We start from the raw sequence: 54,110 nt of genomic DNA, 5'->3' as shown, positions 1-54,110 counted from the left end.
AGGCGCTGACGATGAGCGACCGGATCGCCGTGTTCAACGGCGGCCGGATCGAGCAGCTGGCCACGCCGGTCGAGCTGTACGAACACCCGGCCAGCGCGTTCGTGGCCGGGTTCGTCGGTACGTCCAACCTGCTCGAGGGCGACGTCGCGACCGCGATTCTCGGCATGGACGGTCTGTTCACGGTCCGGCCGGAGAAGATCCGGCTGCAGTCGCGCGCCGCCGCCGCCGAGCCGGGGACGTGTACGGCGACCGGAGTGGTTCGCGAGGTGGTGTACCTGGGATCGGCGACCCAGACGGTCGTCGACCTGGACGCCGGCGGATCGCTGATCGTCCTGCAGCAGAACCGGCAGGGATCCGTGCAGGACAAGCTCGAACTTCGCGGTACCGGGGTCCGGTTGACCTGGGACCGCGAACACACCGTCGCGATCGGCGGTCCGCAGTAACACCGCAGTAGTAGCAGTCTCCGCCCCGAACCCTTCAGGGAGCTTGAGATGAAGAAACTCAGCGTAGCGGTGAGCCTGGCAGTGCTCGCCCTGGTCGCGGCCGCCTGTGGCACCTCGGGCGGCGGGGACTCCGCCGCCAAGGCCGGCAGCAGCACCGGATTCTCCGCACCGGACCTGCCGAAGCTGGACAAGCTCGGAGCCGGGGAGGGGAAGCTCAGCGTGCTGGCCTGGCCCGGGTACGCCGAGGACGGCTCGAACGACCCGAAGGTCGACTGGGTCACGCCGTTCGAGAAGCAGACCGGCTGCCAGGTGACGGTGAAGACCTTCGGCACCTCCGACGAGGCCGTCACGCTGATGAAGACCGGGCAGTACGACGTGGTGTCGGCGTCGGGCGACGCGACGCTGCGGCTGATCGCGGGCGGACAGGTCGAGCCGGTCAACACCGACCTGGTGCCGAACTACGCCGACGTCTACTCGTTCCTGAAGAACCGCCCGTGGAACTCGGTGAACGGCCAGATGTACGGCATCCCGCACGGCTGGGGCGCGAACCTGCTGATGTGGCGGACCGACAAGGTCAAGCCGGCCCCGACGTCGTGGAGCGTGGTCTTCGACGCGAACTCGCCGTACAAGGGCACGGTGACGGCGTACGACTCGCCGATCTACATCGCCGACGCGGCGATGTACCTGATGGCGACCAAACCGGATCTCGGCATCAAGAACCCGTACGCGCTGGACGACAAGCAGTTCGCCGCGACCGTGGATCTGCTCAAGACGCAGAAGACGCTGGTGTCGGAGTACTGGTCGGACTACCTCAAGGAGGTCCAGGCGTTCACCAGCGCGAACTCCGTGGTCGGGACGACCTGGCAGGTGATCGCGAACGTCGCGACCGGCGAGAAGGTGCCGGTCCAGGTGACCGTGCCGACCGAGGGCGTGACCGGATGGTCGGACACCTGGATGGTCAGCGCCACCTCCAAGCACAAGAACTGCGCGTACCAGTGGCTCAACCACATCATCAGCCCGCAGGCGAACGCGGCGGTCGCGGAGTACTTCGGTGAGGCGCCCGCCAACGGCAAGGCCTGCGCGCTGACCGCGGACAAGAGCCACTGCACGACGTACCACGCCGGCGACGCGACGTACGCCCAGAAGATCTGGTACTGGACCACGCCGATCGCGCAATGCCTCGACGGCCGCACCGACGTCAAGTGCACCGACTACAGCAAGTGGACCCAAGCCTGGACACAGATCAAGGGATGAGCGCCCGTCGCCCGCGGACCCGGTTGGCGTTGCTGCTCGGGCCGCCGATGCTCTGGCTCGGGGTCGCGTACCTCGGGGCGCTGGCGGCGTTGTTCGTCACCGCGTTGTGGACGCAGAACGGGTTCACCGGACAGATCGAGCGGGTGTGGACGCTGGACAGCTTCAAGACGCTGTTCACCGTCGACGTGTACCGGACGATCGCGTTGCGCACGATCGCGGTCGCCGTCCTGGTGACCGTGATCGACGCGGTGGTGGCGTTCCCGATCGCCGTCTACATGTCGAAGGTGGCCGGGCCGGGGCTGCGGCGGTTCCTGCTGGTGGCGGTGCTGATGCCGTTGTGGGCCAGCTATCTGGTCAAGGCGTACGCGTGGCGCGGGATGTTCTCCGAGGGCGGGCTGGTGTCGTCGGCGTTCGAGGCGGTCGGGCTGAAGTCGCCCGGGTACGGGCTGACCGCGACGGTGGTGACGCTGTCGTACCTGTGGCTGCCGTACATGATCCTGCCGATCTATGCCGGCCTCGAACGGTTGCCCGATTCGTTGCTGGAGGCATCGGCCGATCTCGGCGGCCGGACGCTGCAGACGCTGCGGCGGATCGTCCTGCCGACCGTCGTACCGGCGATGGCGGGGGGTTCGATCTTCACGTTCAGCCTGACGCTGGGTGACTACATCGCCGTCCGGATCGTCGGTGGCACCAATCAGTTGCTGGGCAACGTTGTGTACGACAACGTGGGCGCGGCCAACAACCTGCCGTTCGCCGCCGCGGTGGCGACGATCCCGGTCGTCGTGATGGTGCTGTACCTGGCGGCGGTCCGGCGTACCGGAGCGATGGAGAGCCTCTGATGACGATGTCGCGCTCGACCCGGATCGTGCTGCGGATCCTGACCGTGATCATTCTCGCGCTGATCTACGTGCCGCTGCTGCTGGTGCTGGTGAACTCGTTCAACGTCAGCAACACGTTCGCCTGGCCGCCGCGCGAGTTCACGCTCGAGTGGTGGCGGCGGGCGGCCGAGAGCCAGGGCGCGCTGGACGCCCTCTGGGTCAGCGTCCGGGTCGGGCTGGCGGCGACGGTGATCGCGCTGGTGCTCGGCACGATGATCGCGTTCGCGCTGCAGCGGTTCGCATTCTACGGCCGGGACGTCGTGTCGTTGCTGGTGATCCTGCCGATCGCGCTGCCGGGCATCGTCACCGGGATCGCGCTGAACAACGCGTTCCGGACCATCTTCGGGTGGCAGCTCGGGTTCGTCACGATCGTGATCGCGCATGCGACGTTCTGCATCGTCACGGTGTTCAACAACGTGATCGCCCGGTTGCGCCGTACCGGCGTCTCCCTGGAGCAGGCCTCGGCGGATCTGGGTGCGTCCGGGTTCACGACGTTCCGGCTGGTGACTTTTCCGATGATCCGGTCGGCCTTGCTGGCGGGGGCGTTGCTCGCGTTCGCGCTGTCGTTCGACGAGATCGTCGTGACCACGTTCACCGCCGGCGCCAACCTGCAGACGCTGCCGATCTGGATCTTCAACAACCTGTTCCGGCCGAACCAGGCGCCGATCGTCAACGTCGTCGCGGCGGCGCTCATCCTGATCTCGGTCGTCCCGGTCTGGCTGGCGCAGAAACTGTCCGGCGACGCGGAATCACTCGGAGCCGGCCGCTGACGGAAGCCCTTCCAGTGTGCCTGTGATGGTCCAGAGGAGGTTGCGGAGTACGCGGCGGTCCTCGGGGGTGAGGTGCTCCAGGGCCCGGCGGCCGGCGCGGTCGTAGATCTGCTGGACGGTGTTGGCCAGCTCGATGCCGCGGTCAGTTAGCTCGATGCCTACCTGGCGGGCGTCGGTTGCGCTCTTGACGCGCCGTACGAGGCCTGCGGCTTCCATTCGCTGGGTGGTCTTGGTCGCGGTCGGTACTTCGACGTCGAGGACCTTCGCGAGCCGTGCGACCGGGAGGGAACCGTGGTGGAGCAGCTTCGCCAGCACCAGCTCCTGCCCGGTGTGCAACCCGCTGCCGGCCAGCTCCTCCGTGACCGCCTTCCGCGCTGCGCGCTCCGCGAACCGCAGAGCGATCAGCACATCCGCCTCGTCGGCCGGCGCATCCGCAGACCATTGGGTCATGTATGGCTCCGGGGATGGAACGGGTTGCGGGCGTCGTAGTCGCCTTCGTACTCGGTCGGGATGGCCGGTTCGCCGCGGCTCAGCTGGCTGGCGGAGCGGGGGAGCTCGTCGCGGACCTTCTGGTGGAACGCCTGCGACTCCTGCGGGGTGGTCCGGCCGACGATCTTCCCGGCCTCGACCAGCGACTTCAGCAGCAGCCGGTCATCGCCGTCGTCGACCGGCTGCTCGCCGACGCCGATCAGCTCGAGCTCCGCGACCCCGGCCGCCGACCGGCGCCGCAGCGCCCACTTCCGGCCGCCGATCGAGATCTTGTCCGGGCTCTTCTTCGCCACCGGGACCAGCGTCCCGCTCTCGTCCTCGCGGGCGACCAGCTTGTACACGAACCCGCAGGTCGGGTACCCCGAGCCGGTGACCAGCGACGTACCCACGCCGTACCCGTCGACCGGCGCCGGGGCGAGCGCGGCGATCTGGAACTCGTCCAGGTCGCTCGTCACGATGATCCGGGTCTTGTGGGCGCCGAGCGAGTCCAGCTGCTCGCGGACCTGGCCGGCGAGCGAGGGCAGGTCGCCCGAGTCCAGCCGGACCGCGCCCAGGTCAGGCCCGGTCAGCTCGATCGCGGTGCGGACGGCTTCGGCGACGTCGTACGTGTCGACGAGGAGCGTGGTGCCCTTGCCGAGCGCGTCGACCTGGGACCGGAATGCGTCCTTCTCGCGGTCGTGGAGCAGCGTGAACGAGTGCGCCGCCGTACCGGCGCTCGGGATGCCGAACCGGCGGGCTGCCTCCAGGTTCGAGGTCGTGCTGAAGCCGGCGATGTACGCCGCGAGCGCGCTCGCGACGGCGGCTTCTTCGTGGGTACGCCGGGAGCCCATCTCGATACAGGGCCGGCCGCCGGCCCACCAGGTCATCCGCGACGCGGCCGAGGCGACGGCGGAGTCGTGGTTGAGGATCGAGAGGAAAACGGTTTCCAAGAGCACTGCCTCGGCGAACGAGGACTCGACCACGAGCACCGGGGAGCCCGGGAAGAAGATCTCGCCGTCGGCGTACCCGGAGATGTCGCCGGTGAACCGGTAGTCCGCCAGCCAGTCCCGGGTAGCCTGGTCCACGACGCCGCGATCGGCCAGGAAGGCGATCGTCTGCTCGTCGAAACGGAACCGCTCGAGCGCGTCGAGCAGCCGGTTCACGCCGGCCACCACGCCGTACCGGCGGCCGTCCGGCAGGCGGCGGGCGAACAGCTCGAAGACCGAGCGGCGTTGCGCCGTGCCGTCGGCCAGGCTGGCCTGCAGCATCGTCAGCTCGTAGTGGTCCGTGAGAAGGGCCGTCGAGTGGGTCGCGGTGTCTGTCACAGGGGCAGCCTATTGCGAGACGGGAACCGATGATGGGGAGAATGGACAGGTGAGCACCGCACCGAGCGAGCTGGAGAGCCCCGAGGTCACCGAGGCGATCCAGCTGAGCCCGCCCTGGATGACCATCGTCTGGAACGATCCGGTCAATCTGATGGACTACGTCACGTTCGTGTTCCAGACGTACTTCGGCTACTCCAAGCAGAAGGCGGAGAAGCTGATGCTGCAGGTGCACCAGGAAGGCAAGTCCGCGGTCTCGAACGGCAACCGGGAAGCGATGGAACGCGACGTGGAAGCGATGCACTCCTACGGCCTGTGGGCCACCTGCGAGAAGTCGTGACGCGGTTCCGCAAGCGCCGCAAGACCGTCGTCGTCAGTTTCGCCGAACACGAGGCGGACATTCTGGCGAACCTGCTCCGCAACCTGGTCGAGCTCCTGTACGACGGCCTGCCGCCGCGCTCGGCCGAGTCGAGCGACCCGCTCGCCGCCCTCCTGGAGTCGGACGGGCCGACGTCACCGCCGGAGGACGTCGTACTGCAACGGCTGCTGCCGGACGCGTACAAGACCGACGACATGGCGTCGGCGGAGTTCCGGCGGTTCACCGAGCGCGGGTTGCGCGAGGGCAAGGTCACCGATGCCAAGCGGGTCCTGTCGGCGCTGGAGGAGTCGGGCGCTGACGAGATCGCTCTCGAGCCCGACGAACAGCTCTCCTGGCTCCGCGCCCTGAACGACCTCCGCCTCGCCATCGGCACCCGCCTCGACATCAAGGACGAGGACGACTACACCACCTGGGAAAAACTCCCCGACGACGACCCCCGCCGCCTCACCTACGACCTGTACGACTGGCTCGGCTACCTCCAGTCAGCCCTCCTCCACAACATGCGCTGAGTCAACGGGCACCGCCTTCGGCGGCGACAGTCTTTTGGCGCCTTCGGCGCGCGCCGGTGTTGGTCAGGCGGGGAGGTTGTCGGCGGTTCGACTGTGGATCGGCGGTGAATGTGGGACCTTCGGGCCCGCCCTCGCGGGTTCTGGTGCTGAAAGGACACCGCCTTCGGCGGCGGCTGTTTGTTGGCGCCTTCGGCGCGTGCGCGGGTGCTGGTTAAGCGCCGAGGTGGTCGGCGCGTCAACTGCGGGCCGGCGGTGAGTCGAGCGCTTCGACGCGCGCTCGCGTGTTCTAAAGGGCACCGCCTTCGGCGGCGACAGTCTTTTGGCGCCTTCGGCGCGCGCGGGTGCTGGTCAGGCGGCGAGGTGGTTGGCGCGTGGAGTGCGGGATCGGCGGCGGCTGCAGCGCATTCCGCTCGGACCGGGCGCCTTCGGGTGTTGTGGTGGTGACGGACGCGGCTATCGGCCGCGGCTGTTGTTGGAGCTTCGGCGCGGGCGCGGGTTCTGGGTCAGGCGGCTCGGTGGTTGGTGCGCGGACTGTGGGTCCGGCGGCGGGTCGGGGGCTTTTGCGGTTGGGCTGGGCGACCTCGCGGGTTTTGGTGCATAGCATGCGGTGGGTGAGCTATCCGAGGGTTGGGGTGCCGGGGTTTCCAGAGGTTGAGCTTGGGGTGCTTGAGTACTGGGAGGGGGATGGGACGTTCAGGGCCTCGCTGAAAGGTGAGGAGGAGTTTGTTTTTTATGATGGGCCGCCGTTTGCGAACGGGTTGCCGCATTACGGGCATCTGCTCACCGGGTACGTGAAGGACGTCGTGCCGCGGTATCAGACGATGCGTGGGTATCGGGTGGAGCGGCGGTTCGGGTGGGATACGCATGGGTTGCCGGCCGAGTTGGAGGCTCAGCGGGTGCTGGGGCTGAAGACGAAGGCGGAGATCCTGAAGCTGGGGATCGAGAAGTTCAACGATGCTTGTCGGGCGTCGGTGCTGAAGTACACCGATGAGTGGCGGTCGTATGTGACCCGGCAGGCGCGGTGGGTGGACTTCGAGCATGATTACAAGACGCTGAATCCCGACTACATGGAGTCGGTGATCTGGGCGTTCAAGACGCTCTACGACAAAGGGTTGGTGTACGAAGGGCTGCGCGTCCTTCCGTACTGCTGGAACGACGAGACGCCGCTGTCCAACCATGAGCTGCGGATGGACGACGACGTCTACCAGCCGCGGCAGGACCCGTCGGTGACGGTCGCGGTGGAGTTGGAGACCGGCGAGCGGCTCCTCGCCTGGACCACAACCCCGTGGACTCTGCCGAGCAACCTCGCGATGGCGGTCGGCCCGGACGTGGACTACGTCGTCGTGGACGACGCTGAAGGCCGGCCGACGATCCTGGCGGAGGCGCGGCTCGCGGCCTACGCCGGCTCGCACGGCGACGACGGAGGCCTCGGCACCGAGGTGCGTCGGCGCCTCAAAGGCTCAGACCTGATCGGACTGCACTACACCCCGCTCTTCGACTTCCTCGTCGGCACCGAGAACGCGTTTCAGGTGATCGCGGCCGACCACGTGACCACCGACGACGGTACGGGCGTGGTGCACATGGCTCCGGCGTACGGCGAGGAGGACCAGCTCGCGTGCGACGCGGTCGGCATCCCCACGGTCTTGACCGTCGACGACGCAGCCCACTTCACCGCGGTCGTACCGCCGTACCAAGGCCTGCACGTCTTCGAGGCGAACCGCCCGATCATCCGCGACCTGCGTGCCGCGGGGGCGTTGATCCGCGAGGACAGCATCGTGCACAGCTACCCGCACTGCTGGCGGTGCCGGAATCCGCTGATCTACAAGGCGGTTTCGAGCTGGTTCGTCGAGGTGACCGGGATCCGCGACCGGATGGTCGAGCTCAACGAGCAGATCACCTGGGTTCCCGAGCACGTCAAGCACGGGCAGTTCGGCAAGTGGCTGTCGAACGCGCGCGACTGGTCGATCAGCCGCAACCGGTTCTGGGGCTCGCCGATCCCGGTCTGGCGGTCGGACGATCCGGCGTACCCGCGGATCGACGTCTACGGCTCGATCGAAGAGCTGGAACGTGACTTCGGCGTCGAGGTCCGCGATCTCCATCGCCCGTACGTCGACGAGCTGACCCGCCCCAACCCGGACGACCCGACCGGCCGGTCGACGATGCGGCGGGTGCCCGATGTGCTGGATGTCTGGTTCGACTCAGGCTCGATGAGTTTCGCGCAGGTGCACTACCCGTTCGAGAACCAGGACTGGTTCGAGAATCACTTCCCGGGCGACTTCATCGTCGAGTACATCGGCCAAACCCGCGGCTGGTTCTACACCCTGCACGTGTTGTCGACGGCGCTGTTCGACCGGCCGGCGTTCCGGTCGTGCCTGAGTCACGGGATCGTGCTCGGCAACGACGGGCAGAAGATGAGCAAGTCGCTGCGGAACTATCCCGATGTCACCGAGGTGTTCGACCGTGACGGCGCCGACGCGATGCGCTGGTTCCTGATGTCGAGCCCGATCCTGCGCGGCGGCAACCTCGTCGTCACCGAGCAGGCCATCCGCGACGGCGTCCGCCAGACGCTGATCCCGCTCTGGAACGCCTGGTCCTTCTTCACCCTCTACGCCAACGCCGCAGGCGTCTCCGGCACCAGGTCCACCGCCTCGCCGCATGTCCTGGACCGCTACCTCCTGGCCGGCCTCCGCGCCCTCGTCACCGACGTCCAGACCCACCTCGACCGCTACGACATCGCAAGCGCATGCGACGCAGTCCAGAGCTACACCGAGGTCCTCACCAACTGGTACATCCGCCGCTCCCGCGAACGCTTCTGGTCCGGCGAGCAGGACGCGATCAACACGCTCTACACCGCCCTCGAGGTCCTGTGCCGTACGGCGGCCCCGCTCCTCCCGCTGGTCACCGAGGACATCTGGCGCGGTCTCACCGGCGAACGTTCCGTGCACCTGACCGACTGGCCTTCGTACGACGAACTCCCCGACGACCCCGAGCTGGTCGAGCGGATGGAACGCGCCCGCGAGGTGTGTTCGGTCGCGTCCTCGATCCGCAAGGCGAGCGGGATCCGCGCGCGCCAGCCGCTACGCACCCTGACCGTGGCGACCGCGGCCGACCTCGCCGATCTCGCGCCGTTGATCGCCGCCGAGGTCAACGTCCGCGACGTCGTGCTGACCTCCACCGACGCCGTCGATGCGCCGGTCTCACAGCGCTTGACCGTGAACGCGCGCGCAGCCGGCCCGCGGCTCGGTCGCGACGTACAGCAGGTGATCAAGGCGTCGAAGTCCGGCGACTGGTCGGTCTCCGCCGACGGTGTAGTAGTTGCTGGCGGCATCGAACTGCAGGACGGCGAGTACACGCTGGAGACCACGCTAGCCGACGGGCACGAGGCGAGTGCGCTGCTCCCGGGCGGCGGGTTCGTCGTACTGGACACGACCATCACTCCGGACCTGGAGGCGGAAGGTGTCGCGCGGGACGTCGTACGGGCGATCCAGCAGGCGCGGCGCGATGCCGGGTTCGAGGTGACGGATCGGGTCCGGCTGACGCTGACCGCGGACCCGTCGACCGCGGCCGCCGTACAGACGCATCGCGAGCTGATCATGGGCGAGACGCTGGCGACCGCGCTGGAGGTTGTGGAGGGCAGCGAGCTGATCGTGGACGTGACTGCTTAAGGTGGCGCTCATGGAGACGCGGAGGCTTGGACGGACCGGTCGGGACGTGGGCGTGGTCGGGCTCGGTGCGTGGCAGTTGGGCGCGGACTGGGGCGCGGTGGACGAGAGCGACGCGCTCGGCGTGCTGCACGCGGCGATCGAGGGCGGTGTCACGTTCATCGACACGGCTGATGTGTACGGCGATGGGCGGAGCGAGCGGCTCGTCGGACAGGTGCTGAAGACGCACGATGGGCTGACCGTCGCGACCAAGATGGGCCGTCGGGTCGAGCAGGTGCCGGAGAACTACAACCTCGACAACTTCCGCGCCTGGAACGACCGTTCCCGGCAGAACCTCGGCGTCGACACGATCGACCTGGTCCAGCTGCACTGCCCGCCGACGCCCGTGTACTCGAACGACGAGGTGTTCGACGCGCTCGACTCGATGGTCGACGAGGGACGGATCGCGGCGTACGGCGTGAGCGTCGAGACCAGCGCCGAGGCCCTGACCGCGATCGCCCGGCCGAACGTCGCGTCCGTGCAGATCATCCTGAACGCGTTCCGCCTGAAGCCGCTCGACGAGGTGCTCCCGGCGGCGCAGGCGGCCGGCGTCGGCATCATCGCCCGCGTCCCGCTGGCGAGCGGCCTGCTGTCCGGCAAGTACGACGAGCACACCACGTTCTCGGCCGACGACCACCGCACGTACAACCGCCACGGCGAGGCCTTCGACGTCGGCGAGACCTTCTCCGGCGTCGACTTCGCCACCGGCCTGGCCGCCGTACGGCGCCTGATGCCCTGGCTGCCGGCCGGTACCACGATGGCCCAGTTCGCCCTCCGCTGGATCCTCGACCAGCCCGGCGTCTCCGTCGTCATCCCCGGCGCCCGCAACCCCGAACAGGTGGCAGGCAATGTCTCCGCCGTCGCCATCCCGCCCCTCACCGACGACCAGCTGACCGCGGTCCGGGACACGTACGACGAGCTGATCCGCCCGCAGATCCACGACCGCTGGTAACGCGCTGTCCGCATTGTGGACCGACTCCGTGGTTGGCGGGGTCGGTGCGGCGCTCGCCGTACCGTGGAGGCGTGTTGGTGATCGAGAAGGCGACGTACAACGCGATCGTGGCGCATGCCCGGAAGGACCATCCGGACGAGGCGTGCGGTGTGGTCGCGGGTGCGGAGGGGTCGGACCGGGCCACCCGGTTCATCCCGATGCTGAACGCGGCGATGTCGCCGACGTTCTACGAGTTCGACTCCGGGGACCTGTTCCGGCTGTACAAGGAGCTCGACGAGCGGGACGAGGAGCCGGTGGTGATCTACCACTCGCACACCGCCACCGAGGCGTACCCGTCGCGCACCGACATCAACCTCGCGCAGGAGCCCGGCGCGCACTACGTGCTGGTGTCGACGCGGGACGGCGCGGACTCCCCGGCGTACGACGGACCGGTCGAGTTCCGCTCGTACCGGATCGTCGACGGCGAGGTCACGGAAGAAGAAGTACGCGTGGTTGGTTCCTATGAAGAAACCTCTGAAGGAGAGCACTGACATGGCGATCGAGCTGCGCGTGCCGACGATCCTGCGCACCTACACCGGTGGCGCGAAGGCGGTCGACGGTGACGGCGCGACCCTGGCCGAGTTCATCGACAACGTGAACGGCAACCACCCGGGCCTCAAGGAGCGCATCGTGGAGGGCGAGCCGGAGGAACTGCGCCGGTTCGTGAACGTCTACGTGAACGACGAGGACGTCCGGTTCACCGGCGGCCTGAAGACCGAGATCAAGGACGGCGACGTCGTCGTCGTACTGCCCGCGGTCGCCGGCGGCTGATCATGCGCTTCGACAGCCTGCTGGATTCGGTCGGAGGTACGCCGCTGGTCGGGCTGCCGAAGCTCTCGCCGTCGGGTGAGGTGCGCCTCTGGGCCAAGCTCGAGGACCACAACCCGACCGGCTCGATCAAGGACCGGGCCGCGCTGCGGATGCTGCTGGACGCGGAGAAGGACGGCCGGCTCCGCCCGGGCAACACGATCCTCGAGCCGACGTCGGGCAACACCGGGATCTCGCTGGCGATGGCGGCCAAGCTGCGCGGCTACCGGATGGTCTGCGTGATGCCGGAGAACACCTCCGAGGAGCGCCGCCAGATCCTGCGGATGTGGGGCGTCGAGATCATCTCTTCACCGGCCGCGGGTGGGTCCAACGAAGCGGTCCGGGTCGCCAAACAGGTCGCTGAGGACCACCCCGACTGGGTGATGCTGTACCAGTACGGCAACCCGTCGAACGCTCTGGCCCACTACGACGGCACCGCGCGGGAGATCTTCACGGACCTGCCGTCGGTGACGCATTTCGTCGCGGGCCTCGGCACGACCGGCACGCTGATGGGCGCCGGCCGGTTCTTCCGCGAGCACAAGCCCGAGGTCAAGATCGTCGCCGCCGAGCCGCGGTACGGCGAACTCGTCTACGGCCTGCGCAACCTCGACGAGGGTTTCGTCCCCGAGCTGTACGACGAGACGCTGATCGACGCCCGCTTCTCGGTCGGCCCGCGCGACGCCGTCCGGCGGGTGCGTGAACTGCTCGACAACGAGGGCATCTTCGCGGGTATCTCGACCGGAGCGATCCTGCACGCCGCGCTCGGTCAGGCGGCGAAATGCGTGCGCGACGGCGAGACCGCGGACATCGCGTTCGTGGTCGCTGACGGCGGCTGGAAGTATCTGTCGACCGGTGCCTACGAGGGCACGATCGACGAGGCAGAGGACCGCCTCGAAGGCCAACTCTGGGCCTGATGGCCGGGCCGGCGGGCGGAGTGCCGGTCCGGACGAGATGCCCTTAGTTGCCCTGGGCATCTAAACGATCAGGTCTTACCCGCCTACTGTTGTTTGAAGAAGAGCTTGCGGCCCAGCCGGGGCTGGATCCCGCGACCCTTGCAGCTGCTGCAGGGGCGTTGGGCGTAGCTGAAGATGCTGCCGTGGTGCCGGCCGGCACCTTTGCATCGGCCGCATTTCGCGTTCGGGTGCAGGGACAGTGAGACGACGTACAACGCGAACGCCGCCATCAGGAGCAGCAACAGCATGCCGGTCGGCCCGATGGCCGTCAGCACGTCTGCCGCGGTGCCCGTGTTGGAATCCGTGGCCTGACTGGCCGCCTGTCCTGCAGCGGTCACGTGATCAGGTTGTGGAGTTGGTGCGGTGCCCAGTACCACCGCGGTGTAATGCGCCAAGTTCATGGCATCACGAGGGGCGGTCGAACAAACATCGCTCCAGAGTGGCGTGCATCACGCGAAAAGGCAATTCCATAACGTAAAGATGTGGACAACTCCGGCGTGTCGTTCGACAAGGTTAGGTAAGGCTCCCTTCGCGACTGCCCGGAAACAGACTTGTATAAGCTCTTCTCCGTGGCAGACGCACCGGTGGGGATCTTCGATTCAGGCTTCGGCGGACTCACCGTCGCCCGTGCGGTTCTCGATCAGTTGCCGCACGAACCGATCCTGTATCTCGGCGACACCGCTCGCCAGCCGTACGGTCCGAAGCCGATCGCCGAGGTCCGTGAGTACGCGCTGGAGTGTCTCGATCACCTGGTCGAGGCCGGCGTGAAGATGCTCGTGATCGCGTGCAACTCCGCGAGCGCGGCGATGCTGCGCGACGCCCGCGAGCGGTACGACGTACCGGTCGTCGAGGTGATCCTGCCCGCGGCCCGGCGAGCGGTTGCCGCGACGCGCAACCAGCGAGTCGGCGTGATCTGCACCAGGGCAACAGCTCAATCGCTTGCGTACGAAGACGGTTTCGCCGCGGCGCCGCAGATCGAGCTGTTCACGCAGGCGTGTCCGAAGTTCGTACCGTTCGTCGAGGCTGGTGTGACGTCCGGGCCCGAGCTGATCGAGGCCGCGCACGAGTACCTCGATCCGATGGTCGAAGCCGGCGTCGACACGCTGATCCTTGGTTGCACCCACTACCCGCTGCTCACCGGCGTGATCTCGTACGTGATGGGTGACAACGTCACCCTGGTCAGCAGCGCCGACGAGTGCGCCAAGGACGTCTACAGCGTGCTGACGAAGACCGGTCTGCTGCGCCCGGACAACCTGCCGGCCCCGCAGCACCGCTTCGTCACGACCGGCAGCCCGGACGAGTTCGCGGCGATCGGCTCGCGCTTCCTCGGGCCGGTGCTGTCCAGCGTCGACCAGTTCGCCTGGGTCCGCTGAACTGTGACCTGGGTCGCACCCGGATGTTGTCAGCGGCATCGGACCGCGGTGGATCGCCTGTGTGGCAGGCGGATCGACGCGTCGGGCCTGTCTGCAAACGTCGGAACTCGCCGGTAGTGTTCGAAGTATGAAGCTCACCGTGATCGGTTGCTCCGGGTCTGTGCCCGGGCCGGACTCGGCCGCCTCGAGCTATCTGGTCACTGCCGAGGGGTTCAACCTGATCCTCGACCTCGGCAGCGGTGCGCTCGGTTCGCTCCAGCGGCACCTCGCGGTGCCGGAGATCGGGGCGATCGGCCTGTCCCACCTGCATCCTGACCACTGCATGGATCTGTGCGGTCTGTACGTCGCGGCGAAGTACGCGCCGGGCTCGCCGATCCCCCGGATCCCCGTCTACGGCCCACCCGGTACTGCGCAGCGGATGGCGCTCGCCTACGACCTGCCGCTTGATCCGGGGATGGAGGAGCAGCTGGACTTCCATGCCTGGCAGGAAGTCCAGACCGTCGGGCCGTTCACGATCCGCACCGCGCCGATGGTTCACCCGGTTCCGGCGTACGCGATCCGCGTTGAGCACGGCAACAAGTCGCTCGTCTACACCGGCGACACCGGGCCGAACGACGCGTTGATCGATCTCGCCCGCGGCGCCGACGTGCTGCTGTCCGAGGCGGCGCTGCCGGACAACGATCCGCACAACCCGACCGACCTGCACCTGACCCCGGCCGACGCCGGCGAGCACGCCAAGAAGGCCGGCGTGAAACGGCTCGTGATCACCCACGTGCCGCCGTGGTACGACCGCGTCACCCAGGCCGAGAACGCCCGCCGTACCTTCTCCGGTCCGGTCGAGATCGCCACCCCACATGCCGTTTTCGACATCTGACGGCGTGCGGTTGTGGACCGCAACCAGTGGAACGGCAACCTCCGCGGCGCCGGTCGTCATCCTGCACGGGGGGCCGGGGCTGTGGGACGACTATGCCGTGCTCGCGGAGATGATCGACGATCTCACCGTCGTTCATCGCTTCGACCAGCGCGGCTGCGGCCGGTCCGATCCGTCCGAGGTCCAGACGATGGCCCGGCTCGCGCAGGACATCGACGAGCTCCGCGCGTACTTCGGCCATGAGCGGATCGTTGTCCTCGGCCACTCCTTCGGCGCATCGCTCGCGTTGCTGTACGCCGCGACGTACGCCGATCGTGCAGCTGGACTGATCTATCTCGACGGCGTCGGCATCGGCGACTGGCATGCGGCGGCCCAGGCGGAGGCGGAGCGCCGCATGACGCCTGAGCAGAAGGCTCGACTCGAGGGGCTGTCCGGGCGCAAGCGCACACCGGCCGAGGAGACCGAGTTCCGGACACTGTCGTGGTTCACCGATCACGCGGACCGCGACCGTGCGATGGAGTGGGCTCATCAGAGCGCATCGGTCGATCTCCCGATCAACTTCGCCGCCAACAGCGCGCTCAGCGCGGACATGCGGAGCTGGCCGGACGACTACGCCCTCGGCCTCGCCGCGAGCCTCGAGTGCCCGGTCACGTTCATCCACGGCGAGGGCGATCCGCGGCCGGCCTCCGCTGTGCGTGCGTTGGCCGGGGATCATGCCTTCGAGTTGATACCGGTCGCCGGACATTCGCCGTGGCTGGAGCAGCCGGAGCTGTTTCGGGGTCTGCTGCGGCGGATCGTGTCAGGCGAAGAAGGCGCGTAAAGCCTGAGCGACCTCGGCCGGGCCGCCGTCGTTCGTCGGGCCGGAGTGGTCGAGCTTCGGGATCGTGATCCTTGCCGAGCGGGGGAGTGCGGCGGTCAGCTCGTCGAGCGAACGTCCGAAGTAAGCCGGACTGCGCGAGCCCGCGAGCAGCAGGACGTCGGCGTCGACGCTCGCATAGTCCTTCGCCGTGCCCGCGAGTTCGTCGATCAGCTGCATGTCGCCGGCCATCGTCGGGACGAGGTCCGGGATCGGTACGTCGTCGCCCTCGGCCTTGCGCTGGAACCTGAGTACGACGTTCAGCGGCGGGACGAGGATGAAGCGCGGGACCGTGGTGAACACCCGATCGGCTTGGAGACCTTTGAGTGTGCTGACCAGCGCCGCCGCGATCTTGCCGGCGGCGAGCTCGCGGCGGTAGCGCGGCACCCAGTCGACCGGGACCGATCCGTTGACGTCCAGCGGCGGCTCGTAGAGCGCGAGTTTCTCGATGGCCGGCACCACCCGCGCCGTACGAAGGCCGATCAGTGCCCCCGAACTCAGTCCGAACACTCGCGAAGCGCCGGCTTCCTTGAGCAACGCCTGCAGGTCCTCGACCTCGCGGTCGATCCCGTAGTCGGCGCCGTGCGGTCCGCTCAGACCACGCCCCCGACGGTCCGGCACGGTGACGGTGAAGTCGCCGGCCAGGGCTTCGGCCAGCTGCATGAAGTCCTGCGCGGCGAGCATCGACCCGTGCAGCAGGATCACGTCCGGCCCACTCCCGAGCCGCCGGAAGCCGATGGTCGTGCCGTCGGCCGACACGACAGATCCCTTGCGATACATGTTGTCCTCCCCAAACCCGGGCACACTGTACGCAGTAACGGTACTGCGAACAGCGTGCGCAGTAAACTCCTGCCCATGGACCGACCACCGATCTGGCTCCGCCCGGAGCGAGCCGCCCGTGGACCGCGGCCGGCGCACAGTCGCGAGGAGATCGCCGCGGCCGCCGTCCGGGTCGCGGATGCCGAAGGACTCGCGGCGGTGTCGATGCGGCGCGTGGCGACCGAGCTCGGCACCGGCACGACCTCGCTCTACCGGTACGTCGACGGCAAGGACGAGCTCTTCGACCTGATGGTCGACCGCGCGATGGGCGACGGCGAGCCACCGGTGCCGACCGGCGACTGGCGGGTCGACCTGGCGGCGGTCGCTCACGCGCAACGCGCGATGATGCTGCGCCATCCCTGGCTTGTCCGACTGCCTGCGACCAGGCCGGTCCTCGGCCCGAACACGCTGGCCTGGCTCGAGGCGACGTACGCCGCGGTCGACGTACCGGGGCTGGATGCGGACGAGGTGCTGGCGCAGGCGGCGACCTTGCTGACCTTCGTACGCGGTCACGCGCTGGAGGAGCTGACCGAGCGTGAGGCGGGCTCGACGATGGCGGACTGGCTGACGAAGCAGTCGCAGCAGTACGCCGAGCAGGTGATCGGGAGCGGCGACTACCCGCATCTGAGCCGGATGATGATCGAGGCCGAGACGCCGCACGCTGCCGACCGGTTCGACCGGCTGTTCGCGCGGAGTCTGGAGCATGTGCTGACCGGGCTGGCGGCGGAGCGGGACTAGACATCTCGCGATTCTGAGATCTACTCTCAAATTAGAGCTGATCTCAGAAAGGTGTTTGTCATGACCGCGACGACCCTCGACCCGCGCCGGTGGTGGGCGCTGGGTGCGATGTCCATCAGCCTGATCGTGATCGGGCTGGACCTGACCGTGCTGAACGTCGCGCTGCCGACGCTCGCGACCGATCTGCAGGCGTCGACCAGTCAGCTCCAGTGGTTCGCGAACGCGTACACGCTGGTGCTCGCGTCGCTGCTGCTCCCGGCCGGCCTGCTCGGCGACCGGTTCGGGCCGAAACGGCTGATGCTCGGCGCGCTCGTGGTGTTCGGGCTGGCGTCGGCGGCCTGTGCGTTCGCGAACTCGCCGGGTCAGCTGATCGCGGCCCGCGCGGCGCTCGGGGTCGGCTCGGCGTTCCTGATCCCGCTGTCGATGTCGCTGCTCAACCTGCTGTTCGCGCCGGAGGAGCGGCAGCGGGCGATGACGATCTGGCTGATGGCGAACTCGATCGGGATCCCGCTCGGTCCACTGCTCGGCGGCTGGCTGCTGGACCACTACCGCTGGGGCTCGATCTTCCTGATCAATCTGCCACTAGTTGCAATCGGACTAGTTGCAGTGGCGCTGCTGATCCCGGCGATGGCAGGCCATCGCTCGCGGCGGATCGACGTACCGGGGATTGTCCTCACCGCGGCCGGGTTGGTCTCGCTCACGTACGGGTTCATCGCGGCGGGCGAGCACGGGTGGGGTTCGGCCTGGGCGCTCGGTGGGATCGCGGGTGGCGTGGTGTTGCTGACCGCGTTCTGGGCGTGGGCCCGGCGTACGGCGGATCCGTTGGTCGACCTGAAGCTGTTCCGGTCGGCGGGGTTCACCTGGGGGACCGCGCTGGCGACTCTGGCGTCGTTCGCCCTGGTGGGGTTGTTGTTCGTGCTGCCGCAGTTGTTCCAGGCTGTGCAGGGTGCGGATGCGTTCCAGGCCGGGCTGCGGTTGCTGCCGATCATTGGCGGGATGCTGGTCGGCGCGAAGGTGGCGGAGCGGCTGCTCGAGCGGGCCGGGGCTCGGGTGACGGTGGGGATCGGGTTCTCGTTGATGCTGGCCGGGTTGGTGATCGGGGCGTTCACGAAGGTCGGCGACGGCTACGGATTCACGGCGATCTGGGTGAGTCTGGTCGGGGTGAGCATCGGGTTCACGTTGCCGCCGATGAACGGGTTGGCGCTCGCGGCATTGCCGATCGAGCGGAGTGGATCCGGGTCCGCGCTGATCCAGGCGTCCCGTCAGGTCGGCGGCACGCTCGGAGTGGCGATCCTCGGGACGGTGCTCAATGCGGCGTACCGGAGTCATCTGGATGTCAGCGGTCTGCCGCCCGCAGCTGCGGACGTGGCCCGCGACAGTGCGTCGGCCGCGATCGCGATCGGCTCGCCCGGGTTGACGCGCTCGGCTCAGGCGGCGTTCGTGAACGGCATGGACGTGACGCTGTGGGTGTGCGCCGGGCTCGCGGTGGTCTCGATCGGGCTCGCGCTCGGGTTCCTGCCACGTCGGACCCGCGTCGCGGACGAACAAGTTGTCACAATCAATGCATGAGCGGGTTGCGGGAACGGAAGAAGGCCAGAACGCGCGCGGCGATCCAGGAGCACGCCCTACGGTTGTTCCGGGACCAGGGGTACGCCGAGACGACCGTCCAGGAGATCGCCGCCGCGGCCGAGGTGTCGCCCGCGACGTTCTTCCGGTACTTCCCGACCAAGGAGGACACGATCGTCCTCGACCGGCTCGACCCGGTGATGATCGAACTGTTCCGCAACCAGCCTGCTGAGATGTCGCCGACCGACGCCCTCCGCGCCTCGATCAAGCAGAGCCTCGACACCCTGAGCGAGGAGGAGTGGGCGCTGGAGTCCGAACGCCAGCACCTCGTCATGCATGCTCCCGAACTGCGCGTGCGGATGCTCGACCAGTTGTACGAAGGAATCGACCTGCTGGCCTCCCTCGCAGCAGAACGCACCGGCCGGGCCCTTGACGACATCGCCGTCCGCGCCTGGGCCGGCGCGGTCGTCGGCGTCGTGATGGCGACGTACCAGCAGCTCGAGGTCGATGGCCCCCTCCCGAAGTACCTCGAGACGATGGACCGCGCCTTCGACCAGCTCGGCGGGCTCCGCCTCGAACCGTAGTCAGGCCACCTTCTCAGCCACCTGCACGGACACCGGATCACCTGGCCGCAGACCGAAGGCAGCCGCCGCCGAGCCTCCGCGGATCACGAGCTCGGTGAAGCCGGTGCCGGAGCTGCCCTGGATGATGCCCGGCGTGTTCCGCGGTACGGCGGTCAGGTGCGGGTAGCAGGTCACGTCCTTGCCCTGGGCAACAGTCACGACGTCGCCGGGGGTGAGGTCGAGGTTGCGGTCGAGTTTGCAGTTGCCGAAGTTGTCGACGACGGCAACGATCGCGTCCTCGTCGAGGGTCTCGGGGATGGCGGTCTCGACCGCGGGTACGGCGCGCTCGTCGGCGACCCATTTCGCCAGCAGCGGCAGGTACCAGAGGCTGCGGAACTGGGTGCCGGCGATCTTGTCGATCTCGTCCGGTGCGAACCCGGCCGCGGTCACGGCCTCGCGGATATCCGTCACGTAGACGTGGTCGATGCCGAGCTCACGGCGTACCAAGGAGAGGGCACGGGCGCTGAAGGTGCTGGCGACGAGGTGCTTGCCGTACCAGAAGAAGCAGAACGGTACGCCGTTCGGCCAGACGCCGTCGCGGGGTGCGATGTTGAGCAGGGTGATGGTCGGATAGCCGTCCTCGCCCAGGGACTCGGTGGCGAGCAGGCAGTCGAGCAGGGTCAGCGCGGCGAACGACTCCGGATCGGGTCCGTCGGCGGCGACGATGGTCGGCGACTGGCCGAACAGCGCACCGATCCGGGTGCTGAGTCTGGCCCGGGCGTTGCCGTCATGACAGTCGGTGATGTAGGTGATCGGGTACATAAGAGGCTCCATGAGGTGTGCAGCGGTCTGGGAAACGAAAGAGGCCCCCGACATCGGGGGCCTCTCGCTGCAAGCACACGTGCCTACGCCGCTGAAGTCCTCCCGCATCGAGGGCTCAGCATTCGCATAGCGGCGTACCAGGTCACGTCGTGGATCGTAGCACTCAGCGAACCTGGCCGTTGTCGAAATACGCGACCAGGGCCGGGTCCAGCGGCGGGATGTCCTGCGGTACGCCGTTCGCGCGGAGCGACTGGGTGGCGGCGTACCCCGCGGCGACCGCGGCGCGGGCGGCGACCGGGGACGTGAGCGTCTGGCCGCCGTCGCGGACGAAGTTCACGAACTCGGCCACCAGGTGCGGGTCGGCGCCGCCGTGGTGCTCGGTCTCGCCGGCGATCTCGACCACCTGGTCGGCGTCGTCGCGGTAGCCGGAGCGACGGCTGTTCCACACCTTCACCACACCGCCCGCGGTGTCGCCGAAGTTCTCCAGCCGGCCGTGGGTGCCGATAACGGTGTAGTTGCGCCAGTAGTCCGGCGTGTAGTGGCACTGCTCGTAGTTCATCATCACGCCGTTGTCGAGCAGCAGGTTCACCTGCGAGATGTCCTCGACGTCCATCACCGGCGCCAGGCCCTTCTGCTCCAGCGGCGGCCAGTTCTTCTCGCTGACGAACTCCTTGAACCGCTGGTCCGAGCGGTCCTGCCGGTCCGTGATCCCGCCGTACAGCGTGAGCGCGCCCATCGCGTTCACCCGGGTGGTGTAGCCGCCGGCCAGCCAGTGCATCACGTCGATATCGTGGGCACCCTTCTGCAGCAGCAGTCCGGTGGTCCGGCGACGGTCCGCGTGCCAGTCCTTGAAGTAGAAGTCGCCGCCGTGGCCGACGAAGTGACGGCACCAGATCGCCTTCACGTCGCCGATCGCGCCGTCCTGGATCAGCTTGCGCATCGTCAGTACGACGGACATGTGGCGCATGTTGTGGCCGACGTACAGCCGCGCGCCCGAGTCGTACGCCGCCTGCAGCACGCGATCGCACCCCTCGGTGGTGATCGCCAGCGGCTTCTCCACGAACACGTTGACCCCGGCCCGGAGGAAGTCGATCGCCGGCCCCTCGTGCAGGTCGTCCGGCGTCGTCAGGAAGACGCCGTCGAGCTTCTGCTCCACCAGCTCGTTGTGGTCGCCGTACGCCGATGCCTGCGGATACGACTCGAGCGCCGCGTCCCGCTGGGGTGCGGACGGGTCGGCGACGGCCACGACCTCCGACCCCTCACCGGGCCGGTGCGCGTACCGCGCGATCCGACTCCGGGCCCCGAGTCCCACCACGCCAAACCGAAGATCACTCATACCAGCCAACTCCTGCACATAGTTGTTTCCAGAAGCCTAACTCCGAGCAGTTCTGCTCCTCAATCACCTGCCTTTGACATGACGTTGCCCCACTCGTCATCCGCCGAACATCACAGTCTCGCTCCGTGCGCCCACCATGGCGGAATGTGAGCCTCCACTACGTGGCACTGGGGGACTCGACCACCGTAGGTGTCGGGGACCCGATGAACGGCAGCAGTACGACCGACCTGTCCGGTGCCGGTGCGCGCCCGGGCGAGGGGTGGCGGGGCTGGGCCTCGCTGCTCGCCGACTCCCTGGCCAGCTCCCACCGTGTGACGTTCTCCAACTTCGCGACCAGCGGCGCCACCGTGCCGATCGTCGCGACCGAGCAACTGCCCGAGGCGGTCGCCAAGGCCGATGGCCAGATCGACATCGCCTCACTGATCGTCGGGGTGAACGACACCCTGCGATCGACGTTCGACGCCGGCCGGATCCGGGATCACCTGCACCAGATCGCCGACGAGCTGACCGCCCGCGGCGCACTGCTGCTGACGGTCCGGTTCCACGACCACGGCAAGGTGTTCGGCCTGCCGAAATGGCTGCGGCGACCGCTGTGGCACCGGATCGAGCAGGTCAACCTCGTCTTCGACGACCTGCATACGCGGTACGGCGGGATCCGGCTCGACATGGCCGACTACCCCGAGGTGTACCGGCGGGACTTCTGGAGCATCGACCGGCTGCATCCGGGGGAGCGCGGGCACCGCAAGCTCGCCCGGGCGTTCGCGGACGAGCTGGCGGTCCGCGGGCTGCCGATCGACGTACGGCCGGATCTCGACTGCGCGTACCGGCCACCGAGCCGGTGGGCGGACACGGTCTGGCTGGTGAAAGAAGGCGTTCCGTGGGTCGGGCGGCGGGCCAACGACCTGCTGCCGTGGGCGGCGCGGATGGCAGTCACTCCGAGAACGAGCCCACTCGCTCTTCCGCCCTCGTCCAATGCGGAGGTCCAGCGTCTGGAGGCATAGGGTCTGATTCATGGCCCGAATTGATGGACGTAACGCTGACCAGCTCCGCCCGGTGACGATCACCAGGAACTGGCTCGACCACGCCGAGGGCTCGGTGCTGGTCGAGTTCGGGCGGACCCGGGTGCTGTGCGCGGCGAGTGTGACCGAGGGCGTGCCGCGCTGGCGGAAGGGCTCCGGGCTCGGCTGGGTCAGCGCGGAGTACGCGATGCTGCCGCGGGCGACCAACACCCGCTCGGACCGCGAGTCGGTGAAGGGCAAGATCGGCGGCCGCACGCACGAGATCTCCCGGCTGATCGGGCGCTCGCTGCGGGCCGTGATCGACTACAAGGCGCTCGGCGAGAACACGATCCTGCTGGACTGCGACGTACTGCAGGCCGACGGCGGGACGCGGACCGCGGCGATCACCGGCGCGTACGTCGCGCTCGCGGACGCGGTGTCGTTCCTGCGCGAGAAGAAGCTGCTGAAGAGCGAGCCGCTGACCGGGACGGTGTCCGCGGTGTCGGTCGGGATCATCGACGGGGCGCCGATGCTGGACCTCTGCTACGAGGAGGACGTCCGGGCCGAGACCGACATGAACCTGGTGATCACCGGCGAGGGCAAGTTCATCGAGGTGCAGGGCACGGCCGAGGGTGCGCCGTTCGACCGCGCCGAGCTGGACAGCCTGCTCTCACTGGGGCTTTCGGGCTGCGCGGAGCTCGCCAAGATCCAGCAGGAGGCCCTGGCGTGAGTCGCGTTCTGCTGGCGTCGAACAACAAGAAGAAGCTCGAGGAGCTGCGGCGGATCCTGACGCCGATCGTGCCCGGGATCGAGGTGCTCGGGCTCGGCGACGTACCGGCGTACGACGAACCGGCCGAGACCGAGCCGACGTTCGAAGGGAACGCGCTGCTCAAGGCGCATGCCGCGCTGGCCGCGACCGGGCTGCCGTCGATCGCGGACGACAGCGGCATCTGCGTCGACGCGCTGAACGGGATGCCCGGCGTACTGTCGGCGCGCTGGTCCGGGCCTTTGAAGGACAACCAGGCCAACAACCTGCTGCTGCTCGGTCAGTTGGAGGACGTGCCGGACGAGCGGCGCGGGGCGTCGTTCGTGGCGGCGGTTGCGTTCGTACGGCCTGATGCCGACGACGAGGTCGTGATCGGCGAGATGCGCGGGTCGGTCATCCGGGAGCTGCGTGGCACCGGCGGGTTCGGGTACGACGTGCTGTTCCAGGCCGAGGGATACGACCGGACCACGGCGGAACTGTCCATCGAGGAGAAGGACGCGATCAGCCATCGCGGCAAGGCGCTCCGCGCGCTGGCGCCGCTGGTCGCGAAGGCGTTGGGGAGTTAGGAATGTTATTCGCAGGATCGGATCGCGACGGGGTCGCGGACGGGAAGATCACCGTCGCTTATCGGCGGTGGGCCGAGCCACGGGTGGTCGAGGGCCGGATCTACCGTACGAACGCGGGCCGGATCGAGATCGACAGCATCCGCACCGTCAACCCGGAGTTGATCGCGGACACCGATGCCGAGGTCGCTCTCGCCGACCGCCGCAACGCGAAGGACGTGCGTCGCCGGCTGCGCGGGGACGAGTCGATGCCGACGTTCCTGATCCGCTTCCACCTGGTCGAAGGGCCGGATCCGCGGGAGGAGCTGGCCGCGCAGACCTCGCTGTCGCCTGAAGACCTTGCCGATCTCCGTGCCCGGCTCGCGCAGTTCGACCAGCTGAGCCACCATGGCGCTTGGACTGTTGACACCCTACGGTTGATCGAGTCGCGGCCTGCGACTCGGGCTGCTGACCTCGCCGCGTCGGTCGGGCGCGAGACGGCGCCGTTCAAGCTCGACGTCCGCAAGCTGAAGAACCTCGGCCTGACCCACAGCCTCGAGGTCGGCTATGAGCTCAGCCCGCGCGGCGCGGCGTACTTGGATGCTCTGGGCAACTAGCGCTTGAGGCCGAGGGTAGCTATCAGATCCTCGTGGAGCTCGAACCAGACCCTGTGGCAGGAGTCGACGTCGGAGCGGTCGACCCAGGCTGTCTCGCCTGCTGTGGCACGTTCTAACGCGGTGGAGAATCTGGTGTCGTAGCCGTGGAAGCGGTTGAGGACGCTGGTGAGGCGGGCGACGATCGGGGCGAGGGCTTGGTCGATCGCCTTGAGCTCGTGGAGGACGCCGGTGTCCCAGGCGGGGTCGGTGTGGTCGTTCGCGGCGAGCGGGTCGGTGGCCGATGGGCGCAGTTGCCAGTCGGTGCAGGCTTGCTGAAGTAGGACGTTGAGCGGCAGGAAGTCGTCGTACACCTTGCGGACTGCTTCGGCGTTGTCCATTTCTTGTGCGAGTAGGCGCTCGTTCTCCGCGCGGCCGCTCTCGGTCAGCGACCAGCCGGACGTGCCTGCGAACGTACTGCGTGTCGTCCAGCCCTGCGCTTCGGCGTCGTTGAGCGCTTCCTCGACGGCTTGCTTCGGGAGGTCGAACCGGCCTGCGATCGCGGGGGTGTCCGCGAAGCCCAGCAGCCGTACGGCGTGCAGCACCAGACGCATCATGAGTCGATCCGCGCGGCAAGCCGGTTGAACCGCTGCTGACAGGCCTGCGGGGAACTGAATCCCATCGCGTCGGCCATCTCCGCCCAGGTCAGCCCGGAGCTCCTGGCCAGGAACAGCAGGCCGGACTCGACCTCCTCGACCTCGGCGCGCGCCGCCGGCAGCAGGGCGAGCGCGGCCAGCAGGTCGTCTTCGGTCAGGTCGGCCGACCGCCAGGCCGCGAACTGGGTGAGATCGACCGCGGACAAGGGGATCGGCGCCGGCCGCCAGGGTCGCGCGGGCACGTCCTTTGCACCTGCGGCGAGGAGTTGCTCGCGGGCCTCGCGCTGACGCTCGGCCTGCACCTGATCGGCGTCCTGCTTGCTTCGCATCCCGCAACAGTGGATCATCAACAGAACGTTGTCAACGTTTTGTTGTCAATGTTTCGTTGATCGGGAGGCTGTCGTGCTGGTGCCCCTGGCGGAGGCGACCGCGGACACGTGTGGCGGCAAGGCCGGTGGGCTGGGCGCACTGATCCGCGCCGGCCTGCCCGTGCCGGACGGCGTGGTCGTGCCGCGCGGTGCGGCTGCGGACGAGCTTGGGCGGTGGCTCGAGCGGATGGGTGATCCGCTGGTCGCCGTACGCTCCTCGGCTGCGAACGAGGACACCGCGCCCACCTCGGCGGCGGGGCAGCACGACAGCTTCCTCGGCGTACGGGGCTTGGCTGCGGTGCTGGACGCCGTACAGGCCTGCCGGGCGTCGGTGTGGTCCCCGCGCGCGGTCGCCTATCGCAACGGCTCCGAGCCGCCGCCGATGGCCGTGATCGTCCAACTGCAGCTGGACTCGGACGTCTCCGGCGTCATGTTCACCTCCGACGGCACCACGACGATCGAGGCGTCCTGGGGGCTGGGCGTGAGCGTCGTCGAAGGCCGCGTGACCCCCGACAGGTACCAGGTCGCCGACGGCACGGTCACCCGGACGCTCGCCGACAAACAAACCACCGTCACCCTGTCCGGCATCCACGAGGTCCCCGTGCAGCGCCGCCGCAGTGCCACCCTCTCCGACGCGACAGCCCGCCAGCTAGCCCACCTAGGCCAGCAGGCCGCAGCAGCCCTAAGCGCCCCCCAAGACCTCGAGTGGGCCATCGCCGCCAACACCCCCTGGCTCCTGCAATCCCGCCCCATCACCGCCCAACCCCCAGCCCTCCCCGCAACCGGCGCCCCAGCCACTCGCACCGGCGCCTCGGGCACCCGCACTGGCGCCCCGGGCACCCTCACCGGCACCCCCGGCAGCCACGGCACAGCAACGGGCCCCGCACGCATCGTCCGCGGCCCGGCCGACTTCCCTCACGTCCGCCCCGGCGACATCCTCATCTGCCCGTACACCGACCCGGCCTGGACCCCACTCCTATCCATCGCCGCCGGCGTAGTCACCGAACAAGGCGGCCTCCTCTCCCACGCCGCCATCATCGCCAGAGAACGCCACATCCCCGCCGTCCTGGCCGTCCCCCAGGCGACCACCAGAATCCCCGGCAACACCCGCCTGACCATCAACGGCACCACCGGCGTGATCGAGGTCTAGCGGTTGTCGCCGTTGCCGCTGAGCATGTTGCGGGACTGGCGGTCGGCGAGTTTGGTGAGGTTGAGTTGGGCTACTTCTTCGAGGGGTACGTCGAAGTGGTCGGCGAGGACGGCGATGTACCAGAGGGTGTCGCCGAGTTCCTTCTTCAGGTCGTCGGGGTCCCAGCGGGTGAAGTCGCTGTCCTGGTCGCGGACGATCTTCTTCGCCTTCTCGGCGAGTTCGCCGGCTTCGCCAACCAGTCCGAGCAGCAGGTGGAAGACCTCGTTGGGCTTGTCCTTCGGGGCGGCGGTCCGGAGGGCGGCCTGCTGGTACTCGTTCAGGTGCATGTGCCAGAGGCGGGAGTTGAACCCGCACGCCCGGGGGCGCCGGCACCTAAAGCCGGTGTGTCTGCCGTTCCACCACTCTGGCCGAAGAGACGCGGACGCCTCCCCTAAGAAACACATCCTAGGGGAGGCGTCGGCGTCAGCGGCTCTGCAGGGCGTCGATGAAGACGTTCTTCAGGTCGCCGGGCTGGCGGGCGACGTACGCCTGGCCGCCGGTGGCCTGGGCCAGGGCGCTGAGCTCGTCGGCGTTCACCTCGGGGCCCATACCCAGGGCGATGATGCGGACCGGGCGGCCGGGGTCCTGCAGACCGCGCAGGGTGTTGACCGCCTGGGCCAGCGTCGGGCTGCCCGGGTCGTCGTTCTTGCCGTCGGTGAACAGCAGGATCGAGTTGACCGCACGCTGGTCGTAACCCTGCCGTACGGCGCGAACCGCGGCGATCGCCGTGTCGTACAGCCCGGTACCGCCGTTCGGGATCGGGTGCTGGATCTTCAGCTGGTCGACGATCTTCCCGCGCTGCCGTTTCGACAGCGGCCCGATCGACACCAGCTCCTTGTAGTCGGCGCCGTCCGACCCGATCTTCGTCGAGAACGTCCACAGGCCGAGCGAGGCGCTGTCCGGGAACAGGCTCAGGCCGCCGATCGCAGCCTCGATCGTCAGCTGCATCCGGGTCTTGGTACCGACCTTGTCGGCCATCGAACCGGAGACGTCGATGACTGCCAGCGAGTGCGTCAGCAGCGACAGTCGGGTCCAGTTCTGCAGCGTGGTGTCGATCGCCTCGCTGGTCGGCTTGGTCAGCTGGTTGACGTCGCCGACGCCACGCCCGCCGCTGAGCGGGCTCAGCTGCGTGTCGCGGAACCCGGCCTGGTCACGCGCCTGGCCGGCCGAGTCGGTCAGCAGCTCGCCGGCCAGCGCCTGGGCGGCGTTCGACGCAGCATCGGTGTCCGACTTGGCGGTGACCACGATCGGGTAGTCCAGGTACAGCGTGCCGGTGGCCGGCTGGATCGCTCGCAGCTGGGCGTCCGGGTGGTCTTCCTGGTACTTCACGAAGCTCTGCTCGGACGCCGGCACGATGGTCGTGCTGCCGTCCTGGTCCGCCCGGCCGAACAGTGCTTCGGCGTCCGTGTACGGCTTGGCCATCGAACCGAGGCGCTGCGCCAGCGGAACGATCACCTGCGACACCTGCGTCTCGGACGCGGACGTCTTCGCCCGCTCCGCCTGTACCGCGAGCAGCGCGAGCGCGCCGGGCGAGGTGCTCAGCGGGTCGAGCAGCGCCGGCTGGGTCTTGCTCATGATGCGCAGCCAGGACGAGGTGTCGGCGAAGTTCGTCCTCCGCCCGACGAGCACCAGCGGAGAGGTCGCGATGGACTGGACCGCGATGGTCGGGACGCTCTGGCCGTCGTCGGCCTGGGCGACCCACAGCGAGGAGTCCGGCACCCACAGGTCGGGCCGGTTGTCGCTGCCGTGCGCGACGTCGCGCGCGATCTGGGACGACGGGGCCGCCGTGATGGTGAACTGTAGGCACGGGTTGCCGTCCTTACCGCCCTTGGCCGCCAGCGACTTGGCCGCGGCTTCGAGCGAGGACTGCATCTCGGGCGTCGTCGCCATCTGGATCTGGGTCGGGTCGTCACACGCCTTACTGCCGCCGAGGAAACCGTCGGCACCCGATTCCGATCCGAAGGAGCGGACCACGAACACCGCTCCCAGCGAAAGCACCAATAATCCGACCGCGGTGATGTACACCGAACGGCGGTTGTTGTTACTTCCCGTCACCGCAGAGGAATGTTTTCCCATCGCGGCAGGTCCCTCCCTCCCAGAGGCTGACTGCGCGCGCAGATTACCCGGTTTCGGCAGGTCAGGGCGAAGGCCGCGACGATTCTTGACACAGCTGTGGTTGAACGCGGGTGGTCCCCGCAGTACCGCTCTTTCACAGGAACGCTGTAAAACTCACCGACCGTGTCGGATCGGTCGCGGTCCGGTGAGATCTGGGTGTGATCCAAATCACAGTAACCAGTTGGCTCAAACGACCGTTCCATGGACCATCTGCATGAAACTGTCGAAGGTTTCCCTCCGGTAGCTGCGGTTTTAGAGGTGCCTTTTCACAGTCCCAGGTCGCGGCGGAGCTTCGCGACGTGCCCGGTGGCCTTGACGTTGTACTGCGCGACCGCGATCTTCCCGTCCGCGTCGACGACGAACGTGGACCGGATCACGCCGGTCACCTTCTTGCCGTACATCGTCTTCTCGCCGAACGCGCCGTACGCCTGCAGGACCTCCTTGTCGGGGTCGCTCAGCAGCGGGAACGTCACGCCGTCGCGCTCGCGGAACTTCGCCAGCTTGGCCGGCTTGTCCGGGGAGATCCCGAGTACGGCGTACCCGTGCGCCTGCAGCGAGTCGAGCGAGTCGCGGAAGTCGCAGGCCTGCTTGGTGCAGCCCGGGGTCATCGCGGCCGGGTAGAAGTAGACGATCACGTTCTTCCCGCGCAGATCCTTCAGCGCCACGTCGTTGCCGTCGGCATCGGGCAGGGTGAAGTCGGGTGCGGTGTCGCCGACCGACAGGCGTTCGGACATCAGGCCCTCCACGAATCGATTGAAGTGCCGCAATCGTACGTGCAAGATGCGCAGATGAGCCGCGCATCCGCCCGCCCCTTGTTCGACGGCTACCTGGACCCACGCCGCCCGCACGCCGGGGCGTACGACGAGATGTTCGACCCCGTCGACGGCGTCCGTACGGCGTACAAGCGGCTGCACGACTCGCTCGTGCCCTTGCAGCCCGCGGACCTGACGACGCGGGCCGAGGCGCTGGACCGGGCGCTGGTGGACCAGGGCATCACGTTCAGTCTGTCGGGGGAGGAGCGGCCGTTCCCGCTGGACCTCGTGCCGCGGGTGATCACTGCGGCGGAGTGGTCCCGGCTGGAGCGCGGCGTGGTGCAGCGGGTGCGTGCGTTGGAGGCATTCCTCGCTGACATCTACGGCGACCAGAACATCGTCGCGGACGGAGTCCTGCCGCGTCGGCTGATCACCTCCTGCGAACACTTCCAACGGCAGGCGGCCGGCATCGCACCGCCCAATGGCGTCCGTATCCACGTGGCCGGCATTGACGTGGTCCGCGACGAGCAGGGTGACTTCCGCGTGCTCGAGGACAACCTGCGTAGCCCGTCCGGGGTGTCGTACGTGATGGAGAACCGCCGGACGATGGCGCGGGTGTTCCCGGACCTGTTCGCCAAGCACCGGGTGCGCGCGGTCGGCGACTACGCAGTACATCTGCTCCGGGCTCTGCGGGCCGCGGCTCCGCCCAGTGCGACCGATCCGAACGTCGTCGTACTGACGCCGGGCGTCTACAACTCGGCGTACTTCGAGCACTCGCTGCTCGCACGCCAGATGGGGGTGGAGCTGGTCGAGGGGCGGGACCTGTTCGCCCGGAACAACGTCATCTACCTGCGGACCACTGAGGGCGAGCAGCGGGTCGATGTGATTTACCGGCGGATCGACGACGAGTTCCTGGACCCAGTGCAGTTCTTGCCGGACTCGGCACTCGGTGTGGCCGGTCTGGTGAACGCAGCGCGCTCGGGCAACGTGGTGATCGCCAATGCGATCGGGAACGGCGTGGGCGACGACAAGCTGATCTATACGTACCTGCCCGAGATCCTGAAGTACTACTTGGGCGAGACGCCGCTGCTGCCGAACGTCGACACGTACCGGTGCTGGCTGCCCGCGGAGCAGGCCGAAGTACTCGATCGCCTCGACGAGCTGGTCACCAAGCCGGTGGAGGGTTCTGGCGGGTACGGCATCGTCTTCGGGCCGGATGCCTCGCCGAAGGAGCTCCAGGCGCAGCGTCGCCGCATCAAGGCCAACCCACGCGGCTGGATCGCGCAGCCCGTCGTACAGCTGTCCACTGTGCCGACGAAGGTCGGTGAACGGCTGCAGCCGCGGCATGTGGACCTGCGGCCGTTCGCGGTCAACGACGGCGAGGACGTGTTCGTACTACCCGGCGGGCTGACCAGAGTGGCGATTCCGGAGGGCAGTCTGGTCGTCAACTCGTCGCAGGGCGGCGGTTCGAAGGACACCTGGGTGCTGGCGCCCAGAGCGTCCGACGAGGACGCCGAGCTTCGTGGACCCGGTCTGGGGACGCCCGCACCGAAGTCGGACAGTACGCCGGAGCAAGGTCCGGAACTCAACGTCGCCCAACAGCAGCAGCAACAGTGATGGGGAGGTGCTGACGATGCTCGCACGCAACGCCGAGTCGCTGTACTGGATCGGCCGGTACGTCGAACGCGCGGACGACACCGCGCGGATCCTCGACGTGTCGGTGCACCAACTGCTCGAGGACGCCACCGTCGACGCGGACACGGCCAGCCGCAGGCTGCTCTCGGTCCTCGGCATCACCCCGCCCGGCGGCAGCACGCTGGACGTGTGGGGGCTGACCGAGCTGGTCGCCATGTCGCCGGAAACCGGGTCGATCGTGTCCTCGATCGCCAGCGCCCGCGAGAACACCCGCGTCGCGCGCGAGGTGGTGTCCAGTGAGCTTTGGCAGTGCATCAACGCCATGTGGAACGCCGTACCCGAGCGCCAGCGTGCTGCGCGGCGTGTGGGGCCGCATGAGTTCTTCACCTTCGTGGAGGACCGGGCGGCGATGTTCGCCGGGCTGGCCGACTCCACGATGAGTCGGGACGACGGGTGGCGGTTCCTGGTGCTCGGCCGGTCGGTGGAGCGCGTGGACATGATCGTCCGGATGCTGATGTCCCGAGTGGGCGACCGGCCGACCTCTCCAGGCTGGGTGACGGTACTGCGGTCTGCCGGTGCGCACGACACGTACCTGCGGACGTACCGCGGGGCACTGGACGCGTCGCGGGTCGTGCAGTTCTTGCTGATGGACCGGCTGTTCCCGCGGTCGGTGTTCCATGCGCTGCAGCAGGCGGAGTCCTGTCTGGACGACCTCGACCACGGACCGGCGACGCGGATCGGTGCCGGCGCGGAGGCTGCTCGATTACTGGGCAAGGCCCGGAGCGATCTGGAGTTCCTACGGCCGACGGACCTGCTGGACGACCTGACCGGCAGACTGCAGGACCTGCAGACCATGGTCCGCGAGGTCGGCGAGGCCGTGGCGCGGCAGTACTTCCACGCGGTGCCGTGGATCGAGTGGAACAACGCGGAGGTGAACCTGTGAAGTGGCGTCTCCGGGTCGTGCACACGACGGGCTATCGGTACGCGACTGCCGTCACGCAGTCGTACAACGAAGCCCGACTGACTCCGCGCCACGACGACCGGCAGAACCTCATGGTCGCGCGACTGGAGACGGTCCCCGCGACCCGCGCGTACAAGTACACGGACTACTGGGGTACCGAGGTCAACTCCTTCGACCTGCACACTCCACACACCGAGCTGAAGGTGATCGCGGCGTCCGTCGTCGAGACAACCGACCAGACCCCACCGTCCGTCGACGCCACCTGGTCCCAGCTGCGATCACCAGAGGTTCTTGACGCGTACGCCGAGTACCTCGAGTGGACCAGCTATGTCCCGAAGCATCGTGAGCTCGCTGCCGTCGCGCGCTTGCTCCGCAAGGGCCGTACGCCGCAGGAGACTGTGCTGGCCGTGTCGAAATGGGTGCACGGCAAGCTGAAGTACCAGCGCGGCACCACTGGTGTGCACTCGTCGGCTGTCGACGCGTGGCAGGCCGGTGAGGGCGTGTGCCAGGACTACGCGCACCTGACGTTGGCGATGCTGCGGGCTGTCGACGTACCGGCGCGCTATGTCTCCGGCTACCTGCACACCAAGCCGGACGCGTCAGTGGGCGAGACAGTCGTCGGTGAGAGTCATGCATGGGTGGAGGCGTGGACTGGTGAGTGGTGGGGATTCGACCCGACCAACGACATCTCGATCGGTCACCGGCACGTCTGGGTGGCGACCGGGCGGGACTACGGCGACGTGTCGCCGCTGAAGGGCATCTACTCGGGTGGCGCTGCGACAGCCATCGAGGTGACCGTCGACATGACCCGGTTAGCCTGACCCCATGCGGGCCATGACAGTGACGCCGGGCAAGTCCGACTCGGCGACAGTAGGCGAGGTCTCGGAGCCTCCCGTTGCCGACGGTTCGATCCTCGTGGAGGGCCTGCTGACGGGCATCTGCGGAACCGATATCGAGCTGGTCTCCGGAGCGTTCGGCAGCGGACGTCCCGGCTCGGATCACCTCGTCGTCGGGCATGAGTCGCTCGGACGCGTGCTGGAGGCACCTGTGGCGTCCGGCTTCGCTCCCGGCGACCTGGTGGCCGGAGTGGTCCGCCGACCGGACCCGGTGCCCTGTCCGGCTTGTGCTCGGGGTGAATGGGACTTCTGCCGCAACGGCCTGTACACCGAGCGCGGCATCAAGGAGATGGACGGGTACGGCGCCGAGCGCTGGCGGGTCGACCCGTACTTCGCCGTACCGGTGCCGGCCGAGCTGGGAGAGCTCGGCGTACTCGTGGAGCCGGCCAGCATTCTGACCAAGGCGTGGGAGCAGGTGGACCAGGTCGGCGCGCGCTCGTGGTTCGGCCCGCAGCACGTGCTCGTGACGGGAGCCGGTCCGATCGGACTGCTCGCGGCGCTCATCGCCCAGCAGCGTGGGTACGACGTACATGTGCTGGACCGGGTCACGGACGGGCCGAAGCCGGAGCTGGTCCGGGCGCTGGGTGGGACGTACCTGACTGATCTGGGACAGCTCGGTGTCGTACCGGATGTGGTGATCGAGGCGACTGGGGCCGGGCAGCTGGTGTTCGACTGTGCTTCGCTGCTCCCGCCGGCCGGTGTGATGTGCCTGGCCGGGATCCACCCCGGGCCGGCGACTGTCGACGTACAGCTGGACGCGCTGGTCCGGCAGCTCGTCGTGCGCAACGCGGCGCTGGTCGGGACGGTGAACGCGGGCAAACGGCACTACGCCGACGCTGTGGACGTGCTGCTCGCGGCTGATCGGGCCTGGCTGCAGCGGTTGATCACCCGGACCGTGCCGCTGTCGCAATGGCCGGATGCATTGGTGCGGGAACCGGATGACATCAAGGTGGTCGTGGACTTGCGGGGATGACCTGCGAGGATGGTGGGTGACGAGGGGCAGATCGGGGCATGCCCCGCGGATGGAAGGAGCGTCGACAGGTGTCGGACACGAAGGCTCGGACCGCCGAGCAGATCGAGGCGGACATCGCCGCCACCCGGTTGCGCCTGGCTTCGACCGTCGACGAGCTGGTCGACCGCGCGAACCCGAAGAACGTGGCCCTGCGGCAGGTCGAGCAGGCCAAGTCCCAGGTCTTCGACGAGCAGGGACAGCTGCGGACCCAGAAGATCGTCGCGGTCGCCGGTGCGGTGGTCGGCGTCGTCGGCGTACTGCTGGTGATCCGCCGGCTGGTGGGTCGCCGGTGACTCCACGCAAGCGGCTGTCCGACGACAAACTCCCGATCCGGATGCTGCACGACCGCGTCCTGGTCTCCCTCGAGCAGGAGGGCGAGCGCAAGTCGTCGGCCGGCATCTTGATCCCGGCCACCGCGCAGATGGGCCGCCGGCTCGCCTGGGCGAAGGTGGTTGCCGTCGGCGCCAACGTGCGCACGGTGGAGGTCGACGACCGCGTCCTGTTCGACCCGGAGGACCGGGCCGAGGTGGAGGTCCGCGGCGACGACTACATCCTGCTGCGCGAACGCGACCTGCACGCAGTGGCAGCCGGCCGCCTGGAAGACGGCCAGACCGGCCTCTATCTCTGAAAACTGAAGCGGGCAGGCGTTCTCGCACTGCCCGTCACCAGGTCACGGACGAGCTCGCCGACCAGCGGAACGAACTTGAAGCCCTGGCCGGAGAAGCCCGCGGCGACGGTGATCGGTCCGGCCCGGTCAATGACGAACCTGGCCGACGGCGTGTTGTCGTAAAGGCAGCTGATCGCAGTGGATCGCCCCGGGTCCAGCCCGGGGTACCACTGCGCGACGTACTCGCGAAGAGCTGAGTCCCGCTGCGGCTCGGGCCGGAAGTCGCGGGTGTCGGGGTCGACCTCCGGCCCGCTCGCGTGCATGCCGACCTTCACACCGGAGCCCGGCTCGTAGAGGCCGTAGCAGTCCGGGCCCCAGTGCACGAAGCTCGGCCACTCGAAGTCCTCCGACAGCGGAGTGAAGAACCGCGGCTGCTCCTGCGTCACCGTGAACCGCGGCAACGGCACCAGACCGGGCAGCAGCTTCGGAGTCCACGGACCGGTCGTCACAACGACGTGCTGCGCCCGCACGGCCCCACCCGGTACGTCGAGCTCGACCAGCTCGTCGTGGAGCCGCAGCGCCCGTACCGGCGACTGCACGCGGAACTCCGCCCCGAGCCGACTCGCCACCGTCTGCAGCGCATGCACCGTGCGTTCGGCGTACAGCCGGCCCGACCCTGGCTGGTAGAGCACCGGGCTCTCGAACCGGAAACCGGGCCAGCGCTCGGCGGCCTCTTCCGCCGCCAGCACCGACCCGGTTGCCGCATGCAACGACCGGAAGATCTCGACCGACACGTCGCTCATCCCGTGGTCGATCCCGCCGGTCTCCTCGAGCAGCGTCTCGCCGGAGTCGGCCTCCAGTTCACGCCACAACGGCCGCGCCCGCTCGGTCAGCTCAGCCAGCTCGGCGTCGTCCGCCGCCGGCCGGAACAACCGCGTCGCGCCGTGCGAGCCGCCCCGCTCGTGCCCGAGCGTGAACTGCTCCAGTACGACGACATCCCGCCCCGCCGCTGCCAGTGCACGAGCTGCCGCGGACCCCATCGCACCGGCCCCCACCACCGCCACGTCGTACGTCATCCGAGCAGCGTACGGGCGGCGGGCACAGGCTAGAAGCTGTTGGGCCCGAAGCGGAGGATTGCTACCAGAGCCGTGAGGATCAGGATGACGATGTTGATCGCGATCGGTGGGAATTCCTTGCGGCGGCCGTGGGTGATGATGGCGCCGGTCATGATCAGGGCGAGGCCGGTCGCGGCCAGCGGGACGAGGATCGGGGCGATGTCGAGGGCGGCGGGCAGGATCAGGCCGATCGCGCCCAGGACCTCGGCGGTGCCGATCAGTTTGATCGTGCCGGCGGAGAAGTCCTCGACCCACTTCATGTTCTGGTTGGCCAGCAGTTTGCGGCGGCTCTGGCTCAGCTTGGTTGCACCGGCGGCCAGGAAGAAGGCGGCCAGCACTCCGGCGACGATCCACAGAAAGACGTTCATATCCCACTCTCGGTTATCAGTTGACGCATCAACTCAACCGTAGAGGTTGTTGACTTGAAGCGTCAAGTAATCCGGTAGAATGGGGTCATGGTGGGGGATACGCGGTGGCTGGAGCAGGACGAGCTCGCGACCTGGATGTCGTTCGCGGCGCTGATGTTCAAGCTGCCCGGAGTGCTGGACTACCAGCTGCAGCGGGACTCCGGGCTGACACATTTCGAGTACCTGGTGCTCGCCGGGCTGTCCGAGTCGCCTGGGCGGTCGCGGCGGATGAGCGACCTGGCCGGCTTCGCGAACGGCTCGTTGTCGCGGCTCTCGCATGTGGTCAAGCGCCTAGAGCAGCGTGGTTTCGTCGAGCGCCGGCCCGCCGAGGAGGACGGGCGGATCACCGTCGCGACCATCACCGACAGCGGCTACGAGTTCCTGGTGGCCGCCGCTCCGGGGCATGTCGCGACCGTTCGGGAGTACGTCATCGACGTGCTGAGTCCGGAGCAACTGGCGCAGCTGAAGGACATCGCCGACACGATCCTGGCCAAGGTTGATCCGGGCAAGGACTGCTGACGTTCTCGCGGAGCGGGCAGCCGGAGGCGGCGCGATCGGCGTGCGGGGGAGAATAGGCCCGTGATCTTCGAGACCTCCAGCCGGTTGCCAGACTTCCCGTGGGACAAGCTCGCCCCTTACACGCAGAAGGCGGCCGAGCATCCCGACGGCATCGTCGACCTCTCCGTCGGCAGTCCGGTGGACCCGGTGCCCGAGCTGGTGAAGAAGGCGCTGGCCGACGCGGCCGACGCCCCGTCGTACCCGACGACCATCGGTACGTCGGCTGCACGGCAGGCGGCCGTGGACTGGATGGCCAGGCGTCTCGACGTGACCGGAGTGGACCCGAAGAGCGGCGTACTGCCGGTGATCGGCACCAAAGAGCTGATCATGATGCTGCCGACGCTGCTCGGCATCGGCGCGGGGGACACCGTCCTCATCCCGGACCTGGCGTACCCGACGTACGAGGCGGGCGCTGCGCTCGCCCGCGCGACCAGCGTGCCGGTGGCGGACCCCACGACGTACGACGGGCCGGTGCGGGTCGCCTATCTGAACTCGCCGCGCAATCCGTCCGGTGAGATCACGCCCGCCGCTGAGCTGCGTCGTGCGGTCGAGTGGGCGCGGGCGAACGACGTACTGCTGGTCAGCGACGAGTGCTACACGGAGTTCGGCTGGGACGAGAAGCCGGTGTCCGTGCTGCACCCGGACGTGTCCGGCGGCAGTTTCGACAACCTGCTCGCGGTGCACTCGCTGTCCAAGCGGTCCAACCTGGCCGGGTACCGCGGTGGCTTCGTGGCCGGTGACCCGACCGTGGTGACCGAGCTGCTTGCCGTACGCAAGCACGCCGGGCTGATGGTGCCGTCGCCGATCCAGGCTGCGATGGCGGCTGCCTTCGCGGACGACGTACACGTCGAGGAGCAGCGTGCGCGCTACCTCCGGCGGCGTGCAGTACTGCGGGATGCGCTGACCGATGCGGGCTGGGAGATCACGCTGTCCAACGGCGGGCTCTACCTGTGGGCGTCGCACCCGTCGTACGACGCGTACGGCTCGGTCGGGGCGCTGGCGGACAAGGGGATCCTGGTCGCTCCCGGTGCGTTCTACGGCGCTGCCGGTGAGCGACACGTCCGGGTGGCGCTCACGGGGACCGACGAGCGCATCGATTCCGCGGTGAAGCGACTGCAGGAGTAAACAAAGTCCGCACTCCCCTGTGACGTATCCCGGTGTGGCCGCCTCTTATAGGGGGTACGGGTGTTGTCAAGGGGAGGGTGAGGCGGATGAGACGCTTCGTTGGGGTGGCTGTTGCGGTGCTGCTGGGGCTGGGGCCGGTGGGTGTCGCGCACGCGGACGACTCCCCGTCGCCGTCGATCACACCTTCATCGACACCAGCGTCGACACCGACGCCAACGCCTACACCTACTCCCACTCCGACGCCGAAGCCGGTTGTGACCCCGGCGGCGACTCCCGCGCCGGCCTGGTCGATCACGCTCGACCAGCCGGCGGCGTCCTGGGAGGACAAGCCGACGGTCTTCACCGGCAAGATCAGCCAGTCGATCACCGGGTCGTACATCACCCTCTGGCAGCGGGTCCCCGGCGCCTGGGTGCTGCGCGCGTCGACCCGCACGACGGCCGGCGGCGTGTACAGGTTCAACTACGTCTCGGCGTACACCGGGACCTGGGCGTTCCGCACGATGATCGGGGTGAAGGCGGAGACGGCGCTCGCGATCTCGGCGTACCGGACCGTGCCGATCCAGGACCGGAAGATCCTGATCAACACGCCGGCGTCCTGGTACGCCACGCTGACCGGCGTCTCGGTCACCGGCCGGATGGTGCCGGCCGAGCCGGGCAAGGAGCTCGCGCTGCAGAGCTATCTCGGCAGCGGCAAGTGGCAGCTCCTCAACATCGGCGTGATGGATGCCAAGGGCAACTTCCGGCTCCGGGTCCCCGACGACCTGCCCGCCACCCGGACGGTGCGTGTCGTCACCCGCTATGTCAGTCAGGCCGCGATGGAGTACTCCGGCCTGGCGACGATCGTCATCAAGGCCGCCCTCAACCCCAAGGTGTACGCCGTCTCGGCTGCGATGGTGCCGAACACGTACCGGGCCGGCTGTCCGGTCGCGCCGGCGTCGCTGCGGCTGCTGCAGCTGAACTACTGGGGTTTCGACGGCCACGTGCACCGCGGCGAGCTGATCCTGCGGGACGCCGCCGTGGCGAAGATGATCACGGTCTGGACCACGACGTTCGCGTCGAAGTTCCCGATCCGGCAGATGCGGCGGGTGGACGTGTACGGCGGCAGCGATGTGAAGTCGATGGCTGCGGACAACACGTCGGCGTTCAACTGCCGGCGGGTGACGGGTGATCCGTACTCGCTGTCGCCACACTCGTACGGGTGGGCGATCGACATCAACACCGTGGAGAACCCGTACCTGGCCGCGAACGGTGTCTGGTACCCGTCGAACGGGCTGGCGTACCGCACGCGTACGCCGGCGCGTCCGGGGATGCTGTTCGCGAGCAGCGTGCCGACCAAGGCACTGGTCGGGCAGGGGTACTTCTGGGGTGCCGGCTGGGCCAAGCCCGACTACCAGCACTTCGAGCCGAAGTGAAACGCGTAGTCGTCGCTGGAGTGCTGGCGTTGGTGCTGGTGGGCTGCGGTGCGAACTCGGCGGCTCAGCAGCCTGCGCCAGGTGTGGTCCAGCGGTCCGCGTCGCCGGTCATCCCCAGCACGGTCGGCGGGACGGTGCCGGTGCCGCCCGCGACCATGAGCACCGCTAAGCCGACAGATGCGGCCGTTCCGCCGGAGGTGCCGGAGCAGGCGACCGCACCGCCGCCCGCCAACGCCGGACCGCTCACCGCTCGCAACCTGCCGACTCCTGACAAGCTCGGTGCCGGCTGGAAGACGTACACCGACCCGGGTGGCGCAGAGGCCGGTTTCATCGGCAACAACACCTGGACCCGCCGCCGTGACCCCCACCAAGCTTCCTACGAAGCCCTGCCCTCCGGCTGCGCAGGCAAGCCTGTCAGCGGTTCGCTCCCCATCCCGGCGTACGCCCTAACCGGCAGCTACCGCACCGCCGACGACCAGCCGGCCACAGCTCTTCTGCTGCGCTTCAAAGGCTCTGCGCAGGCGGCTGACTACTACGCCGGCTATCAGGCCCGGATGAAGTCCTGCGGCTCCGGCGGCGACCTCTCCGTCAAACAGCTCTGGACTACCGCCACAGCCGCTGCCGCGTCCCGCGCGTACGCAGGAGCCGAGTCCTACATCGACCTCTCCGTGGTCCACGGCTCGACCGTCGCCCTCCTGGCAACCACCTCCGCCACCCCGGATCAGCAGGCTGCCTGGGCGCGCGGCGTCGTACCAGCCCTGGAAGAGGTCATAGATAGATCCTGAAGTCCCCCCGCTTCGGCGCCGGAGGCGCCGAAGTCCCTCCTGCAAGCGATTCCCACAGAAGTTGTATTACCTTTCAGTATTTCGTGACCTACACTCCGGTTATGGGTGACTTCGACCGGTATGCCCGCCTGACCGCGGGCCTCGATGCGCCGTACGCGGTGATCGATCTCGACGCCTTCCGGCGGAACGCGGACGATCTGGTCCGCCGCGCAGGCGGTACGCCGATCCGGATCGCCTCCAAGTCGGTCCGCTGCCGCGCGCTGATCGCCGCCGCGCTCGAGCGTCCCGGCTTCCACGGCGTGATGAGCTACGCACTTCCCGAGGCGCTCTGGCTCGCGCGCAACGGCGTCGACGACATCCTCCTCGGCTACCCGACCACCAACCGCACCGCGCTCCGCGAGCTCTCCGAGGACCCCGAAGCGGCGGCCCGGATCACGCTGATGATCGACTCGCCCGAGCACCTCGCGTACATCAAGGCAGCCGCGACCGGCACCGCCCGGAGCCAGGTCTGCCTCGACGTCGACGCCTCGCTCCGCGTCTTCGGCCAGCATCTCGGCGTACGCCGTTCGCCGCTGCGCACCCCCGCCGACGTCGCGGCCCTCGCCCGGACCGTCGCCGCCGACGACTCGTTCGAGCTGACCGGCGTGATGTTCTACGAGGCCCAGATCGCCGGCCTGCCCGACACGTCGCCGGCAGTCCGCTGGGTCAAGCGGCGTTCGGCTGCCGAGCTCGCCGATCGCCGTGGCGCGGTCGTTGACGCGGTCAAGCAGGTCGCGGCGCTCCGGATCGTCAACAGCGGCGGCACCGGCAGCCTGGAGATCAGCAGCGCCGACCCGTCGGTCACCGAGGTCACCGCCGGCTCCGGTCTCTACGGCCCGACCCTCTTCGACAAGTACGACATCTTCCAGCCGGAGCACGCGATGGCGTACGCCCTGGACGTCGTACGCCGTCCCGCGCCCCGGATCGCCACGCTCTTCGGCGGCGGTTATGTCGCGTCGGGGCCGGCGAAGAAGTCGCGGTTGCCCTTGCCTGCTTGGCCGTCCGGCCTGAAGCTGCTCGGCACCGAAGGCGCCGGCGAGGTGCAGACGCCGGTCCAGGGACAATCAGCCGATCGGCTGAGTCTCGGCGACAGAGTATGGATGCGCTACGCGAAGGCAGGCGAGATGCTGGAGCGGTTCGACGTCGTGCACGCGATCGGCTCGGACGGGTCGAGTGATGAGGTGAAAGAACTCCTCACCTACCGCGGCGAAGGGAAGAACTTCGGATGAGCACCTGGCGGAACTGGTCCGGCACCGAGTCGGCGACCGGGATCGAGACCCTGCGCCCGCGGTCGACCGACGAGCTCGCGGCTGCGGTCAAGTCCGCCGCCGAGCAGGGCAAGAAGCTCAAGGCGGTCGGCTCGGGGCACTCGTTCACAGGCTGTTCGGTGCCGCAAGAGGTGATGATCCGTCTCGACGGGCTGTCCGCGATCACGCATGCCGACCAGGCGTCCGGCCGGGTGACGGTCGGCGCGGGCACCGGCCTGCGGAAGCTCAACGCAGGCCTGGCTGCATTCGACCTCGCGATGGCGAACCTTGGCGACATCGACAAGCAGACGATCTCCGGAGCGATCTCCACCGGCACGCACGGCACCGGCGCGCGGCTCGGCGGGCTGGCCACGCAGGTCGTCGCTCTCGACCTGGTCACAGCGGACGGCTCGGTGCTGCATTGCTCGCCGGAGGAGAATCCGGACGTCTTCGCCGCGGCCCGGGTCTCGGTCGGCGCGCTCGGCGTGATCAGCTCGCTGACCCTGCAGTGCGTGCCGGCATTCCTGCTGCGCGCGCAGGAGATGCCGCTGCCGCTGGCCGAAGTACTCGACGGGTTCGATGAGCTTGCTGAGGGCAACGATCACTTCGAGTTCTACTGGTTCCCACATACCGACATCGCGCTGACCAAGCGCAACAACCGGGTCGCCGCGGGCGTCGACGCGTCGCCGGTCGGCCGGATCCGCGGGTGGGTCGACGACGAGCTGCTGTCCAACAAGGTCTTCGAGCTGACGAACCGGCTCGCAGTACGACGGCCCGCGATGGTTCCGCGTATCAACCAGCTCGCCTCGCGTGCGCTGTCGGCGAGGGAGTATGTCGATTCGTCGTACAAGGTGTTCTGTTCCGAGCGCAACGTGATCTTCCGCGAGTCGGAGTACGCCGTACCGCGGGAGCATGTGGTCGAGGTGATCCGCCGGCTGCGGGACTGGATCGACACGTCGGGGTCGCGGATCCCGTTCCCGATCGAGGTCCGGGTGGCTGCGCCGGACGACATCTGGCTGTCCACGGCGTCCGGGCGCGAGACGGCGTACATCGCGATCCATCAGTACCACCGGCTACCGCACGATCCGTACTTCCAGGCGTTCGAGGACATCGTCGCCGAGTACGACGGGCGGCCGCACTGGGGCAAGCTGCACACACTGACCGCGACCGACCTGCGTGCGCGGTACCCGCACTTCGAGGACTTCCTCGCTGTGCGCGACCGCCTCGACCCGCAACGGACCTTCGAGAACGCCTACACCCGTCAAGTCTTCGGCTGATGCTTCGGCGGGCGATAGCCTGCGGGCATGAATGCTGCGGAGGGGCTCGAGCCGTTGGCCGAGGATTGGCAGAAGGCGCTGGCGATTGTCGCGCACCCGGATGATCTCGAGTGGGGATCGGCGGCCGCGATCGCGCGCTGGACCGGCCAGGGGAAGCAGATCGCGTACTGCCTGCTGACGTCCGGCGAGGCGGGGATCGACGGCGTCGACCCGGCCGAGTGCGGACCGCTGCGGGAAGCGGAGGAGATCGAGTCGGCCCGGATCGTCGGGGTGTCGTCGGTCGAGTTCCTCGGCCAGCCCGACGGGACGATCGAGTACGGCGTACCGCTGCGGCGCCTCATCGCCGCCGCGATCCGGCGGCACCAGCCCGAGATCGTCATCACCGGCAACTTCCGCGACACCTGGGACGGCGACGTCGCGCTGAACCAGGCCGACCACATCAACACCGGCCGGGCGACGATCGACGCGGTCCGGGACGCCGCCAACCGGTGGACCTTCCCGGACGCCGGCGACAAGTGGGACGGCGTACGGCAGGTCTGGGCGGCCGGCTCACCCAACTCGCGGCACGGCGTGGACACGACCGACACCTTCGACCTCGGCCTGCAGTCGTTGAAGGCGCACCAGGCCTACATCGACGGACTGAACCGCGCGTTCGACCCGGAGGAGTTCCTCGAGGGTGTTTCGCGTCCGACCGGCACTCAGCTCGGGACGAAGTTCGGCGCGCGGTTCGAGGTCTTCACTCCGTAGGGAGGTCGCGCGCAGCCTTCAGGTGCGGAGGCCTCGGCTTCGGGTGCCGCGGCTCACGGTCGCCGGCGGTGCCCGGGCCGGGCGGGTTGCCCGGGCCGACCCACGAGCGGACCAGCGCGCGGCCGCCCTTGCGGGTCATCCGGTGCAGGTCGATCTGCTGGACCTGATTGGCCGGGATGCCGAGCTGGGCGAGGCTCCGGTTCGCCATCGCACACGCGGCGTCGTGCTTGCGCGGCGAGAGGTTCTGCTGCAGGACGATCGCGATCGTCCCGTCGGGAAGGTCCTCGACCCGCTGGAACCGCATGCCCTTGTCGAGCGACCAGGACTTGAGGGCGAGCTCGAGGTAGTCGGAATCGGAGAGTCGTCGATCGGTCTTCGCGCGCGCAACCACTTCGTAACGGGCCATATCCCGATCATCCGTCGGCCGACCGACGTTTTCCAGGAATCAATGGAGTGCGTTGATCGCCGCGGCCACCTCGGTCGGGTTGGAGATCAGCGTGAGGTGGTTGGCGTTCGGGATCAGCGTCGGCGCGGGGGCGCCGATGCGGGTCGCGGTCTCGGTCGCGTTGCCGCCATTGGTGTCGAGTGCGCCGAACACGACTGACTTCGGGATCGGCAGATCGCGCAGTTTGGCCAGGCGATCCGCCGACACGGCCGGGATTCCATGTGCGGTCATCTGCCACACCGCCTTCTCGGCGCCCGGCTGCCGGAACGGGCGGGTCCAGTCGTCCACGTTCATCGCCGGGCAGTCGGGGGAGCAGACGCTGTTGTAGATCTTCTTCAGCAGCCACCCCTGATCGAGCACCAGCCGGAACAGCGAGGTTCGGTACGGCGGAACGATCAGCCAGCGCGGCGGGCCGGCCTGCCCGCCCGGCAACGGCAGCGCGTCACCGTCGAGGAACATGATCCCGGCCATCCGGTTCGGTGCCTCCAACGTCGCCTCGGCGACGACGCCCGCGCCGAGCGAGTGTCCGACCAGGATCGGCCGCGGTTCACCCGGTCCGCCGAGGTGCATCGCGTCCATGAACCCGAGCAGCTGCGCCGCGAGATGCTCGATCGTGTACGGCGCTTTGCGCTCGGAGTACCCGTAGCCGGTGATGTCGTACGCGTACACGCGGTGGTTCGTCGCAAGCAGCGGGACGAGGCGCGACCAGGTGTCGACGGATTCCGCTGCGCCGTGGACCAGTACGACGGGTGTGCCCGACGTACCCCAGGTCTCGTAGCGGGTGTTGATGTCGCCGGTCCGCACGTACTTCAGCCCGGGAGGTGGTGCGGCGGTCCCGTTGGTGGCGAGGTTGTAGCCGAGCGACGCCGCGGTGACGATCAGCCAGAGCCCCAGAAGTCCCAGGAACCCCCGCCACAGGAACCGTTTCACGCCTCCAGTGTTACAGCTGCAGGATGCGCTGCGACTCGGTGAGGACGGCGGGGGAGGCAATGGACTGCCAGCGCGGGACCTGTTCGGTCAGGAACGGACCGAGCTTGACCGCGCGCTTGGCATCGTTGTCGAGGACGTCCAGCTCGTTGACGATGGTGAGATCGACGAAGTCGCGCAGGTCCGCCGTGCCGAGCTCTTCCGACGTGCCGGTGAAGCGGTCGGTGACCGTGCGGTGCTCGGCGAGATCGCGCCACGTGGTCTCGCGGTCGCAGGCGCCGTACCGGTAGACGATCTGCTCGGCCTCGGTGCCGATCACCGACTCCAGGACCGGGCGCTCGGTCTGCCAGTCGAAGAGGTGGGTGGGAAAGCCATCCGTCCCGTACGCCGCGTGGGCGAGGCCGGCGAGCACCAAGGTATCGGAGGCGCCGAGGGAGCCGAGACGCTTGGCGACCCGATGCAAGTGGACGTAGAGACTTCCCCCAGCGTGGTCGATCTCGTCGGCGCCGCGCACCAGCAGCAGCGAACCCAAGTCCTGAAAAGTGCTCATCTGACCTCTTCTCACCCCGGAGCGGTCAAATCGCTCGAACAGATCAGGGCCAAGGAGAGGACCCAGGTCACCCACGGTAAGGCCAACCACCCACGCCCGCCCACAGCTGCGGCGTGCCGTTTCGGTCACACCCCGTTCATTTCCTGTTCCCTGAGGTGGTGCCCCGTGCTCCGGCGGTCAGGACTTCACCGGAGCACACCCCGGAGCGTCCCCTGAAACCCGGGCCCACCCATTCCCACCGGCCATCCCGCTGCCGACCATGAATCCATGAGTAACGCCGCAGCCCGCTGGACCTTGATCGCCGTCATGGCAGCCATGACCCTGCTCACCATCACGCTCACGACCGCTCTGAGCTAGGTAGTTGCCGTTGGCAAGGGATCCAGTGCGCGACGGGTCTCCTCGAGGAGCCGGTGCAGGAGCGGGTTGGCGCTGTGTCTCGGCCAGATCAGGGCCAGCACGTTCGGCGGTGCGTCGACCAGCGGCAGCCAGGTGAGCTTGGGGTGGGCGAAGTACGTGACGGTCGACGCCGGCGCGATCCAGCAGCCGTGTCCGGCCGCGACGAGATGCAGGCACTCCTCGGGCGTCCGCGCCTGCGGGCCGAAGATCGCGCGACCGCCGTCCGGGCGCGGGTCGATGAACCAGAAGTTCACCACCGCTTCCGGCATCCCGTCCCGGGGCCCGACCACCGGTACGTCGGCCAGATCCTCGATGTACAACGACGTACGCGTCTCGAGCGGATGTCCCGGCGGCAGCGCGACCCAGCGCTCTTCCTCGAGCAGCGGGTGAACGGTGAACCGCGGATCGTCGCCGATCGGCAACCACAGGAACGCCGCGTCCGCCCGGCCCTCGACCAGCGCGGCGATCTCGTCCGGCAACGTGTGCGACGAGATCGGCCGTACGTCGACCTCGGGCACTCCCCGTCGTAGCGCAGCCTCGACCGCGGGCATGAAGTGCGCCGTACTCTGCGCCTTGAACGTGATCCGCAGCGGATCCGGCCGACCTGTCGCCGTCAACCGTGCCTCGGCGACCATCGCCTCCGCGGATGACAACAGCGCCGCGCCCTGTTTGAGCACGACCTCGCCGGCCGCGGTCAGCTCGATCCCGGTCGTGCGTCGCTCGACCAGCGGGGTCCCGACGACCCGCTCCAGTTGACGGATCTGTCCGCTGACTGCCTGCTGCGTCAGGTTCAGGACTCCGGCGGCGCGCGTCATGCTGCCCTCGGCCGCAACGGCTTCGAGCGCTTGCAGCAGCCGCAGGCTCAGATCCACGCCGTCCTCGCATCCACCCGGCCATCGTGCCACAACGATTCGTTGTGCCCTCGCCAAGAAGTCTCTGTTTCCACCTGCCGCGATCTCGCAGGACGATCGAAGCAGGCCACTCGAACGGAGAAGAAGAAGGATGACGCTCAAGGGAAAAACGGCGCTCGTCACCGGATCGTCGAAAGGGCTGGGACGGGCGATCCTGCTCCGCCTCGCCGCCCAGGGCGCGAACGTCGTGGTCAACTACTCGCGCGACGAGACCGCCGCGAACGAAGTTCTCGACGCTGCCAGGTCGCTCGGGGTGCAGGCCATCTCGGTCGCCGCCGACGTGTCCCAGGTCGACGGGATCCAGCGGCTGTACGACGCGACGGTGGACGAGTTCGGCCAGGTCGACATCGTGGTTGCGAACGCCGGCATGGAGAAGGTGAACGTCCCGGTCGCCGAAGTCACCGAGGAGGACTTCGACCTGCTGTTCCGGGTCAACACCAAGGGTCCGTACTTCGTCCTGCGCGAGGCGGCCCGCCGGATCGCCGACAACGGCCGGATCATCACGATCTCGTCGAACACCACCACGGTCCCGCAGTTGGGTGTCGGCCTGTACGGCACCAGCAAGGTCGCCACCGGCTACCTGGCCCGCGTGCTCGCGCTCGAACTGGGGCCGCGGGGGATCACGGTGAACACGATCGTGCCGGGGCCGATCGACGGCGCGGGGATCTTCACCGACCCGGCGAACGACGAGTACAAGCAGAGCCTGATCGCGATGGTGCCGATCGGGCGGTTGGGCACCACCGAGGACGTGGCCGGCATCGCGGCCTTCCTCGCGAGTGATGAGGCCGGGTTGATCACCGGCCAGCAGATCGTTGCCGACGGCGGAATGCACTGAGGAGAGACGAGAAATGACTGAAACCATGCGGGCGGCCCAGGTCCAGCAGGCCGGTGGCCCTTTTGTGGTGACCGATGTGCCGATCCCGGAGCCGAAGGCCGGGCAGATCCGGGTGAAGGTGCACGCCTGCGGGATCTGCGGCGGTGACGCGATCCCGCGGAACGCGCTCTTCGGCACTGTGCTGCCGCGGATCCCCGGGCACGAGATCGCCGGCGTCGTGGACGCGGTTGGCGAGGGCGTCACGGTCTGGGAGGTCGGTCAGCGGGTCGGCGTCGGCTGGTCCGGTGGCGTCGACTTCACCTGCGAGTTCTGCCGGCGCGGTGACTTCACGAACTGCGTGAGCCGCACGATCGTCGGCACGTCGTACGACGGTGGGTACGCCGAGTACATGGTCGCGCCGCAGGACGCGGTGGCGCGGATCCCGGAGGCGTTGTCGTTCGAGGACGCGGCGCCGTTGATGTGTGGCGGGATCACCCCGTTCAACGCGCTCCGGCACGCGAAGGCGGGACCGGGGGACACGATCGCGGTGCAGGGTGTCGGCGGTGTCGGGCACCTGGCGATCCAGTTCGCCGACAAGATGGGCTTCCGGACGGTGGCGATCAACCGCGGCCGGGACAAGGAGAAGCTCGCGCGTCAGCTCGGGGCGGACGAGTACATCGACAGCAATGAAGGCGACGCCGGCGAGGCGCTCCAGGCGATCGGCGGCGCGGCCGTCGTACTCGCGACCGTCTCTCGCGCTGATCTCCAGTCGGACCTGGTCAAAGGGCTGCGGCCGAACGGTGAACTGATCGTCCTCGAAGGTAGCGATCCGATCCAGGTGACCGGTCACGCGTTGTCCGAGGGACGGTTGTCGGTCTCCGGCTGGTACTCCGGGGTGGCTCAGGATTCCGAGGAGACGTTGAACTTCGCGGTGCTGAAGAACATCCGGCCGATCATCGAGACGTTCCCGCTCGAACAGGCCGAGGATGCCTGGCAACACCAGCCGCAGGCGAACCTGCGCATCGTGCTGACTACCCAAGCTCAGTAGAGCTCCCAGAACCCGTCCGCAACCACCTCACACAGTTGCGGACGGGTTCTGCATTTGCTGCCCGTGGTGATCAGGGAAGGTGACTACCACGGGGAGTCCTGCGTCGGGATCTCGTGAAGCTCAGGCGCGGCCTCAGTCGAGGTCGGCGAGAGCCTTCTTCGCGGCTTCCAGCTCGGCCTCGAGCGCGGCCACCTTCGCGGCCTGCTGGGAGCGGGCCTCCTCGATGACCTCGTCGATCGGGGTCGAGAGGTCCTCGTGCAGCTCCTTGGCCGCGCGGGACACCGCGGCCGCGGCAACGGCCAGGTCGCGGGCCAGGTACGTCGTGCCCTGCTTGAGCTCGGCGTGCCACTCGCCGTCCGCCGTCCCGGTGACGGTGAGAGTGAGCTCGATGGTCTTCGCCTTCTTGCCGGCAGCCTTCTTCGCCGGCGCCTTCTTCGGCTTGGGAGCCTCGACCGGAGCCGAGGTGGCCTCAGGTGTCGTTTCGGGCGCAGCTGCCGACGGGTTGATCGGGTCGGGAGTGTCGGCGAGGTCGGACGGCGTCTCTACTGCCAGAGTGTCTACAGTCATCGTTGCGGCGATCTCCTTCTGGGACTGGCGCTGTGTGACTATTAGAACACATGTTCGATTCGTAGGCCAACCAGCTTCACCAGGAAGCGGTCGATCTGGTCTGCCAGCGGTGGTAGGTCGGCCTCCGGCTCGTTGATCCGGATCGAGACCGCGCCGTGCACGGCGGCGCGAAGATCCAGCGCCACGGCAGCCGCGTCGTCCGCGGGTGCCAGGCCGGCGTCCATGCAGGCCTGTACGGCGGCGGTCGCGCGCGTCGACAACTCCTCCTTGAAGACCAGGTGCATGCGCCGGTTCAGCGTGCTCTCGTGCAGCACCTTGTAGAGGCCGGAGTACTCGCGCACCCACGTGCCGAGGAAGAGGAGTCGCGCGCGTAGTCGCCGTACCGGATCGTCTCCGGCGCTGTCCTCTGCTTGCCCGAGGTCGTGCAGGAGGTTGGTCGTGGACTGCTCGAGTGCCGCGAAGACGAGCTCGTCGCGGTCGGCGAAGTGGATGTAGACCGAGGTTGCCGCGATCCCCACCTCGCGAGCGACCGCGCGCAGCGAGAGCGCCTCGTCGTCGCCGAGCTCGTTCAGCATCCGCAACGCGGCGTCGATGATCTCTTGCCGCAGCAGTTCCCCTTGCCCGCGACGGTTCCGGCTGCGCGACGTTCCAGCGTCCATAAAGCCGATTGTATTGCAACGGACGTTGCCCTACAGTCGTAGCACTACAGCTGTTCACTTAAGGATGATGATGAGCGGACTCAAGGGACAGGTCGCGGCGCCGGGGGTCGACGCCCGGCGGTGGTGGGCGTTGGGGGCGGTCGCCACGGCGCAGTTGATGGTGGGGATCGATCTGACCATCGTGAATATCGCGCTGCCGTCGGTGCAGCGCGATCTGGGGATGTCGGATCCGGCGCGGCAGTGGGTGATCACGCTGTTCGCGCTGGGGTACGGCGGATTGCTGCTGCTCGGTGGGCGGATGAGCGACCTGATCGGGCGGCGGCGTGCGCTGCTGGTCGGGCTGACCGGTTTCGCGATGGCCTCGGCGCTTGGCGGGGCCGCGAGCGGACCGGCGATGTTGCTGACGGGGCGTGCGGTACAAGGGGTCTTCGGTGCCCTGCTGACACCGGCGGTGCTGGCAACGCTGGCGGCGTCGTTCCCGTTGCCGGCTGAGCGTGGGAAGGCGTTCGGGATCTACGGGACGGCGATGGGCAGTGCGTCCGGTCTGGGCGTGCTGGTCGGCGGCGTGCTCACGCAGTACCTGGACTGGCGGTGGTGCATGTTCGTCAACGTCCCGATCGCCGCACTGGCAGCGGGAGGTGTGCTGTACGCCGTACGTCCGGTCCCGCGCGCTAGTGGGGTGCGAGTCGACGCCCTAGGTGCGTTGCTGGCGACTGCAGGTTTGATGGCGGTCGTGTTCGGGTTCGCCCGGGCGGAGTCGGATGGGTGGAGCGCGCCAGCGACGTACGCGTCGCTTGCAGGTGGGGTGGTGTTGCTGGCGGCCTTCCTGGCGGTGCAGACGCGATCGAAGTACCCGCTGCTGCCGTTGAGGGTCCTCGCGGACCGCAGGCGCGGTGCTTCCTACCTGGCTGTGTTCAGCCTGGCGATCGGCATGTTCGCCGCGCTGTTCTTCCTGACCTTCTACCTGCAGAACATCCAGCACTACTCACCGCTGAAGGCCGGACTGGCGTTCTTGCCGCTGACGGTGGGGCTGATGGTCGGAGTGCGCGCAGTGAGTCGGCTGCTGGCCAAGGCGCCGGTGCGGTCTCTCATCTGCCCTGGACTGCTGACCATCGCCATGGGCCTGGCACTGCTCGGGTTGCTCAGGGCAGACAGCAGTTACTGGCTGCACGTCATGCCGGTGTTCCTGCTGGTCGGTCTGGGGACCGGATGGGTCCTGATTACGGCCAACAGCACCGCGACCCTGGGCGCCGGCCCCGACACTGCAGTGGCCGGCGCCATGGTGATGACCTCTCAGCAGATCGGCGCATCACTCGGGACGGCACTGCTGAGCACAGTCGCGGGCACGGTCGCCGCCCACTCCGATGCTGTCCACGGGTTCAACGTGGCGAGCCTCGGAGCGGCCGGCTTCCTGTGCGTAGCGGCGGTGGCTGTCTACTGGGTGCTCTCGGAGCGGTCGCCCGACCACTCCAGGTGGAAGCTGCCCTCACGGTCGACGCGCTTGTAGGTGTGCGCACCGAACAGGTCGCGCAGACCCTGGATCAGCGCAGCCGGTAGCCGCTCGGCCCGCAGGCCGTCGTAGTACGACAGCGCTGCCGAGAACCCCGGAGCCGGTACGCCGACCGTCGCGGCGGCGGCCACCACCCGTCGCCATGCCTCCTGCCCGTTGGCGACGGCTTCCTTGAAGTAGTCGTCGACGAGCAGCGACGGCAGGTCCGGGTTCCGGTCGTACGCCTCCTTGATGCGGTCGAGGAACCGGGCCCGGATGATGCACCCGCCGCGCCAGATCGTCGCCATCGCACCGAGGTCGATGTCCCAGTCGTACTCGTCGCTCGCCGCCCGGATCGCGTCGAAGCCCTGCGCGTAGGCAACCAGCTTCGACGAGTACAGCGCGTGCCGTACATCGTCGATGAACGCCTGCCGGTCCACGTCCAGCTTCGGGTTCGCGGGACCGGGCAGTACGCCGGCCGCAGCCTCCCGGCGTACGACGTCACCGGACAGGGAGCGCGCGAACACGGCCTCGGCCATGCCGCTGACCGGGATGCCCAGGTCGAGCGAGGACTGCACGGTCCAGCGGCCGGTGCCCTTCTGCTCGGCCTGGTCGAGGACGATGTCGATGAACGGGCCGCCCGTGGTCGGGTCGGTCTGGCTGAGCACCTCGGCGGTGATCTCGATCAGGAACGACTCGAGGTCGCCGGTGTTCCAGTCGCGGAAGACCTCGGCCAGCTCGGTGGGGGACAGGTCGAGCACGTGCCGGAGCAGGTCGTACGCCTCGGCGATCAGCTGCATGTCGGCGTACTCGATGCCGTTGTGCAGCATCTTCACGAAGTGGCCGGCGCCGTCCGGTCCGACGTGCACGCAGCACGGCTCGCCGTTCACGTGCGCGGAGATCTTGGTCAGCATCGGCTCCAGCGCCGCGTACGACTCCGGGGAGCCGCCCGGCATGATGCTCGGGCCGTTGAGCGCGCCCTCCTCGCCGCCGGACACGCCGCTGCCGACGAAGTGCAGACCCTTCTCCTTCAGCGCGCTCTCGCGGCGCCGGGTGTCCAGGAAGTGCGCGTTGCCCGCGTCGACGACGATGTCGCCCTCGTCGAGCAGCGGCACCAGCTCGTCGATGACCGCGTCGGTCGGCGCGCCGGCCTTGACCATGATGATGACCTTGCGCGGCTGCTCCAGCGACTCGACGAAGCCGGCCAGGTCCGTTGACGGGACGAAGTCGCCCTCGGAGCCGAACTCCTCGACCAGCGAGTCCGTGCGGGCCTGGGAGCGGTTGTGCAGAGCGACGCTGAACCCGTTGCGCGCGAGGTTCCGGGCCAGGTTGCGGCCCATCACCGCAAGGCCGGTGACACCGATCTGGGCTTTGGCAGAACTCATCGAATCTCCCGCAGTCTCGAGTTGTGTGCGGACCAAGTCTCGCGCGCCCGGCAAGAGACCCGGGCAGCGGGCCCGTACTGCACTTTAGGCTCGGCGTGTGAATCCTCTTGAGTCCCGTCGTACTGCGCTCATCCTCGTCGACCTGATGCCCCGGATCATCGCGCTGGACACCGCTCCGTTGACCGGTGCAGCTGTGGTCGAACGCTCGGTCGCACTGGCCGCGGCGACGCGTGCGGCGGGTGGTTTGGTGGTGAACGTCCGGGTCGAAAGGCCGGGAGTCGAGGTGCAGCCGGAGGGGAGCGAGTTCGCGGCTGAGGTCGTGCCGCAGGCCGGCGACCTGGAGATCGTGAAGCGCACAATCGGCGCCTTCGGCCGATCGTCTCTCGACGCGGAGCTGCAGTCGCGCGGGATCGCGAACGTGGCCGTCGCCGGCATCGCGACAAACTTCGGGGTCGAGTCCACGGGGCGTACTGCTTCGGATCTCGGCTACGAGACGTTCTTCATCACAGACGCGATGACGGGCCTGGATGGCTCGGCCCACGACTTCGCCGTTTCATATGTCTTCCCGCGGGTCGGCGAGGTCTGCACCACCACGGAGTATTTGAACGCGTTGAAGGAGTAGCCCATCGCGGTGCTACGCGCGACTCGTTCCTCGCCGTGCTACGCGCCGCACCCGCCCACCCCCCGGGCTCATCGCCCGGAGCATCCTTTCCGGCTATCGCCGGACGTGCGCGCTATCGCGCGGTCGACCGCCGGGTGGTGGGGCGTCGGGCGGATCACCTGAGCGGACCGTGATGCCGGGTGCGGCGGCCACATTCCGCCCCACCGCGGTCGACCCCGACCACGGCTCCGCCCGTCCCGGACCTCCACTCCAGACCCCACCCTGGGCCTCGACCACGGCTCCGCCCCGCGACGGGCCTCCGCTCCAGGCCCCGACCACGGCTCCGCTCCGCCCCGGGGCTGCACCCCGGCCTCGACCACGGCTCAGACCACTCCGGGTCCACGCCGGGCCTCGACGCGGCCCCGCCCTACATCCAGGCCCCAGCCGCGAGTCGCTCCACGACTCCCCCCGTGCGGATCCGTCCGCACGAGCCCGGCCCGCCCGCAGTCAGCTGTCGAGCGGGCGCGACCTGGTGGTCATCCGCGAGCAGCGGCGAGCGACTCGCGGGCGGCAGCCCGCCACTCCGGCGATATCCGGAAGGATGCTCCGGGCGATGAGCCCGGGGGTGGGTGGGGCGGCGCGGAGCACGGCGAGGAACGAGTCGCGCGTAGCCCCGCGATGGGCTGGCAGTTGTCCGCGGCATCGCAGTCACCTCGCCCGTCTGCAGCACGCCTCACCACGCCGCAGTCGACCGCGCGGTAGCGCGCACGGTCCGGCGATAGCCGGAAAGGATGCTCCGGGCGATGATCCCGGGGGTGGGTGGGGCGGCGCGGAGCACGGCGACGAAGGAGCCGCGCGTAGCCCCGCGATGGGCTGATAGCTGTCCACGGCACCGCAGTCACCTCACCGGTCCGCAGCACGCCCCGTCACCTGGCAGTCGATCGCGCGGTAGCGCGCACGGTCCGGCGGTAGCCGGAAGGGATGCTCCGGGCGATAAGCCCGGGGGTGGGTGGGGCGGCGCGGAGCACGGCGACGAAGGAGCCGCGCGTAGCACCGCGAGGGCTGGCCGCAGTACCGCGGTGGGCTGTCCGCAGTAC

The 54,110-nt window shown here is 68.4% G+C and carries 59 protein-coding genes and 1 tRNA gene (1 of these 60 cut by a window edge); 39 read left to right on the top strand and 21 right to left on the bottom strand.

Features of this window, described 5'->3' with window-relative positions; genetic code table 11:
• The 4 genes in view from ACFWUU_RS06855 to ACFWUU_RS06840 are tightly spaced (at most 48 nt apart) and all read left to right on the top strand, a layout consistent with a single transcriptional unit that may run on beyond the window.
• On the top strand, positions 1-443 hold the 3' end of the coding sequence (locus tag ACFWUU_RS06855) for an ABC transporter ATP-binding protein (protein ID WP_380173369.1). The gene continues 628 nt to the left of window position 1, outside the view; 443 of the gene's 1,071 nt are visible here — the last part of the coding sequence; its start codon lies off the left edge, out of view; the stop codon is at positions 441-443.
• Positions 444-491: 48 nt separating this feature from the next.
• A complete protein-coding gene (locus ACFWUU_RS06850) occupies positions 492-1,697 on the top strand; it encodes an ABC transporter substrate-binding protein (protein WP_380173367.1) in 1,206 nt (401 codons plus the stop codon).
• The gene (locus ACFWUU_RS06845; protein ID WP_380173365.1) at positions 1,694-2,536 is read left to right on the top strand and encodes an ABC transporter permease; all 843 of its coding nucleotides are present in this window, start codon (positions 1,694-1,696) and stop codon (positions 2,534-2,536) included. Before ACFWUU_RS06850 ends, ACFWUU_RS06845 begins: the two co-directional genes overlap by 4 nt.
• Positions 2,536-3,345 carry an ABC transporter permease gene (locus tag ACFWUU_RS06840; protein WP_380173364.1) on the top strand — a complete coding sequence of 270 codons (810 nt, stop codon included), beginning with the start codon at positions 2,536-2,538 and terminating at the stop codon, positions 3,343-3,345. The genes ACFWUU_RS06845 and ACFWUU_RS06840 overlap by 1 nt, the downstream gene beginning before the upstream one ends.
• On the opposite strand, the gene ACFWUU_RS06835 is transcribed toward ACFWUU_RS06840, so the two are convergent.
• Positions 3,325-3,795 (bottom strand): MarR family winged helix-turn-helix transcriptional regulator, encoded by a 471-nt coding sequence (locus ACFWUU_RS06835; protein WP_380173362.1) that lies wholly within the window; start codon positions 3,793-3,795, stop codon positions 3,325-3,327. The two genes, ACFWUU_RS06840 and ACFWUU_RS06835, sit on opposite strands and share 21 nt — an antisense overlap.
• On the bottom strand, positions 3,792-5,081 hold the full coding sequence (locus ACFWUU_RS06830; protein WP_380174284.1) for a nicotinate phosphoribosyltransferase: 1,290 nt from the start codon (positions 5,079-5,081) through the stop codon (positions 3,792-3,794). Before ACFWUU_RS06830 ends, ACFWUU_RS06835 begins: the two co-directional genes overlap by 4 nt.
• Before the next feature lie 106 nt (positions 5,082-5,187).
• Between ACFWUU_RS06830 and clpS the strand changes: the two genes are divergently transcribed.
• The 7 genes from clpS to ACFWUU_RS06795 all read left to right on the top strand — a co-directional run bounded on the left by clpS (position 5,188) and on the right by ACFWUU_RS06795 (position 12,436).
• Complete coding sequence (gene clpS, locus ACFWUU_RS06825) at positions 5,188-5,475, top strand: ATP-dependent Clp protease adapter ClpS (protein ID WP_137253255.1); 288 nt, start codon at positions 5,188-5,190, stop codon at positions 5,473-5,475.
• Entirely contained in the window at positions 5,472-6,023 is a 552-nt protein-coding gene (locus tag ACFWUU_RS06820) for a DUF2017 domain-containing protein (protein ID WP_371407803.1), read from the top strand. The genes clpS and ACFWUU_RS06820 overlap by 4 nt, the downstream gene beginning before the upstream one ends.
• Before the next feature lie 602 nt (positions 6,024-6,625).
• Positions 6,626-9,688, top strand: coding sequence for an isoleucine--tRNA ligase (gene ileS / locus ACFWUU_RS06815; RefSeq protein WP_380173360.1), 3,063 nt, complete (start codon positions 6,626-6,628; stop codon positions 9,686-9,688).
• A 10-nt stretch (positions 9,689-9,698) separates the two neighbouring features.
• On the top strand, positions 9,699-10,676 hold the full coding sequence (locus ACFWUU_RS06810; RefSeq protein WP_380173358.1) for an aldo/keto reductase: 978 nt from the start codon (positions 9,699-9,701) through the stop codon (positions 10,674-10,676).
• A gap of 71 nt (positions 10,677-10,747) precedes the next feature.
• The gene (locus ACFWUU_RS06805; RefSeq protein ID WP_380173356.1) at positions 10,748-11,206 is read left to right on the top strand and encodes a Mov34/MPN/PAD-1 family protein; all 459 of its coding nucleotides are present in this window, start codon (positions 10,748-10,750) and stop codon (positions 11,204-11,206) included.
• 1 nt (position 11,207) lies between these two features.
• Entirely contained in the window at positions 11,208-11,486 is a 279-nt protein-coding gene (locus tag ACFWUU_RS06800; protein ID WP_137253260.1) for a MoaD family protein, read from the top strand.
• On the top strand, positions 11,486-12,436 hold the full coding sequence (locus ACFWUU_RS06795) for a PLP-dependent cysteine synthase family protein (protein WP_233714667.1): 951 nt from the start codon (positions 11,486-11,488) through the stop codon (positions 12,434-12,436). Before ACFWUU_RS06800 ends, ACFWUU_RS06795 begins: the two co-directional genes overlap by 1 nt.
• Positions 12,437-12,519: 83 nt before the next feature.
• Here ACFWUU_RS06795 and ACFWUU_RS06790 read toward each other — a convergent pair whose 3' ends face one another.
• Positions 12,520-12,813 carry a hypothetical protein gene (locus ACFWUU_RS06790; RefSeq protein ID WP_233714574.1) on the bottom strand — a complete coding sequence of 98 codons (294 nt, stop codon included), beginning with the start codon at positions 12,811-12,813 and terminating at the stop codon, positions 12,520-12,522.
• A 231-nt stretch (positions 12,814-13,044) separates the two neighbouring features.
• Between ACFWUU_RS06790 and murI the strand changes: the two genes are divergently transcribed.
• The 3 genes from murI to ACFWUU_RS06775 all read left to right on the top strand — a co-directional run bounded on the left by murI (position 13,045) and on the right by ACFWUU_RS06775 (position 15,539).
• The gene (murI, locus tag ACFWUU_RS06785; RefSeq protein ID WP_380173354.1) at positions 13,045-13,848 is read left to right on the top strand and encodes a glutamate racemase; all 804 of its coding nucleotides are present in this window, start codon (positions 13,045-13,047) and stop codon (positions 13,846-13,848) included.
• 127 nt (positions 13,849-13,975) lie between these two features.
• The gene (locus ACFWUU_RS06780) at positions 13,976-14,722 is read left to right on the top strand and encodes an MBL fold metallo-hydrolase (RefSeq protein ID WP_380173352.1); all 747 of its coding nucleotides are present in this window, start codon (positions 13,976-13,978) and stop codon (positions 14,720-14,722) included.
• Entirely contained in the window at positions 14,703-15,539 is an 837-nt protein-coding gene (locus tag ACFWUU_RS06775; protein ID WP_380173351.1) for an alpha/beta fold hydrolase, read from the top strand. Before ACFWUU_RS06780 ends, ACFWUU_RS06775 begins: the two co-directional genes overlap by 20 nt.
• On the opposite strand, the gene ACFWUU_RS06770 is transcribed toward ACFWUU_RS06775, so the two are convergent.
• On the bottom strand, positions 15,519-16,355 hold the full coding sequence (locus ACFWUU_RS06770; RefSeq protein WP_380173349.1) for an alpha/beta fold hydrolase: 837 nt from the start codon (positions 16,353-16,355) through the stop codon (positions 15,519-15,521). The genes ACFWUU_RS06775 and ACFWUU_RS06770 overlap by 21 nt on opposite strands.
• 75 nt (positions 16,356-16,430) lie before the next feature.
• Between ACFWUU_RS06770 and ACFWUU_RS06765 the strand changes: the two genes are divergently transcribed.
• The 3 genes from ACFWUU_RS06765 to ACFWUU_RS06755 are packed head-to-tail and all read left to right on the top strand — an operon-like array spanning position 16,431 to position 19,282.
• Positions 16,431-17,132: a TetR/AcrR family transcriptional regulator gene (locus ACFWUU_RS06765; RefSeq protein ID WP_380173347.1), complete on the top strand. Its 702-nt coding sequence runs from the start codon at positions 16,431-16,433 to the stop codon at positions 17,130-17,132.
• A 60-nt stretch (positions 17,133-17,192) separates the two neighbouring features.
• On the top strand, positions 17,193-18,701 hold the full coding sequence (locus ACFWUU_RS06760; RefSeq protein ID WP_380173345.1) for a DHA2 family efflux MFS transporter permease subunit: 1,509 nt from the start codon (positions 17,193-17,195) through the stop codon (positions 18,699-18,701).
• Positions 18,698-19,282: a TetR family transcriptional regulator gene (locus tag ACFWUU_RS06755; RefSeq protein WP_380173344.1), complete on the top strand. Its 585-nt coding sequence runs from the start codon at positions 18,698-18,700 to the stop codon at positions 19,280-19,282. The genes ACFWUU_RS06760 and ACFWUU_RS06755 overlap by 4 nt, the downstream gene beginning before the upstream one ends.
• On the opposite strand, the gene ACFWUU_RS06750 is transcribed toward ACFWUU_RS06755, so the two are convergent.
• Positions 19,283-20,083 (bottom strand): SAM hydroxide adenosyltransferase, encoded by an 801-nt coding sequence (locus ACFWUU_RS06750; RefSeq protein ID WP_380173342.1) that lies wholly within the window; start codon positions 20,081-20,083, stop codon positions 19,283-19,285.
• Between the two features lie 163 nt (positions 20,084-20,246).
• Positions 20,247-21,419 carry a Gfo/Idh/MocA family protein gene (locus tag ACFWUU_RS06745; protein ID WP_380173340.1) on the bottom strand — a complete coding sequence of 391 codons (1,173 nt, stop codon included), beginning with the start codon at positions 21,417-21,419 and terminating at the stop codon, positions 20,247-20,249.
• A gap of 146 nt (positions 21,420-21,565) precedes the next feature.
• Between ACFWUU_RS06745 and ACFWUU_RS06740 the strand changes: the two genes are divergently transcribed.
• The 4 genes from ACFWUU_RS06740 to ACFWUU_RS06725 are packed head-to-tail and all read left to right on the top strand — an operon-like array spanning position 21,566 to position 24,342.
• On the top strand, positions 21,566-22,420 hold the full coding sequence (locus ACFWUU_RS06740; RefSeq protein WP_137253271.1) for an SGNH/GDSL hydrolase family protein: 855 nt from the start codon (positions 21,566-21,568) through the stop codon (positions 22,418-22,420).
• A gap of 10 nt (positions 22,421-22,430) precedes the next feature.
• Positions 22,431-23,147, top strand: a complete 717-nt coding sequence (gene rph, locus ACFWUU_RS06735) for a ribonuclease PH (RefSeq protein WP_137253272.1) — start codon at positions 22,431-22,433, stop codon at positions 23,145-23,147.
• Positions 23,144-23,749: an RdgB/HAM1 family non-canonical purine NTP pyrophosphatase gene (gene rdgB, locus ACFWUU_RS06730; protein WP_137253273.1), complete on the top strand. Its 606-nt coding sequence runs from the start codon at positions 23,144-23,146 to the stop codon at positions 23,747-23,749. The genes rph and rdgB overlap by 4 nt, the downstream gene beginning before the upstream one ends.
• A 2-nt stretch (positions 23,750-23,751) precedes the next feature.
• Positions 23,752-24,342 carry a hypothetical protein gene (locus ACFWUU_RS06725; RefSeq protein WP_380173338.1) on the top strand — a complete coding sequence of 197 codons (591 nt, stop codon included), beginning with the start codon at positions 23,752-23,754 and terminating at the stop codon, positions 24,340-24,342.
• Here ACFWUU_RS06725 and ACFWUU_RS06720 read toward each other — a convergent pair.
• Complete coding sequence (locus tag ACFWUU_RS06720; protein WP_380173337.1) at positions 24,339-24,935, bottom strand: transcriptional regulator; 597 nt, start codon at positions 24,933-24,935, stop codon at positions 24,339-24,341. The genes ACFWUU_RS06725 and ACFWUU_RS06720 overlap by 4 nt on opposite strands.
• Positions 24,932-25,303 (bottom strand): hypothetical protein, encoded by a 372-nt coding sequence (locus tag ACFWUU_RS06715; protein ID WP_380173334.1) that lies wholly within the window; start codon positions 25,301-25,303, stop codon positions 24,932-24,934. Before ACFWUU_RS06715 ends, ACFWUU_RS06720 begins: the two co-directional genes overlap by 4 nt.
• 73 nt (positions 25,304-25,376) lie before the next feature.
• Here ACFWUU_RS06715 and ACFWUU_RS06710 point away from each other — a divergent pair, with 73 nt between their 5' ends.
• Complete coding sequence (locus tag ACFWUU_RS06710; RefSeq protein ID WP_380173331.1) at positions 25,377-26,492, top strand: PEP/pyruvate-binding domain-containing protein; 1,116 nt, start codon at positions 25,377-25,379, stop codon at positions 26,490-26,492.
• Here ACFWUU_RS06710 and ACFWUU_RS06705 read toward each other — a convergent pair.
• From ACFWUU_RS06705 to bcp, 4 genes are all read right to left on the bottom strand, one after another.
• Positions 26,489-26,818 (bottom strand): nucleoside triphosphate pyrophosphohydrolase family protein, encoded by a 330-nt coding sequence (locus ACFWUU_RS06705; RefSeq protein ID WP_380173329.1) that lies wholly within the window; start codon positions 26,816-26,818, stop codon positions 26,489-26,491. The genes ACFWUU_RS06710 and ACFWUU_RS06705 overlap by 4 nt on opposite strands.
• A 1-nt stretch (position 26,819) precedes the next feature.
• Positions 26,820-26,900: transfer RNA gene (locus tag ACFWUU_RS06700), tRNA-Leu, on the bottom strand.
• Between the two features lie 54 nt (positions 26,901-26,954).
• Positions 26,955-28,586, bottom strand: coding sequence for a substrate-binding domain-containing protein (locus ACFWUU_RS06695; RefSeq protein ID WP_233714575.1), 1,632 nt, complete (start codon positions 28,584-28,586; stop codon positions 26,955-26,957).
• 326 nt (positions 28,587-28,912) lie between these two features.
• Positions 28,913-29,380: a thioredoxin-dependent thiol peroxidase gene (gene bcp / locus ACFWUU_RS06690; RefSeq protein WP_137253285.1), complete on the bottom strand. Its 468-nt coding sequence runs from the start codon at positions 29,378-29,380 to the stop codon at positions 28,913-28,915.
• A 132-nt stretch (positions 29,381-29,512) separates the two neighbouring features.
• Here bcp and ACFWUU_RS06685 point away from each other — a divergent pair, with 132 nt between their 5' ends.
• From ACFWUU_RS06685 to ACFWUU_RS06660, 6 genes are all read left to right on the top strand, one after another.
• Entirely contained in the window at positions 29,513-31,015 is a 1,503-nt protein-coding gene (locus tag ACFWUU_RS06685; protein ID WP_380174282.1) for a circularly permuted type 2 ATP-grasp protein, read from the top strand.
• A 16-nt stretch (positions 31,016-31,031) separates the two neighbouring features.
• On the top strand, positions 31,032-31,976 hold the full coding sequence (locus ACFWUU_RS06680; protein WP_380173327.1) for an alpha-E domain-containing protein: 945 nt from the start codon (positions 31,032-31,034) through the stop codon (positions 31,974-31,976).
• The gene (locus ACFWUU_RS06675; RefSeq protein WP_380173325.1) at positions 31,973-32,815 is read left to right on the top strand and encodes a transglutaminase domain-containing protein; all 843 of its coding nucleotides are present in this window, start codon (positions 31,973-31,975) and stop codon (positions 32,813-32,815) included. The genes ACFWUU_RS06680 and ACFWUU_RS06675 overlap by 4 nt, the downstream gene beginning before the upstream one ends.
• 4 nt (positions 32,816-32,819) lie before the next feature.
• Positions 32,820-33,863: a glucose 1-dehydrogenase gene (locus ACFWUU_RS06670; protein WP_380173323.1), complete on the top strand. Its 1,044-nt coding sequence runs from the start codon at positions 32,820-32,822 to the stop codon at positions 33,861-33,863.
• Between the two features lie 68 nt (positions 33,864-33,931).
• On the top strand, positions 33,932-34,195 hold the full coding sequence (locus ACFWUU_RS06665) for a DUF3618 domain-containing protein (RefSeq protein ID WP_137253290.1): 264 nt from the start codon (positions 33,932-33,934) through the stop codon (positions 34,193-34,195).
• Positions 34,196-34,236: 41 nt separating this feature from the next.
• Positions 34,237-34,530, top strand: coding sequence for a co-chaperone GroES (locus ACFWUU_RS06660; protein ID WP_130445451.1), 294 nt, complete (start codon positions 34,237-34,239; stop codon positions 34,528-34,530).
• On the opposite strand, the gene ACFWUU_RS06655 is transcribed toward ACFWUU_RS06660, so the two are convergent.
• Together ACFWUU_RS06655 and ACFWUU_RS06650 are read right to left on the bottom strand one after the other, a co-directional pair.
• Positions 34,521-35,585 carry an FAD-dependent oxidoreductase gene (locus ACFWUU_RS06655; protein ID WP_380173321.1) on the bottom strand — a complete coding sequence of 355 codons (1,065 nt, stop codon included), beginning with the start codon at positions 35,583-35,585 and terminating at the stop codon, positions 34,521-34,523. The two genes, ACFWUU_RS06660 and ACFWUU_RS06655, sit on opposite strands and share 10 nt — an antisense overlap.
• Before the next feature lie 29 nt (positions 35,586-35,614).
• Entirely contained in the window at positions 35,615-35,992 is a 378-nt protein-coding gene (locus tag ACFWUU_RS06650) for a DoxX family protein (protein ID WP_380173319.1), read from the bottom strand.
• 87 nt (positions 35,993-36,079) lie between these two features.
• On the opposite strand from ACFWUU_RS06650, the gene ACFWUU_RS06645 reads away from it, so the two are divergent.
• The 7 genes from ACFWUU_RS06645 (at position 36,080) to ACFWUU_RS06615 (ending at position 43,221) form a co-directional block, all read left to right on the top strand.
• Positions 36,080-36,550, top strand: coding sequence for a MarR family winged helix-turn-helix transcriptional regulator (locus ACFWUU_RS06645; protein WP_380173317.1), 471 nt, complete (start codon positions 36,080-36,082; stop codon positions 36,548-36,550).
• Positions 36,551-36,613: 63 nt separating this feature from the next.
• On the top strand, positions 36,614-37,714 hold the full coding sequence (gene dapC / locus ACFWUU_RS06640) for a succinyldiaminopimelate transaminase (RefSeq protein ID WP_380174280.1): 1,101 nt from the start codon (positions 36,614-36,616) through the stop codon (positions 37,712-37,714).
• Between the two features lie 86 nt (positions 37,715-37,800).
• A complete protein-coding gene (locus ACFWUU_RS06635; RefSeq protein ID WP_380173315.1) occupies positions 37,801-39,126 on the top strand; it encodes a M15 family metallopeptidase in 1,326 nt (441 codons plus the stop codon).
• Entirely contained in the window at positions 39,123-39,911 is a 789-nt protein-coding gene (locus ACFWUU_RS06630; RefSeq protein WP_380173313.1) for a hypothetical protein, read from the top strand. The genes ACFWUU_RS06635 and ACFWUU_RS06630 overlap by 4 nt, the downstream gene beginning before the upstream one ends.
• Positions 39,912-40,012: 101 nt before the next feature.
• The gene (locus tag ACFWUU_RS06625; protein ID WP_380173311.1) at positions 40,013-41,179 is read left to right on the top strand and encodes an amino acid deaminase/aldolase; all 1,167 of its coding nucleotides are present in this window, start codon (positions 40,013-40,015) and stop codon (positions 41,177-41,179) included.
• Positions 41,176-42,474, top strand: a complete 1,299-nt coding sequence (locus tag ACFWUU_RS06620) for a D-arabinono-1,4-lactone oxidase (protein ID WP_380173309.1) — start codon at positions 41,176-41,178, stop codon at positions 42,472-42,474. Before ACFWUU_RS06625 ends, ACFWUU_RS06620 begins: the two co-directional genes overlap by 4 nt.
• A 27-nt stretch (positions 42,475-42,501) precedes the next feature.
• On the top strand, positions 42,502-43,221 hold the full coding sequence (locus tag ACFWUU_RS06615) for a PIG-L deacetylase family protein (RefSeq protein WP_380173307.1): 720 nt from the start codon (positions 42,502-42,504) through the stop codon (positions 43,219-43,221).
• Here the strand turns inward: ACFWUU_RS06615 and ACFWUU_RS06610 are convergent.
• From ACFWUU_RS06610 to ACFWUU_RS06595, 4 genes are all read right to left on the bottom strand, one after another.
• Positions 43,211-43,627 (bottom strand): hypothetical protein, encoded by a 417-nt coding sequence (locus ACFWUU_RS06610; RefSeq protein WP_380173305.1) that lies wholly within the window; start codon positions 43,625-43,627, stop codon positions 43,211-43,213. The two genes, ACFWUU_RS06615 and ACFWUU_RS06610, sit on opposite strands and share 11 nt — an antisense overlap.
• Positions 43,628-43,666: 39 nt before the next feature.
• Positions 43,667-44,596: an alpha/beta fold hydrolase gene (locus ACFWUU_RS06605; RefSeq protein WP_380173303.1), complete on the bottom strand. Its 930-nt coding sequence runs from the start codon at positions 44,594-44,596 to the stop codon at positions 43,667-43,669.
• A gap of 10 nt (positions 44,597-44,606) precedes the next feature.
• Positions 44,607-45,143, bottom strand: coding sequence for a DUF6817 domain-containing protein (locus ACFWUU_RS06600; protein ID WP_137253301.1), 537 nt, complete (start codon positions 45,141-45,143; stop codon positions 44,607-44,609).
• 353 nt (positions 45,144-45,496) lie between these two features.
• Positions 45,497-46,444: a LysR family transcriptional regulator gene (locus tag ACFWUU_RS06595; RefSeq protein WP_380173301.1), complete on the bottom strand. Its 948-nt coding sequence runs from the start codon at positions 46,442-46,444 to the stop codon at positions 45,497-45,499.
• 97 nt (positions 46,445-46,541) lie between these two features.
• Between ACFWUU_RS06595 and ACFWUU_RS06590 the strand changes: the two genes are divergently transcribed.
• On the top strand, positions 46,542-47,285 hold the full coding sequence (locus ACFWUU_RS06590; RefSeq protein WP_380173299.1) for a glucose 1-dehydrogenase: 744 nt from the start codon (positions 46,542-46,544) through the stop codon (positions 47,283-47,285).
• 13 nt (positions 47,286-47,298) lie between these two features.
• On the top strand, positions 47,299-48,312 hold the full coding sequence (locus ACFWUU_RS06585; RefSeq protein WP_380173297.1) for an alcohol dehydrogenase catalytic domain-containing protein: 1,014 nt from the start codon (positions 47,299-47,301) through the stop codon (positions 48,310-48,312).
• 132 nt (positions 48,313-48,444) lie between these two features.
• Here the strand turns inward: ACFWUU_RS06585 and ACFWUU_RS06580 are convergent, their stop codons facing one another.
• Entirely contained in the window at positions 48,445-48,879 is a 435-nt protein-coding gene (locus tag ACFWUU_RS06580) for a DUF6319 family protein (RefSeq protein WP_380173295.1), read from the bottom strand.
• A gap of 41 nt (positions 48,880-48,920) precedes the next feature.
• A complete protein-coding gene (locus tag ACFWUU_RS06575) occupies positions 48,921-49,538 on the bottom strand; it encodes a TetR family transcriptional regulator (RefSeq protein WP_380173293.1) in 618 nt (205 codons plus the stop codon).
• A 70-nt stretch (positions 49,539-49,608) separates the two neighbouring features.
• On the opposite strand from ACFWUU_RS06575, the gene ACFWUU_RS06570 reads away from it, so the two are divergent.
• Positions 49,609-51,045: an MFS transporter gene (locus ACFWUU_RS06570; protein ID WP_380173291.1), complete on the top strand. Its 1,437-nt coding sequence runs from the start codon at positions 49,609-49,611 to the stop codon at positions 51,043-51,045.
• Here ACFWUU_RS06570 and gndA read toward each other — a convergent pair.
• Positions 50,973-52,412, bottom strand: a complete 1,440-nt coding sequence (gene gndA, locus ACFWUU_RS06565) for an NADP-dependent phosphogluconate dehydrogenase (protein WP_380173289.1) — start codon at positions 52,410-52,412, stop codon at positions 50,973-50,975. The genes ACFWUU_RS06570 and gndA overlap by 73 nt on opposite strands.
• Positions 52,413-52,509: 97 nt before the next feature.
• On the opposite strand from gndA, the gene ACFWUU_RS06560 reads away from it, so the two are divergent.
• The gene (locus ACFWUU_RS06560; protein WP_380173287.1) at positions 52,510-53,034 is read left to right on the top strand and encodes an isochorismatase family protein; all 525 of its coding nucleotides are present in this window, start codon (positions 52,510-52,512) and stop codon (positions 53,032-53,034) included.
• Positions 53,035-54,110 lie beyond the last annotated feature (1,076 nt).

The sequence above is a fragment of the Kribbella sp. NPDC058693 genome, from assembly GCF_042715335.1.
Classification (GTDB): Bacteria; Actinomycetota; Actinomycetes; order Propionibacteriales; family Kribbellaceae; genus Kribbella; species Kribbella jiaozuonensis.
Note: the sequence above shows the minus strand (reverse complement) of the source record. Positions and strands in the feature narration are given on the sequence as shown.

What these genes read in the sequence shown, in the direction of transcription:
- ACFWUU_RS06850 (WP_380173367.1), top strand. Translation starts at nt 492, where the DNA reads ATGAAGAAACTCAGCGTAGCGGTGAGCCTGGCAGTGCTCGCCCTGGTC.
- ACFWUU_RS06845 (WP_380173365.1), top strand. Translation starts at nt 1,694, where the DNA reads ATGAGCGCCCGTCGCCCGCGGACCCGGTTGGCGTTGCTGCTCGGGCCG.
- ACFWUU_RS06840 (WP_380173364.1), top strand. Translation starts at nt 2,536, where the DNA reads ATGACGATGTCGCGCTCGACCCGGATCGTGCTGCGGATCCTGACCGTG.
- ACFWUU_RS06835 (WP_380173362.1), bottom strand. Translation starts at nt 3,795, where the DNA reads ATGACCCAATGGTCTGCGGATGCGCCGGCCGACGAGGCGGATGTGCTG.
- ACFWUU_RS06830 (WP_380174284.1), bottom strand. Translation starts at nt 5,081, where the DNA reads ATGCTGCAGGCCAGCCTGGCCGACGGCACGGCGCAACGCCGCTCGGTC.
- ileS (WP_380173360.1), top strand. Translation starts at nt 6,626, where the DNA reads ATGCGGTGGGTGAGCTATCCGAGGGTTGGGGTGCCGGGGTTTCCAGAG.
- ACFWUU_RS06810 (WP_380173358.1), top strand. Translation starts at nt 9,699, where the DNA reads ATGGAGACGCGGAGGCTTGGACGGACCGGTCGGGACGTGGGCGTGGTC.
- ACFWUU_RS06800 (WP_137253260.1), top strand. Translation starts at nt 11,208, where the DNA reads ATGGCGATCGAGCTGCGCGTGCCGACGATCCTGCGCACCTACACCGGT.
- ACFWUU_RS06780 (WP_380173352.1), top strand. Translation starts at nt 13,976, where the DNA reads ATGAAGCTCACCGTGATCGGTTGCTCCGGGTCTGTGCCCGGGCCGGAC.
- ACFWUU_RS06775 (WP_380173351.1), top strand. Translation starts at nt 14,703, where the DNA reads ATGCCGTTTTCGACATCTGACGGCGTGCGGTTGTGGACCGCAACCAGT.
- ACFWUU_RS06770 (WP_380173349.1), bottom strand. Translation starts at nt 16,355, where the DNA reads ATGTATCGCAAGGGATCTGTCGTGTCGGCCGACGGCACGACCATCGGC.
- ACFWUU_RS06765 (WP_380173347.1), top strand. Translation starts at nt 16,431, where the DNA reads ATGGACCGACCACCGATCTGGCTCCGCCCGGAGCGAGCCGCCCGTGGA.
- ACFWUU_RS06760 (WP_380173345.1), top strand. Translation starts at nt 17,193, where the DNA reads ATGACCGCGACGACCCTCGACCCGCGCCGGTGGTGGGCGCTGGGTGCG.
- ACFWUU_RS06755 (WP_380173344.1), top strand. Translation starts at nt 18,698, where the DNA reads ATGAGCGGGTTGCGGGAACGGAAGAAGGCCAGAACGCGCGCGGCGATC.
- ACFWUU_RS06750 (WP_380173342.1), bottom strand. Translation starts at nt 20,083, where the DNA reads ATGTACCCGATCACCTACATCACCGACTGTCATGACGGCAACGCCCGG.
- ACFWUU_RS06745 (WP_380173340.1), bottom strand. Translation starts at nt 21,419, where the DNA reads ATGAGTGATCTTCGGTTTGGCGTGGTGGGACTCGGGGCCCGGAGTCGG.
- rph (WP_137253272.1), top strand. Translation starts at nt 22,431, where the DNA reads ATGGCCCGAATTGATGGACGTAACGCTGACCAGCTCCGCCCGGTGACG.
- ACFWUU_RS06725 (WP_380173338.1), top strand. Translation starts at nt 23,752, where the DNA reads ATGTTATTCGCAGGATCGGATCGCGACGGGGTCGCGGACGGGAAGATC.
- ACFWUU_RS06720 (WP_380173337.1), bottom strand. Translation starts at nt 24,935, where the DNA reads ATGATGCGTCTGGTGCTGCACGCCGTACGGCTGCTGGGCTTCGCGGAC.
- ACFWUU_RS06715 (WP_380173334.1), bottom strand. Translation starts at nt 25,303, where the DNA reads ATGCGAAGCAAGCAGGACGCCGATCAGGTGCAGGCCGAGCGTCAGCGC.
- ACFWUU_RS06705 (WP_380173329.1), bottom strand. Translation starts at nt 26,818, where the DNA reads ATGCACCTGAACGAGTACCAGCAGGCCGCCCTCCGGACCGCCGCCCCG.
- bcp (WP_137253285.1), bottom strand. Translation starts at nt 29,380, where the DNA reads ATGTCCGAACGCCTGTCGGTCGGCGACACCGCACCCGACTTCACCCTG.
- ACFWUU_RS06685 (WP_380174282.1), top strand. Translation starts at nt 29,513, where the DNA reads ATGTTCGACCCCGTCGACGGCGTCCGTACGGCGTACAAGCGGCTGCAC.
- ACFWUU_RS06680 (WP_380173327.1), top strand. Translation starts at nt 31,032, where the DNA reads ATGCTCGCACGCAACGCCGAGTCGCTGTACTGGATCGGCCGGTACGTC.
- ACFWUU_RS06670 (WP_380173323.1), top strand. Translation starts at nt 32,820, where the DNA reads ATGCGGGCCATGACAGTGACGCCGGGCAAGTCCGACTCGGCGACAGTA.
- ACFWUU_RS06660 (WP_130445451.1), top strand. Translation starts at nt 34,237, where the DNA reads ATGCTGCACGACCGCGTCCTGGTCTCCCTCGAGCAGGAGGGCGAGCGC.
- ACFWUU_RS06655 (WP_380173321.1), bottom strand. Translation starts at nt 35,585, where the DNA reads ATGACGTACGACGTGGCGGTGGTGGGGGCCGGTGCGATGGGGTCCGCG.
- ACFWUU_RS06650 (WP_380173319.1), bottom strand. Translation starts at nt 35,992, where the DNA reads ATGAACGTCTTTCTGTGGATCGTCGCCGGAGTGCTGGCCGCCTTCTTC.
- ACFWUU_RS06645 (WP_380173317.1), top strand. Translation starts at nt 36,080, where the DNA reads ATGGTGGGGGATACGCGGTGGCTGGAGCAGGACGAGCTCGCGACCTGG.
- ACFWUU_RS06635 (WP_380173315.1), top strand. Translation starts at nt 37,801, where the DNA reads ATGAGACGCTTCGTTGGGGTGGCTGTTGCGGTGCTGCTGGGGCTGGGG.
- ACFWUU_RS06625 (WP_380173311.1), top strand. Translation starts at nt 40,013, where the DNA reads ATGGGTGACTTCGACCGGTATGCCCGCCTGACCGCGGGCCTCGATGCG.
- ACFWUU_RS06620 (WP_380173309.1), top strand. Translation starts at nt 41,176, where the DNA reads ATGAGCACCTGGCGGAACTGGTCCGGCACCGAGTCGGCGACCGGGATC.
- ACFWUU_RS06615 (WP_380173307.1), top strand. Translation starts at nt 42,502, where the DNA reads ATGAATGCTGCGGAGGGGCTCGAGCCGTTGGCCGAGGATTGGCAGAAG.
- ACFWUU_RS06610 (WP_380173305.1), bottom strand. Translation starts at nt 43,627, where the DNA reads ATGGCCCGTTACGAAGTGGTTGCGCGCGCGAAGACCGATCGACGACTC.
- ACFWUU_RS06600 (WP_137253301.1), bottom strand. Translation starts at nt 45,143, where the DNA reads ATGAGCACTTTTCAGGACTTGGGTTCGCTGCTGCTGGTGCGCGGCGCC.
- ACFWUU_RS06590 (WP_380173299.1), top strand. Translation starts at nt 46,542, where the DNA reads ATGACGCTCAAGGGAAAAACGGCGCTCGTCACCGGATCGTCGAAAGGG.
- ACFWUU_RS06585 (WP_380173297.1), top strand. Translation starts at nt 47,299, where the DNA reads ATGACTGAAACCATGCGGGCGGCCCAGGTCCAGCAGGCCGGTGGCCCT.
- ACFWUU_RS06580 (WP_380173295.1), bottom strand. Translation starts at nt 48,879, where the DNA reads ATGACTGTAGACACTCTGGCAGTAGAGACGCCGTCCGACCTCGCCGAC.
- ACFWUU_RS06575 (WP_380173293.1), bottom strand. Translation starts at nt 49,538, where the DNA reads ATGGACGCTGGAACGTCGCGCAGCCGGAACCGTCGCGGGCAAGGGGAA.
- ACFWUU_RS06570 (WP_380173291.1), top strand. Translation starts at nt 49,609, where the DNA reads ATGAGCGGACTCAAGGGACAGGTCGCGGCGCCGGGGGTCGACGCCCGG.
- gndA (WP_380173289.1), bottom strand. Translation starts at nt 52,412, where the DNA reads ATGAGTTCTGCCAAAGCCCAGATCGGTGTCACCGGCCTTGCGGTGATG.